This window comes from Fulvivirga sedimenti (assembly GCF_020328055.1).
Window position 1 is genome coordinate 1 of record NZ_JAIXNE010000004.1, and the last position, 57,671, is coordinate 57,671.

The following is a 57,671-nucleotide window of genomic DNA, read 5'->3' on the forward strand; positions in this document are numbered from 1 at the left end:
AAAGCCCGGATGGCTATAGGTGGCTATGTGAAATTGGATTACATCCAGGATTTTGATGGCGGATACGACCGGTTTCAATATGAAATACAAAATGCACCTGTAGCAGGAGATGGCCGCCCCGCGCAAAGCGGCTACATGAATATGCATGCCCGCGAATCGAGGTTCAATTTTGATATTCGAAGCATAAATGAGGCCGGACGTCCCTATCAGATATTTATTGAATTAGACTTTTACAACCTCGATCGCGGGGCCTTTAACCAAGCACCAAGACTCCGCCATGCATACGGTGTAATGGGCCGATTACTTGTTGGTAGAACCTGGGGTACGCAATCAGATTTGTTTGCCGTACCAGCTACTATTGATTTTGCTGCAGGTGATGCATTAACCGGAACGCGAAGAGCTCAAGTACGTTGGGAAGACAAACTTGGAAGCAAGTTTATGTATGCGCTGGCCTTAGAAATGCTTGAGTATCCGGGTATTGACGCCAGGGATACTATTGGCCAAGCTAGCCAGCAACTCCCTCTTTTGACTGGCCGAATTACAAAAAAAACAGCTGCAGGTGGACGGTTGTTTTTAGGAGCATCGGTTTTTCAACTCCGATGGGATGGTTTGGGTGCAATGCCCAATTCCAGAGCACTAGGTTGGGGCTTTAGCTTTAGCGGGCGTGAATACTTTGGTGCAAAAAAGCATTGGTTCCGTTGGATGGCTAGCTATGGACACGGATGGGGTAGCCAAATAGTGGCTACAATTGGCACACAAGCTTCTGCCATTGTAACGCCGGAAGGCACATTAGAAACGATGCCTGCATGGAATTTAGGAGGTGGATTTGCGTTTCGTTTGTCAAACACCCTTGTTACCAATATCAATTCAAACTGGTATTCTATTGATCCTTCAGAATACAAAGAAGGGTATGATATGAAAGCCGGATTATCGGGCCACGCTAATTTGATTTGGTCTCCATTAAAGAGCTTGAACACCGGAGTAGAATTCATGATGGTACAGCGCACGAATGTAAATGATACGCAAGGTACTGGCAGACGATTGCAGTTTATGGTTAAGTACTTGTTTTAAATAAACAACATGCGGTTCTTAAGGCCCTTATCATTTTCAATTTCCACCCAAGCGCCAAACATGACCTTGCCTTCCTGGTGCGGATGGTATTCCACGACCTTAAAGTCATCGATGCATTTACGCAGATACAGAATTCGCCGGTCAATTTCACGGAGGCGTTTTTTATTGTAGTGGTAATCGGCATTTTCGGAACGGTCACCCAGGCTGGCTGCCCGGGAAACCTTTTTGGTGGTTTCAACGCGCTCTACTTTCCAGAGATGGTTTAATTCATCTTTCAGCTTTTGCATCCCTTCCGGGGTGATCATGGGTGTTCTCATATCTGTTTATCCGGCTAAAAAATCTTTGTATTACTTTAGCCACTCATTTGTTTAGTCATTAATCCCATTGATGGTATATTCTTTAATCTCTTCTCTCAAATGATCATTCAATTTCTTGTACATTTCAAGATTACTAAAGATAAAATTACTCTGTTTAAGAAAGTTAGTCAGAATATCAATTGCCCATTTTGATTGAATCAATTTCGCGTACTCCGACTTATACTGATCATTAGTCAACGTCCAATTTGGGATAGAATTATCCCTCTTCAGCCTGATTAGTCCGTCATTTGAATGGTACAATTCAGTCTGGCTATAATCAATTGATTCAGAAATATTTCCATATATCTCTGTGGACCAGGTCAGGTAGGGGCTTTCATAATATTTAATTATTTCATTGATAAGATCTTTGTCTTTGATTTTGTTAATATAACCTCCGCTTATCATCGAAAGGTAAGTACTCCTTTTGCTTGAAAATTTTTTGTATTCAAGGGTTGAATTGAATAGTTCTCCTAACGCATGATTTGATAGCTGGACAGACGTGTCATTATATTCAAGTAATCGTTGAATAGCATTGGTTTTATCGGCATAGAATGCATACAAGGTATCCATACGTTCCGAGTCCTGATTCAATTCGGCATAAAGGCCATTCAAATCGTTTAATACTTCAGCATTTTCATCAGTTTCTGTCTTCCAGCTGTTCAGCTGTATTGCAATTAATATCCCGATTACCACGAGAATTATTTCTCCGGAGGCATACAGTAGGTACTTGCCAATTTTGTTTTCAGAGGACAGGTTGTGCCTTATTTTCCTGAATATATTTATCATTGATTGAGGGTAGGATAAACTGTTATTAAATGAAGCCTAGAAATTGTTAGTCTAATTTTATCTTATTTTTAATTCTATCCAATAGACTATATTTCCTTTTTGAAAAATCTTCAGCACGGTCAAGCCACTTTTCGGCTTTTGCTCTTAATTCCCAATCTTCCTTAGTTGAGACCCATATCTCCACACCATTAAATTTCTCATTAAATGGGTCAAAAACTATTATTTCATATTTGCCAGTAGACCTTGGAAGAAGTTCGTATGTCTTGATAGGGACAGTATCAAAGTTGTCTTTTCCAAGCTTAGAGTTTTTTCTGTAAACAGTTAACAGCAGATCATTTAAGGTGGAATTACTTTTGTTTATCACCTCGATAATCATTCTATTACAACGAGGAATCAAACCAAATTTCTCATCAGAATTTGGAAGAGGAACTAATTTTTTATCATAGGAGATAAGTCGAACAGATACAAGCATGAGAAAGTTTGTCAGTTCATCAATTCTATCAGATTTGATTAGTTCTAGATTCATATTCTAATTAAGCCCAGCTAGTTCTATCTACCAAAAAAAATCCAAATATCCCGAAATGTGTGTCAGTCGCGATTCAAAAGCTCAGACCACCAATTTCTTTGTCTCACATAAAATCGGTAGTCATGTTAAGTTTGAAGGACTTTCTTGTAATGCCAGGATTGATATAGCCTGAAGTTTATTAAAGTTGTCGCAGGTTACGTTCCTTTAACTCTTTCTGCAGCGCCTCGTATTGCCCGGGTTTTTTCAGAAGTCTGTAAATCACAAACAACGGGATTAGGGTCACAAGACCCCAGGTGCTCGCAGCTACGCTATAAATAATGATTCCGATTAAAAACCCAATAAAGAAGGCATCAATTATGGGTGATGGTTTGTTCTTCTTCGCTACTTCCAGCAGTTCTGTGTCGGTCAACTGAGAGAGTTCTTTTTGGTTCATGCGCGTAAATTGATTTTAAATGTAACATGAATTACCTGTTGAAGGTTTTAAAGATCCACTCCATGGAATCAACATCTCATTCTTATCATGATTTTTGGATCAGCTTCCACTTAATATCCGATTTACATTTAATTTGAAAGATTTACCGATGGGCACTTCATAATTCCTGATCATTATTCTGTTGCCCTCAATAGAATTAATCTGACTTTTTGATACAATAAAGGATTTATGAACCTGGAAAAAATTGTCGGACGGAAGTGTCTTGATGACGTTCGAGATTTTATCCCGAATTACTATTTCACTATCCAGGGTAACCACCTTGCAATAGTTGCCTGTTGATTCAACAAACAAAATAGTCTTCAAATCAACCTGGATGTAGCTTTTATTGGATCGAAGAAATATCCGGTTCTCATCTTCTCTATCATTTGACAGTACCGAACGGCTCATTGCTTTGTTCGCATCAACACTATCTATTTTGTTTATGGCTTTAATAAAGCGTTCAAAAGAAACGGGCTTGAGTAAGTAGTCAACAATATCCAGCTCATAACCCTCGACGGCAAACTCTTTATAGGCAGTTGTAACTATAACCTTTGGTGGTTTGGACAACGTCTTTAAAAAATCAAACCCGGATATTTTGGGCATATTCAAGTCGAGAAAAATCAAATCAACTTGTTCACTTTTTAAGATATTTAAAGCTTCAATGGCATCATAACAGCTTTTTACGAATTGTAAATGCTCCATTTGCTCACAATATCCTTTAATGACGTCGTGAGCGTAGTGTTCATCATCCACTATAATGTATTTCATTTAACCGATATTTCGAGTTTAGAATAGTAGATATCATCTTTAATCTCAGTATCAAATTTACTCCTTTCTGCATAGAGTAATTCAAGTCTTCGTCTCAGATTCGTCAATCCTATTCCGGTCATGTTTTCTTGATTCTTTTCAAAATTGTTCTCAACCTCAAACGTTATTTTATGAGTGTCTGATGTCAACCTTAAATGTATAAATGCATTATGGGTAATGGTTTCTATTCCATGCTTGAAAGCATTCTCAACCAAAATAATGAATAAAAGGGGAGTGACTTTCGCCTGGTCATCTTCCACTTCTACAGTGAACTGCACATCAATTTCCCTGTGATACCGCACCTTATGCAGGTTAATGTAATTATTTATAAAATCAATTTCCTCCTTCAGCGTGACCAGCTCATTTTTACCCTCATAAATACTATACCGCATGATATCCGATAGCTTTAATATTACCTCTTTAGCCAGGAGAGGGTCCTTATCCACCATTGCATAGAGATTATTCAACATGTTAAAGAAGAAATGAGGATTTACTTCAGATTGAAGCAACATTATCTCCGCCTTTTTCTTTTCATGCCGCATGGCCAGTAGATCTTTCATTTGCCCGATGAACCAATAAATAACCAGCGATATCAATGTGAAAAACAGAATGATATAATACAGAATGAGTATTGTACCCACTGACGTATCGAAGGTAAATGTCACTGAATCTTCACCAGTATAGATCAGGTAAATAATGATGATACCTCCTGGAATTATCAATGAAACAAGCACTATGGAATAAAGCGCCCTTTGCAGGATTTTTGATGGCATGCTCATGGTTCAAAGGTAACCTTCATTTTATTCCAAGTAAAGAAACTTGATAAACAGCTTTCAGTAGGTGACAAACAGTCTGATTCGTGTGAAGAACGAACTTCATAACGGTTATGATGCCCTTTTTTAGGTGCAAAGGGTCGTTCATCCCAACTTTTTTATGAACAACGGATTGCTTGATACATTCGCCTGCAAATCAGGAAGAATAAAATTATCCGGTGACATGAAAGCTAAATTATTTACCTTTTTATCCAAACCCTACTCGGTTTTAATAGTCATACTTATTGCCATTTTGCTATCGCTTTCAGATAGAAATTTTGGGTACTTTTTTGGGTTGGGAGTGGTCTTATTCATTGCCTGGCAAAAGAAGTGGGATTGGTCCTATTTCGGAATAGGGCAAAAAATAACTCTTCAGACGATTATTACCAGTGTTTGGATATCCATCGTCTATTTTTTTGTGACGGGAGTCATTGATGGTGTCCTTCAGCATCACCTGGGTGACAACGATTTAAGTTCACTGGATGACTTACGGGGAGATTTTGGCAACTACTTACTTATGATGATTATCATGTGGGTGTTCGCAGCGATGGGAGAGGAGCTTCTGTTTCACGGATATTATATGAAGCGTTTAGCCAAATTAATGGGGGGTTCAAATAAAGCATGGGGGATATCAGGTGTAATTATTGCGGTCTATTTTGGCCTGTCCCATGGTTACCAGGGGTTATCCGGCATTATTGGAATAACTATAGGATCACTGTTTTTTGCTTTTTTGTTTTATAAAAACAGAACCAACTTACTGTTGCTTGTATTCATCCATGGGATCTACGACTCAATTTGGCTCACACTAATCTATTTGAATGAAGATATGCGGGTATCCGGTTGGTTCGAAGGGTTGATATATAAATAATCAACAACCAATTTTCATAGCTTTATTTCCGAATCAGATGTGTCGTAATGAACAACCTGTACTTCACCATCATCCCGATATTTATAAACTGAATAAGCATGACCATTATCTTTACGGTTGATCAACTTATCTGACGTTGAGAGATAGCTTATTTTTGAAATTCTTCCCTGATCATCATACTCATATCGAACACCGTGATAACCTCTCGTTTCATGCAGGCAGGGGTTGCCTGCTACATCAAAATACCTCAGGCTTTTCCTTTTGTTGCCTTGCTCATCCCATGTCAGAGATAGTTTGTGATAACCTGCATTACTGTGTATATCCGGATTTCCTTCCGCGTCATAAAAAGTACGCTCCTGGATATTCCCGAACTGATCAAATTTTGTTTTGCTCTTGATTATGCCATAATGGCTGGCAATAGATTGACTTTTTTCGTCCTGATGTTCAAGAGCTACTTCGTACCCGTATTCATTAAATTCCTGTTTACCTATCGCCACATTTGGACCGTTCCCTTTTTCCAGTTCATTCCTGTTGTTGAGGACGTTCCATTCCAGAAAATTACCCTGGGAATTGGTGGTTATTCTGTCTTGTGAGGCCCCGGAGCTATTTTCCACCAGATTTCCATTCTCATCTATATTTTGCATTAATGCAATGTGCCCGGATGGGTTGAAGTATAATCTCAGGCGGTGAAATTCAAAACCCGGGCGAATCGTAACGCGATTACCTTTCTCGTCGTATCGATCTTCGATAACGCTTCCATCATCAAGGTATTCCCATTGATACTCATAGATTCCCCAGCTATTTGTTAATCGCTGATGATCTTTATTAAGAAAATAAAGTCTGTTTCTGAAACCCAAATCATTATAGGTATACATAAAAAGAGTACAGTTGCCAAGTACTTCAACTGGTTCGCCTTGTGTATTAAAGAAAGAAATAGTCTCCGATTTCTCTCCATAATCGAATTTCATAAAATGCGCAAGCGTAAACAAACTGGCCGTATGATTGGGGTTTCTGGGTGTATTCCCGTTAAAGAATGAAACAGATACCAATTGGTGCTTTTCGTTATATAAAAAGCGGTAATGGTTTCGATTCATCGCCTCTTCTTTATTCAAAGGGACACTTCCTTTTATGGGGGATAATGGTGTTTCTACAAATTCAACGGTTGAATAGTAGAAGACATGCTGGTCATTACTCTTTTCCTGAGCAATACAGCCGGTATAAACTCCAGGGAAAAAGCTCATTAAAAGGAGCCATAATACACATCCTGATTTCATCTTTGTAATATCATTGTTCGATTACAAAAATGTTGTTTTCTCTTCTTTTTAGAGTTGTTTCAGCAGATAATGAAGTTTCAATTTATCCATCAGAACTTTTTTTACTGACTTGAATAAATTGTTTTGGGGTGAGGCCTGTTTCTTTTTTGAAAGCTCTGAAAAAAGTTGATTTTGACTTAAATCCGCATAGTTCTGAAATGGCTTCAATAGTTAAGTGCTTATTTTCAGGGGATCGGAGTTGGCGCTTTGCTTCCTCAACTCTGAATTGATTGATGTAATCATTAAATCGTATACCTAAGCCATGATTAATGGTTTGCGAGATATAGCCCGGGTTGGAGTTTAGTTCATTAGAAAGGAGTTTCAAATTAAAGTCAAATTGCTTGTATAATTGCTTCTCCCGGATGACTCTGGAAATTTCTGTAATCATTTCATCATAACTGTTCTTATTTAAAGAACTGGAAGCATATTTTGCTGGAGGCAAAAACGCAACACCACTATTAACAAGAAGGGCAATTAGAGAAAGCAGAGCAATTACCACCGAAAGAAAAGAGATATCCACGGGCCACTCAATCATGGACCAACCGGATGTAATTTCGAGCTTTTTGTAAAGAAGGTTTGATGACAGATTAAATAAGAAAAAAAACGAGATCACGGTAAGCAGGATGTACAATAGTATCTTTTTAGACGTACTGTGGTTAGCTCGTGTGAAACGAAAAAACTCAAAGGAGATCAAGCTGACAAACACTAGTGGAATAATTGTTCCCTTGAATAAGGTTTGCCAATTCTTCCAATAGTTAAAAGATCCTGGTCTGGTATCCTGGTAAAATAAATCCAGATTTACGAGTTTCTGGTCAGTACTTAAGCTTAGTGAATGAAAATAATTGATAAAGATGAAAGCGATTATTGTACCTATTAATATCCAATGTTTGACTCTTAGTCGAAAGTTGGATCTGGTAATAGAAAGTACGAAGAACAAAAAGACAGGATAAACCAGAAGATTAAAGAACCTGCCACTTATGTATAAGGCAGGGAAACTGTAGATCAACTTGCTATGGATAAGTGTTTTATAAAACAACTCATAGGAAAGTAAAAACAACAAAAAATAGAGAAATAAATACCCGCCATCATTAAAACCCTTTCTCAGAATAAAGAATAATGATAAAAAGCTTCCAATACCAAAAAGGCTAAACCCCAGTACAGTAAAATAATCCAATTTTAATGGCTTTTATATTTTGGTGTCGAGATATGTACGAGTGAAATGACGGGATCAAAATCCGACGGTAAATATATCGGTGCTCAGACAAATCGTTAAAATCTAAGATAGTACAAATTTTAAATTGTGATAGTTTTGGGTTTTAAACTGTGCGCTACCATATTGATTGTCCCGATTTAAAACAATCATTGTCTTTGATTTTCATGTAAAATGTATACTGGTTTCAAACAATATCTGGTCAAACACATTATTAAGGTTGATAAACTGCATAGAACTTCGATACTAAGTATGCGATTAACACGAGTTGCCCCTAATCAAATGAGAAAAATACTGCTTGTATTAATTCCGATCTTCTTTTCCCTGGCTAATCCTGCAATTAGTCAGGCAATTGATAATAACAATGTTCGCAAAAAACTGCGGGTGTTTATCGACGGTTGTGACCGGTGGGATGGAGGTTGTGATATGGATTTTATCAGAACGGAAATTACAGCGGTTGACTTCTACCGGGATAATGAATCAGCTGATGTTTTTGTGCTGATTAACAATAACGAATCTGGTGGTGGCGGAAGACAATATCAACTTTTGTTTATAGGTCAGCAAAACATCCATGCGGGAAGAAACGATACCGTGTATGTAAATAACAAACAGACGGATACCGACTTCGAAGTGCGGGCAAAACTTACCCGGTTTATCAAATTGGGTTTAGCTCCGTACGTTGCAAAAACCACAGCAGGGGAGGACATCGATATCAATATGAAGACTGACTCTCGCTTTACGGAAGACATACGAGAGGAAACCGTTGATCCCTGGAATTATTGGGTTTTTAATGTGGGAACCGATGCGAACTTTGAATTAGAGGAATTGAGCAGGGACATTAATTTAGGTGGAGAAATCAATATTAACCGTATTACGGATGAATGGAAAGTTAACCTATCGGTGAGAGTAGATGAAAGGCTGAGAAAAACGATTCAAAGAGAGCCAAGAGTTGATGAAAATGGCGATCCGGTTCTTGATGAAAATGGAAACCAGATCATTGATGATGTTGAGAATAATTTTGATGTATCAGAATTTGGATTTGGTCACCAGCTGGTGAAGTCTATTTCACCCCAATGGTCTTACGGATATGATTTGGAAGGTCTCCAGAATACCCGTTTTAATTATAAGTTTCAGACCAGATTCAGACCCGCTGTAGAGTATAATTTTTTTCCGGAATCAGAGCAGAATTCCAGGTTTCTGAGAGTGAATTATGGGATTGAAGTAAGGAATAACAGATATGTGGAAGAAACGATTAACGGTGTCACTGAAGAAACCAGGGTTCTGCATAGTCTGAGAGCCAGTCTCGGACTAAATAAACGTTGGGGCAACCTTGAAATAGGATATCGTTTGAGAAATTATCTGGATGATTTTAGCTCCTGGACCACAGGTTTGAATGTTAGAGCAGATGTCCGTGTCACCGGGAATTTTTCTTTCTTTATGAGGGTAGAAGGTAACTACGTAAAGGACCAGATTTACCTGGCAGCAGGAGATTTCACCGAACAGGATATTCTGAGTGGCAGGGTAACCCTGCCTTCAGCATATACTATTGATTCCAGGTTTGGGTTCAATTACCGATTTGGTTCTAATCTCAATAACTTCGTGAACAGGCGATTTTTTGGAAGGGCCAATTTTGTTGGGAATGATTAGTACGGCAATTAGGGTATTATTCGGTCCATCCTGAATCACATTTCACAAAGCAGGTATCGCCATTGGTCGCGAGCGTTTTTAATCAATCGAATTTATTGAAGGGTCTTCATTAATGGGACTATTTTTCTTCAATCAATTGTTTTGTGTAAGCAATGACGTTTTCAATCTCGTTATTGGTTAGGTAAACAGATGCATGTCCGGTACCGAATGGTGATTGAATGGTATCTCCCTGAATTGTTATACCTTGTTTAAGAAGTAGCTTGTAACTACTTAAATCATAGCTAATGGCGTTTTTAATATCTCCAGAGTCTTCTCCAACGCCATCTAATGCCGCCCCATGGCAAGATGAACACATGGTCTGTGCAATCAATCTTCCTTTTAACAAATCCTGCCCAAGATCAGGCAATGTATGACTCCTGTAGTACAGTACTTCATCTTCTGAAGTATGATAATAAGGCTTTCCTTCATTATCGGTTCTCCAATAATTTGCTGGCAACCTGGCCGAAACGGAATCTTTATACCCTTCAGGTGGGATAGGTGTAGGGTTTCCTTTCTCGGGAATTGTTCTTAAATAAGCAATCAATGCATCCATGTCTTTTTCACTCAAAAATTGAGATGTTTTTGAAGGCATCAGGAATAAATCACGTGAAGGATGAGTGCCATCTCGCAATAATTCTTCGAGTTGATCATCACGCAGTTTAGGTAATGTAAGTGATATGTTGCTAGCCCATAGACCATCGAGTATTGGGATAAAGTCACCGAAATTCACGCCAGTATAATCAGACAAATGGCAATTATTGCAGGCAAACAAATTTGCCAGGCGCTTACCATGTAAAATTTTCTCTTGATTAGTTGTATACTCTGACCCGTCAAAACTTACAGGAGAAATGTATATGTCCGTGGTGTCCTCATTGTTTTTCTTCTCCTTTGTACTTTCAGCACATGAAGAAAAAATGAGGTTTGCTATTAGAAGTAATATGCAAACAGTGATTTGATTCGTGGTAGCATTCATCAAGAACAGATCAGACCTGGCTTTGCCCCAGGACCGTTTTTAGGATTGAATACTGTCAATAAACGAAAAAATACGCAATGAGAAAAATGGTGAACTTTACAAGGAAACGTTCGTGCTAAGTATATGTTTTTGCGGTGATCCAAAGATCTGCCCGGCGTTCCTCTACGCCTTTTAACAAGACACCTGCAAACATCTACTCAGACGGCACGGCCAGGTGGCGGTCAAAGTATTCGATTATCTTGCCAAACAGGTAGCGATTGTAGTTCTGCTCACCGCTCCATCCATGCGTCGCACCCGGTGCAAATGCAAAGTCGAAATCCTTTCCCTGGTTAATCAGTTCTTCAGCTAACACGGCCGTTGTCTTGAAAGGTACCACCTGGTCCTGGATGCCGTGGATGAACAGGAGTTTATCCTCCAGATTCGCTGCGTATTTGAGCGCTTTTCTTTCGAAGACCTCCGGGTGTGTCTGTGGGCGACGAACAATCGCGACGTCGTCCGTGCCAAAGAACATCGGGTCAACAGCCGCCGCTGCAGCAACACCCACCTGGAATAAGCCCGGCTTCATCAAAAGTGAATAAACAGAGAGTGTGCCGCCATAACTGCTGCCCCAGATACCGATGCGATCGGGATCTACATAATCCAGTGACTCCATGTAGGCAACGGCGCTTGCATAATCTTCAATGTCCTGGTCGGCAAAGCCCAGCAGGAACTCTTCACGGAATGCACGGCCATAACCGTTGCTGCCACGTGAATCCACCTGCACGATAATATATCCCTTCTTAGCCAACAGATGCTGTACGAGGCTGTAGTTACCGGCCCAGCGGTTCCTTGCTGTATTCGAATACACGGGTCCAAACAGCACCGGGTACTTCTTGCCGGGCTGCATGTTGGCAGGTTTCAGAATCCGGGCGTGCAGTGTGTAGTCGTCGACAAGGCTGGGGAAACTAACGTATTCCGCAGTCGCCCAGGTTCGCTCCGTGAAGGCTGGCAACGGCGAGTGGGTTACTCGTGTAGGGTCACCACCCTCGCTGCTTACCACGTAAAGTTCGGGAGGGGATGTGTCGTTGCTGTGCATGAACACCAGGTGCCGGCCATCCGGTGAGGGGTAGCCATCGTTCCGGCCCGAAAGGCGTGTCACCTGTTCGGGATCGCCACCGGACATATTCAGGCGATACACGTGTTGTTCGTACGGATTAACGCCGTTGCCTTCGTAAAACAGAGCATCACCAGCAATACTTGGGGCGGACAGTACATCGTAGGACGGATCTGTCAGGAGCTGCGGACGATCCCTGGACGGTGAGGCATCGATGGTATAAAGGCCGTAGCGATCACCCATATCACTTAAGAAAACAACATTCTTTCCATCCGGATGCCAGGCAGATCCAAATGATGTGTACATGCGGCTCTCTCGAACACCTTGCCAAATCTCGCGCGGTTGGCTTTCTCCGGGTGCAACGACGAACAGCTTACGTTCAACCGCCGTGTCGGATGCGATATCAACCAGCAGAGCACCGCCAGGTGACCAGTTGAAGTCGATGACCTGGTTGGCGTGCGGGTCTGGCAAATCGAGGTATATAATGTTACCGCTTTCTACATCGAGCAGGCCAACCCTGCGAATCTCGTTTGGATCACCCGGGTAACCCCGGCGTACCTCGTTGGGATTGGTTTCGGCACCGAGGTAATCCGGGAACGGCACCTTTCGCATCTCGCGTCGGTCAACGGCGTGAAACGCGATGGTCCTGCCATCCGGGGACCACTTGTATGTTGGCCCACTCCAGATGCCCGGACCGATTTCACGTTCCGGACGGCTGTAGCGCCCTTTCTTTACGCTTGAGAGACTGGCGATGCCGATTTCGGTGAGCTGACGATTCTGTTTGGAAGGGAAGTCAGCAAGCCACAGGTCACCGTTCCGTATATACGCTGCCTGGTTGCCGCTAGGCGATATCGTCAGGTTATGTGCACCTGCCTCTACGGGCATAAACTGGAGGTCTTCTCCCTGGCTGAGCGATGTCTGCCATAACAGGTTGTTAGCTCGCAGGCTGACAATGGTGTTCGGGTCGGTCCAGACAATTTCGCGCACCGGCGCGGCTGCCGTATTGGAAATGTGGCGCACTTGCTTCCCATCGCTTGTGGATACCCAGAGGCCGCGCCCGGGATTTCCTGGTTCACTCCAGGAAAAGGCGAAGTGCTCGCTGTCCGGTGCCCACACAGGCCGCGACGGGGTTGTTCCCGTTAGTTTAGGCGTTGCAAACAGGTCATCAAGGGTGAGCTCAGCTTCCTGTGCTGTGACTGTTGCGGGCATCGCCATCAGTAAGCCTGCCACTATCCATGTTTGCCAAAAAGGGATGTGTTGCATGTGTTTGCTTTAGTAACTGTCTTGTAAAATAATCTTATACTCCCCAAATTATATATTGCAGATAGCCAGTTGATTGAAATCCATCCACGCATAAACTAATATACAGATTTTAAATTGTGATGATTGCGGCCGCTATCTCACAATTTAAAATCATACTTGAATTCTGAATATATGAAGAAGAAGGAATGATTTAGGCAAGAATTTCCTGAATTAGATTTGGCAGGAGGGGAGTGGTAATCCCGGAGTCCGTTGCCACTTAAAGTTCAGATTCACATTAGATCAATGGGAATCCAGCTTTTTCTTAACTTCTTTTCTTAAAATTTCAGCCTTGTGTTTCAATTGTTTCCAGGAACCTATTTGGGATTGTAAGGAAGCCATACGACTAAACATGGAACCCATAAATTCCTGGTCTTTAATTAGAGTTTCCAGGTCCAATTCAGGCAATGGTAATGAGATATTATAGCGTTCAAAGCTTTCAGAGGTTGCTATCACCTTCGCATACATCTCCGGTCTTGTAATTTGATGATTATTGACGAATGCACTTTGTTCAATGATAAATTTATTGTTCTCAATTTCCTTGTAGTATTTAAAAATAAGACCGCGCAAGGTATCTGATTTTATCAATTTCATTGTACCTGTGGATAATGCCTCATTGAAGGTGCCATCATTGGCTTGAAAATGGTAGTCCTTTATAAAGGATTCCATTTCCGTGATAAATTCAATTTTATCACCACTTAAAGCGGTCATAATTTGTGTGGTAGTTTCCACTGAATCAATCAATTCATTCAGTTGTTCTATGTCACTTTTTAAATCATATTCTAATAAATTGTATAGAATCCTTTTTTCTTCCAGGTTATTTTTCCGGTGCTCAACTGTAGTATTCAATTGGAAAGCCAGAAAAATTCCTATCATAACCAATAGCACTTCACCTAATGCATAAATCAGATATTTGCTGAATTTATTTTCTGATACTAATTGCTGTCTGATTTTTTTGAAGAATTTTATCATTGTATCGATGGTTAGTAGAGATGAAGGCTATTGTATCTGAACAGGAACCAAGGTTACCTGAATTCTGTAGTTCATAGCTTTACCCAGGATGATTTGAGAGTAGCCAGTGCTCAGAGGAATCATCAAAACCTAAGATAGTACAAATTTTAATTTGTGATGATTGCGGGTTTTAAAATGCTGAGTCACGCCGGATATAAAATGCAATCACCTTAACATAAAACCGATCCGTTATCACACTGAAGTGATGATAACTGGTTTTATGTTAAATACTCACGGTGTTCGTATTGCGGTGACCACGTGGTGTTGTTATATAATTTATATTATGTTAAATAGAAATATTGAATACCTCCCTACTTATGCTCATCGCTCTTGATTACAACTTAAAAGTGAAGTTTGCTCGAAGTAGATTTTTCAAGTAAATTAAATTCTTCACCTCTGGTCAGAAAGTATCGGATATTATCAATTGATATCAGAATTCAATGATGAAAGGACACAATTCAAAATTCTTGTATTATACTGGAGTGGCATCCATTTTATTTGTTATCCTGGCTTTTGGAATCGTCGCATTGGTACAGCCTGTAAGACTGGAGCGATACTATAAGCCCTATGTAATTATACATATAATATCGACACTGGGTTGGCTAATTCTATTTACCTGGCAGTCAAGGCTAATTCTGAAGAACAAATTAAACCGGCATAAGCAAAATGTGAAGATTGCTCATGTCCTGGTCATAGTTGCCACCATTGTTGGAATTTACATAACATACCTGTGGGGAGACCCCGGGAGATTAATCGGTGAGTCCAGGGACGTTCTGGTCTTTGCCGGCTTGTATTTTGCGAGTATCGTGCTCGTAAATAAAGGAAAAACCCAGGCACATAAACGACTGATGCTGGTAGCTCTGGTAAACCTCGTCTCTCCTGCCTGGTCCAGGGTTGGATCTATTTTTGATTGGTCAACACCTGTAGTGGTTCTCGCTATGATTCTAACGTGGATTATTATTCCGCTGGCGTACGACATTTTTACAATTCGAAAGATTCATCGGGCAACTATAGCAGGTATACTAGTGACGATGATATCATTTGCCCTGATGATTGCAATTGTAATCTCACCCTGGTTTGATAAGATTGATGCTTTTCTCTATCCAAAATGACAAAACATTAGGTCTGCTCATATCCTTAACCCAATTATATTCGGAGTTTGTTGAAACTGTAATAATCAAGTAAACTTGTCACTCCATTACCTCTTCTAATCCGTTGCCAGTATTCGTATAAATGAATAGATGCAGTTTCACCTTTCTTTTATTGCTATTCCTGTTTAGCTGTAATCCTGAAAAAGGACATCACTCTATGAATCTTTTAAACCTGGAATTGCCGGGCACTGTACCTGTGGCATTTATGCCGGATTTAGTACCCGATGGTCAAATCATTCATAAAGGCATATTGAGTCCGGACATGAAGGAATACTACTACACGATTTCCGACCCAAGCTTTGAAAATTTTGACGTGTACGTAATTCGGAAAGAAAATGAACAATGGACCGAGCCAATAACCGCATTTTTCAACAGCGAATTTGATGAACATGGCATCAGCTTTTCCCCGGATGGCAACACCCTCTATTTCAGTTCAACCCGACCTGTGTATATTGTGGATGTTCAACCGACATGGCACATTTGGAAGTCAGATAAGGTGGACGGTTCATGGACTGACCCTGTTTTTGTGGATATTCCAAATATGAGGGATAAATTGGTATCCCATCCTGTAATTACGAATTCCGGAACCCTGTATTTTCATTCCAGTAATCTGGATTACAGTGATATGGACTTATATCATTCGAAACAGGTTGACGGCAAGTTCCGGAACGCCGAAAAACTGTCAATATCGCTGAATGCCGATAAATGTACCCCCTACGTATCACCCGATGAGAAATTCCTGGTTTTTGCAACCATCGGGGAACAGCTTGAATTATATGTGAGTTTCAACGACGGACAAGGGAACTGGACAAGAACGAAAAGATTAAATGATCGAATCAATGCTTCGGGCCAGGGAAATCCCTACGTCACCCCGGATAATCAGCTTCTCTTTTTTACAACGGACCAGGATGGAAAATGGCAGGTTAAATGGGTTAATATCGGGTCTGAATTGAATTCAGATTAATGCCTCCAGCAATTTATTATGGCCATTTCCTGTTAATTCTCCGGAATTACCCCAGTACGGCCAGTACCAGCAGGTAAAATACGCTCGGACAAAGCAAAACCCCCACTCCTGTATAGAATGTCGAAGTCATGGCTCCATATGGGACGAGCTTCGGATCTGTCGCAGCAAGTCCGGCTGCCACACCACTCGTGGTTCCGATCATTCCTCCGAAAATCATAGCTGTCGTGGGATTATCCAAACTCATGCGCTTGGCTACTATGGGGGTAATAATGGTCACAAAAACCGTTTTCATCACTCCTGCGGCAATGCTGATCGCGATCAGTTCTGAAGAAGCGCCAATGGCAGCCCCGGTGATCGGCCCGACAATATACGTGCATGCACCGGCGCCGATGGTTGTAAAGCTCACGGCATCGGTATAACCCATGGCATAGCCAATCGATCCGCCAATAAAAAAGGTGATGGTCACCCCTATCAACAATGATAATACACCTGCGAGACCGGTTGCACGGAGCTCTGAAAAGTGTACGCCCATGGCAGTTGAGACGATGGTAAAGTCCCTGAACATAGACCCTCCCAGTATTGCAAGGCCCGTAAATGCCGGATAGCTGGCAACCCCCTTATTCCCACCAAAATATGCCAGGACCAACGCGGCGAAAATGGCAATAGCCACCCCCGGGATTTTGTTGAATACCACTTTCTTTGAAAACCAGTTGGCTAAAAACAGGGCTACGCCCATAAATAAGAAAGCCAGGACGAGTCCATTTTTAGCAAGAAATTGTTCCAGGATCTCCATCATTGGTTGGTTTTAGCGCTGGCCATCCTGGAAATAAACGGGACAAAGAAATAGCATGCCGAGGTTGCAATAATTCCCGCAAGTACCGCGACCCACCCTCCTGACACCGCTGCCCTGACATTCAGGGTCGCTGCCATGGCAATCACCACCGGAATGTACATGGCGCTCCAAAAGTAAATTCCGTCTTTTGTGTCTTTCACTTTCGGCATGGAGTCCTTCATCCTGCCATTCATGAATATCAACAGCAACATTCCAAAACCCACACCTCCCACGTTGCCGCCGATTCCCAGCCAATAGCCTAAATATAGTCCGACAAGCTGTCCGATGAGGTAACACGCTGCTAATATGGCCACACCATAGATTCTCATTCGTTCATACGATTCGTAAATAGTTCTTTCAGTTCCTTTTTGGTCACTTTACCCATAGCATTTCTGGGGAGATCTTCCAGGAAGATGTACTTCCGGGGGATTTTATACGGAGGTAATTTGGTCCGGATCCACTGATCAATTTCATCCGCGGGAAGTTCGCTTCCCTCACCTGCCAGGACTACGGCTGCACATACCAGCTCACCCCACTCGTCATCAGCAACACCCACCACACCACAGTCCTTAATTTCCTCTCGAAGGCGTAAAATCTCTTCTATTTCCAATGCTGAAATTTTATAACCACCTGACTTAATTATATCCACGGAGCTTCGGCCAATTATTTTATAACTACCTGTATCATAGATTGCTATATCACCTGTCTTAAACCAACCATCCATAGTAAATGCATCTGCTGTTTCCTTCGGCCGCTCCCAATATTCCACAAACACATTCGCCCCTTTCACCAGGATTTCTCCGGGGTCACCCTCCGGCACTTCTTCAAAGTCGCCATCCACCAGTTTAACCGATACACCCGGCAATGGTTGACCGATATGCCCCGGTCTTCTTTCGCCATGATACGGATTACTGATGGCCATTCCAATCTCGGTCATACCGTATCGTTCCAGCAGTGTATGTCCGCTTATCTCTTTCCATTTTTCCATCACCGAAACAGGCAGCGCGGCAGAACCGGAAACCATCAGTCTCAGTTTGCTGAGATGCTGGTACAGGTCGGACCTCTCTCCGGCCGGCAATGTTTCCCAATAGGCGATGAGTTTATGATAGATGGTTGGGACGGCCATAAAAAGTGTCACATCCCCCCTGTTGAGCACGTCAAAAACGGATTTCGCATCAAATTTTGGAAGGAATTCGCAAGTGGCCCCGGCCCATAATGCACAGCTCAGCACATTGATGATACCATGAACATGATGCATGGGCAGGATATTCAGGATATGGTCTTCCCTACTCCATTCCCATGCGTCTGCAAGGCTTGTGATCTGGGCCTCGATAGTTGCATGCGTGCTTACCACTCCCTTTGGCGATCCGGTTGTGCCACTCGTATAAAGGATCATCGCCCGTCGGTTCGAATCAATTTCCGGCAGGATCCCATCGTCAGCCGGAAATTCATCATTGGCAATTAACCGGATACTGCTGGAACCGGTATACTTTTCAAATTCTGCCAGGTATTCCTTTTCTACCACGAGGTATTCAGCCTTTGTGTCCTCCAGGATATATTGTATGGCATCAGGCGGACTGCCATGATACAATGGAACGGCAATGCCACCGGCACGCCATATACCCCATTGAATCTTCACGTAATCAAAGCCTGGCTTGATCATAAAAGCCACTCTTGCCTCATGGAGATCTGTTTTTTCGTCTAACAGTTGACGGGCTGCGGCGTGGGAAGAACTCAGCAACTCCTTGTAGGTATAGGACTTCCCATTTGCAATAATTGCTGTTCTTTCCGGGGTGGAAAAAGCCCGATGAATAATGTTCATAAGTAAAACATGATAGTACGGAATTTCAAGATAAAAATTCCTGCAACAAAAGTCCGTATTATCCAGCCTGAATAAAGATCAAATTATTTCGGAGCCTTCCTGAACACTACAGACGGTCAGGCCTCCCGGGGCAATCTGCAGTTTATGTCAATTCCAGGGAAATTCTCCACACCTGCAATCATTCTTAGGTTTAGTTAGGATTGAAGAAATCAAATATTTGCTTTTAAACAATAAAGCCAATCCGACGGATTGGCTTTATTAAATGTTTAATAGGAAACTTTTCTTATGCACCAGGGTTTATTGAGAAACTCCCGTCACCGACAAAATCAGTTAATGTGATGGTTATTGTCCAGTCACCTGGTGTTCCTTCGGTTGAAACTCCATATTTTGAATCATCCCCTACACCCCTTGTAAGAGTATAGTCTGAAACCACATTCCCATCAGCATCTTCCATAACGAGTCTGAAAGAACCACCCTTTGCAGCTGTTATATCCATATTATACTCAGCACGCGCCTGTGGATTATTCCAGGAATAGCTTCTTATAATACTTCCGCCATCACCTGTTACATCACCTCCGAGATCACTTTGAACTTCATTTATTGAAACATTTGCAGTCGGTTCGTCATCGTTACAAGACGAAACAAAAGCCAAAAGTGACAAACACATAAAAATTAAACGTAATCGTTTCATAACTAAATAAATAATTGATTTTTTACAGGCATATATACCGTTGCACATTTATCAGTAACCCCTAAGCAAAGATTTTTTAGCATTAGCCGGGTATTGAGTGTGCTACAATTCATGGTTGTTTCCCAATCACTCTATAGCCACTCACACGTAATTTTATTAAATTGTCTGCATGCCAATTGCTATACATTAACGCTGTGAAGTCTCCAAATAACAGGCTGAAATTTCAGCTCCAACAGGTACTCCTGATCACCCTTTTCTGGATGATCATTTCTGCATTTGAATTCCTGATTCAGTATTCGGTTATTATTTTCCTGGATTTGAATTTCAGCAGCGAGATGGCCGTCCCCTACCTGTTGATAAATATTGTTGTCGGAATGGTTGCCGGACTTATCGGTGGAAGTATTCTCGTCTTTGTCTGGAACCGATGGCTCCGGTCTATCAGCTATGGCCGTGCACTAGTGAGTATTTTTATTACCTTTTCATTGATCTATTTATGTGTTTACCTGATCATTAATGCGATCTCCATTCAATTCAGCATCTTTCCTCCCGCCCCGGATCTGACCGTTACCCGTCATGCCTGGCCCATCCTGATCCAGTATGTGAATTGGCTTGTGATCGGTCTTGGCACATTATTTTTTCTTCAGGTCAATGACAAATACGGGCCCGGGGTACTGAGTAAATTTCTCATGGGCAAATACTTCCATCCCAGGCCGGAAGAACGGATCTTCATGTTCCTTGATCTGAAATCATCAACCACGATTGCTGAAAAACTGGGTAATGAACAGTATTTCCAGTTCCTCAAGGACGCCTTCACTGCCATAACCCCATCCATACTCAAACACAATGGAGAAATTTACCAGTATGTGGGTGACGAAATAGTGGTTAGCTGGAATATGAATCACCCTAAAAGCTTTCAGAGAGCTATACTGTGTTTTTTTGATATATCCGATTCCATATCCGGGGATGAAAATTTCAAAAAACGTTACCAGGTACAGCCGGAATTTAAAGCAGGAATTCATGGCGGGATAGTCATTGCGGGAGAAATGGGAATTATTAAGCGGGAAATTGCCTATTCAGGAGATGTGCTGAATACAACCTCGCGGATCCAGGAAAGTTGCAAGCAGTTTGATGCTCACCTGCTGATTTCCAACTATATTTATGAAAAGGTGAAACATCTGGATTCGGTGCGATTTGAGCAAATTGGAAGTATTCCTCTCCGTGGTAAGAATAAACCGCTTGAGTTATTCAAGGTTGAAGTGCCTGAATACTAAAATACCCTACGCTGAAAATCGGGGGATCGTTTAAATTATAAATTCACATATTTCTTCATTAATATAAGATTAAACTGAATGCCCAAACTATTTCGACGAGTACGACAGCAGATTTTAAATGCAGGTCTAATAAGAAAACCGACTACCCCCACCGGAAAATATATAGTATATGCTGCAGGAGAAATTTTTCTTGTGGTAGTTGGTATTTTAATTGCTCTCCAGATCAACAACTGGAATGAGAACCGCAAATTGCAGAATGAAGAGCTGAAATTATTGTTCGATATTAAATCGAACCTGGAAACCACGCTCATTAACCTCAAAACTGACACAATCAATAATGCGCGTGATGTACGGCATTATGAAAAAATTGAATACTTTGTAAAAAATGACTTGCCCTACGCTGATGAACTCGACACTGCATTTGGAAGATTTACGTTTTGGAATAGTCCGTACATTACCGCTACTGCGTATAATTCACTTCAATCCAAGGGTCTTGATATTATTAAAAATGAGACACTCAAAAACGATATAGTCAATATGTATGAGGTAAGTTCCAAAGTGCTGACCTATGACTATGATGATACGGAATGGACATTGTCACAAACTGTGGTCCTGCCGTTTTTTTCAAAACATATGAGACGCCTGCATGAGGAATCTCTGTTTCTTTCCAGGCCCAACGACTTTGAAGCACTGAAAAAAAATGATGAATTTTTGAATATATTAAGTATGCTCCTGAGACAGAGAAAACGAGGAATTCAATATTACAAGGGGGCGATAATATCCATTGAAAAACTGATTCATGATATTGAAATGGAGTTGAATAAACGTTCATGAGCATTCAAACCCGGAGACACTGTATTATAATTCTATGCGTATATTCAAAATAGTCATAATCGGTCTCCTGCTCCTGCTGGTGCCGGTTCTGTATATCTTTCTTACCACCGGATTTTTCAGAACCATCGAGAATTACTCCGATCTTGCGGTCCAGGAAACGATGTTCCTTCCGGGATCCGAGGATATGGCCATCAGCAGGTCCGACAGCTTCCTGATCATCTCCGCGACTGACCGCAAATTCTATGATCCCACCGATGGCTTTGTGAACGGGTTATACCTGGTCGACCTGAAGCAGTCTGAATGGAAGCCTGTGCTCCTCTCCTCTTCTTTTCAAGGTGAATTTAACCCGCACGGAATATCCATGATACAGACTGGCGAAACCTACCAGATCGTCGCCATTAATCATACTTCGGAATACCATTCGGTAGAAGTCTTCACCTTCGACGGATCAGTACTGTCGCATGAGGAGACCATAACAGATCCTGCCCTGGTAAGTCCGAATGATCTCGTACTCACAGCCCCCGATAAATTCTACATCACCAACGATCATGGCTATACAAAGGGCTTCATGCGGCTCCTGGAAGACTATGGCGGAATTGCCTTCTCCAATGTCCTGTATTATGATGGCGATTCCTTTACAGAAGCGGCAGAAAACATTGCCTATGCCAATGGGATCAATTATGATCAGGACAGAGCTCTCCTGTATGTCGCTTCACCCAGAAGTTTTACGATTAAGGTTTATCATGAAACGTCAGCTGGATCAATCGATTTTATGGGTAACATAAAGTGCGGTACGGGTGCAGATAATATTGAGCTGGATGAATCCGGTGTCCTTTATACGGCCGGACATCCAAACCTGCTGAAGTTTACTTCCTACGCTACAGGAAAATCGGAATATGCTCCTTCCGAAGTCTTAAAAATCACCTATTCCGATAAGGATGACTATAAGCTTGAAAGGCTTTACCTGGATTCAGGCGAGAAGCTGTCCGCGTCATCCGTTGCCTGTAAGTATGGCGAATTCATCTTCGTAGGAACGGTAATGGACGATGAAGTTCTGATTCTTCAAAGCAAAGGTAACTGATTGTATTTTAGATAATTTGATGGAAATCAATGTTGCTCCCGCCATTCATTCTCACTCTGTCATTAAGCGTTGCGGAATTTTAAAATAGAGCATCAATCTCTCTTAGCTTAATGACATTGGAAGGTGGCTAAAGGGGTGTTTCTCCTCGAGGGGAAGGAAACTGCACAGAACAGATCCCCGCCCGACTCCCACAATGTCTTAGGGACATGCGGGAGTACCGCAGGGATGACGATGGAAGTAGTTCCCGCACTCATTCTCATTCTCACTCTGTCATTAAGCGTTGCAGAATTTTAAAATAGAGCATCAACCTCTCTTAGCTTAATGACATTTAGCCCCTATAATGGGGAAAATAAAGGTGTGCACGGACAACCGCAACAACATGGTATTGGAACAGCGCCGATAACTACTGGAATACCTGCAATGTGGGATCTGCCTTCAATGCGACAGGATAAATGACAGCTATAATACTGTCCTTCTTTTTTAATTCGATCTGGCTTAATTCCGCCTGTATAGCATTTTCCGAGGCTCTTTGGGCATTTTGTTCCGCCATCACGGCATTTTGCTCCGCAAGAATTCGCTGTTCTTTTGCTTTGATTCCCTGCATTACGGCGTAAACGAACATCAGTGTATTGGAAAGCACAAGGATAATAATCAGGATATTTCGAATCTTCATATTGTATTATTTATTAGTAATACAATAATTAGAAAAAAGGTAAACTTTGACAAATAATCTATTCAGGATATCCTTCCTTTTGAGCCACAATTTTACATCAGTTTATAGGTGAGAATATGATTATCGGATCTTCAAAAAAATACAATCCACCCCAAACCCCTTATTGTGGGGAAGAACCTGATTCGGGCGGACAGCCCAAAATCTATTTTATGTTTTCTGATACCAAAAAAGAAAGGCGGCCTGAAATCAGACCGCCCCTACTAACTATTCAAAACCTGAATTGAATTATTTCAGATCGAAACGATCGAGGTTCATTACTTTCGTCCATGCTGCAACGAAATCCTTCAGGAATTTCTCCTGGGAATCTCCACAGCCATAAACCTCTGCCAGTGCACGCAGTTCAGAATTCGATCCAAAAATCAGATCCACGCGTGTTCCGGTCCATTTCACATTTCCTGTCTTGCGATCACGTCCTTCAAAAACTTCCTGTGAATCGGATGTGGCTTCCCATTTGGTGCCCATATCCAGTAAATTCACAAAGAAATCATTGGTCAGTGCTTCCGGATGATCGGTAAATACACCGTGCTTCGACTTATCATAGTTGGTGTTCAGTACTCGCATACCACCTACCAATACTGTCATTTCCGGTGGAGTCAACGTCATCAACTGCGACTTGTCGACCAACATCTCTTCTGTAGAAGCCGAGATTCTGGCGTCATTGGCTTTGTAGTTTCTGAATCCATCAGCGGTTGGTTCAAGAACTGCAAATGCTTCTGCATCTGTCTGCTCTTCCAGCGCATCCGCACGTCCCGGAGTGAACGGAACGGAAATGTTATGTCCGGCATTCTTAGCCGCTTTTTCAATTCCCGCACAACCGGCAAGAACGATCAGGTCTGCCAGGGAAACCATTTTATTTCCTGACTGCGCGTCATTGAATGCTCCCTGAATGCCTTCCAGCACATCAAGTACTTTAGACAGTTGAGCAGGATTATTCACTTCCCAGTTTTTCTGAGGTGCGAATCGGATACGTGCACCATTGGCACCGCCACGCTTATCTGATCCACGGAATGTAGATGCTGAAGCCCATGCGGTAGAAACAAGTTCTGAAACGCTTAATCCCGATGCGAGGATCTTGTCTTTCAATCCGGCAATATCCTGATCATTGATCAATTCGTGCGTTACTTCAGGAATCGGATCCTGCCAGATCAAATCCTCCGCAGGTACTTCCGGTCCGAGGTAGCGCGACTTCGGTCCCATGTCACGGTGTGTCAGCTTGAACCACGCACGTGCAAATGCATCAGCGAACTCATCAGGGTTCTCATAGAAACGACGTGAGATCTTTTCGTATTCAGGATCTACGCGAAGCGCAAGGTCTGTAGTAAGCATGAATGGCGCATGGCTCTTATTTGGATCATGCGCATCAGGCACTGTTCCTTCACCAGCACCGTCTTTTGGCTTCCACTGGAAAGCACCAGCCGGGCTTTTGGTCAGTTCCCATTCGAAACCGAACAGGTTCTCGAAATAGTTGTTGCTCCACTTGGTAGGTGTGGTAGTCCAGGCACCTTCCAATCCACTGGTGATGGTGTCACCCGCGTTTCCTGTTCCGAAGTTATTCTTCCAGCCCAGTCCCTGCATTTCAATACCTGCTCCTTCTGGCTCTGCTTCCACATACTTAGAAGGATCAGCAGCGCCGTGTGTTTTTCCAAATGTATGTCCGCCCGCGATCAACGCCACAGTCTCTTCGTCATTCATCGCCATACGGCCGAATGTTTCACGGATGTCTTTTGCAGCAGCCATCGGATCAGGCTTACCGTTAGGTCCTTCAGGGTTCACATAGATCAGACCCATCTGCACTGCTCCAAGCGGATTCTCCAGCTCACGATCTCCTGTGTAACGCTTGTCTCCAAGCCATTCACCTTCTGCTCCCCAATAGATATCCTCTTCAGGCTCCCATACATCGGCTCTTCCGCCACCGAAACCAAACGTCTCAAATCCCATTGATTCCAACGCACAGTTACCGGCGAGGATCATCAGGTCTGCCCATGATAGTTTCCTTCCATATTTTTGCTTGATTGGCCAAAGCAACAGTCGCGCCTTATCCAGGTTTGCATTGTCAGGCCAGCTGTTGAGGGGCGCAAAACGCTGTGTTCCTGCACCTCCGCCACCACGACCGTCGGCAATACGATAGGTTCCTGCACTGTGCCATGCCATCCGGATAAAGAACGGTCCGTAATGCCCGTAATCTGCAGGCCACCAATCCTGAGAATTGGTCATCACTTCGTAAAGATCTTTCTTTACGGCTGCCAGATCGAGCGTTTTAAATTCCGCTTCGTAATCAAAATCCTCTCCCATCGGGTCCGACAGGTTTGAGTGCTGACGGAGGATATGCAGATTTAACTGATTTGGCCACCAGTCACGGTTCGAAGTACCAGTCCCTGCTGTGTACTTCAGCGGTCCGCCCATGAACGGGCATTTGCTTGAATCGTTCACATTGAAGCTAGTGTCACTTGCTGATGTGTGGTTATGTTCCATTTTACTTTATTGATTTAGATTGTTTGAGTTCAAAATTGCGATAATCTTTATTTATAAATATTATCCATGTATCAGATTAACTTATAACTAAGGGTAATGTTCAGACTCATATAATTTACGGAAAATAAGCCCTAATTAAAAGCTAAATGAACATTGAGAATGGTAGCTCCTGAGAATAATTACTGTCACCGCACCGTATGGTTTCAGGAAAATGCAGGGACCCTTATTAGCCTGACAAAAATTGTAATATAGCTGCAATAAATAATGGATTGTAAAATTCCGACAAGACTCAGGCAGGCAAAATGCCTTGCTTGCTTTGCTGAAGTCTGACAAAGGCTTCAGCATATTGATAACCGCCTTCCATTCCCCGGAAGATTTCCATTTTCCCGTGATCCTGATCGTAGGTTTCCCTTATTTTCTGACTTTCATGAACAAAGCAGGCATCCCATTTCCGCTTAATGGTCCCGGAGATATCTACATAATCCGTTGGATTGAAATTCATGGTTTGTGAACCCGTCATCACCTCATAATAATAAAATGCCTGTTTCCTTCCTCCGTACAACCATGCATCATATACCATTAGCGCACAAGCCCGGTGATCCCGGTGTGTATCAACCGGCCATTGGGTAAAAATGATATCCGGTTTTTCAGATGCAATGATGCTGCCGATCTTCTTATTCCATTCATTGGTCACCATGGTATCTCCGTCAACCTGACCGGCAAACAGTGGCTTCGCACCGAGTATTTTACACGCTGCTTCTGCTTCGTGGGTCCGGATGGCAGCCGCTTCTTCATGACCGGTTCCCGGAATACCTGCCTCTCCCCTGGTGAGATATAGAACGGTCACATCATGGCCTGCCTGGGAGTACCGGGCAATGGTTCCGCCACATCCGGTCTCCGGGTCATCAGGATGAGCTCCTGTGACCAGAATTTTCATTTTCTCCGCTGATTTGCGCCATACATCAGCACCAATAGAGCTCGAGGCAATAATGCCCGCAGCGCCAGATTTTAATATTTCACGTCTTTTCATCAACCTGCATTTTAACCCATGTTAATGCTTTCCACGTGAATTCAAAAGAACTTTTTATTTCATTACGATTTGTCCGTAACAGCCCCTATTTTACCCCCATTAAGTGGGGTGGGTTCGGCATCTTTTATTGTTCAATTGGATGTGATCTTCTCCCTTTTACAGGCTTCGCTTTCGGAGGTTGAATGAACCCGTGCCAGCCGGCGGCTTTACCGGTCCGATTTCTGGCATCCCTTCTATCAGCTCACGCACGATACGCTCCGATTCGGCACGCTCACGACGGTTTAATTCAGTTTTGGCAGTAGTTTCCTCATCATAATAGACCAGGGCGATCAGGATGAAATGTGTGATGACCGGCAGAAATGTACTGATCGCAAACCAAAGCCAGAACGAACGGCCATAGGAATACGCAAAGTACCCGGCGACCAGGGGGATCATCAGGTAAAACGCGACAATGGCCAGGACAATATCTACGAGCATCCGGTAAGTTATCTGTTATAAGTGGGAACACGACCGAATCCTACTTTGTTCGCATCCTGAAAAATTTTTCTCACTTCAGACGACACGTTCCTCAATCTTCCCGGTTTCCTTATGTTTGATAATGACCTTTCGGTCTCCATAGTGAGTCTTCTCTTCCTTGATCAAATAATAGTCATCATCATAATCCGTAAGGTGACTGTCCTTGCTGAGACCTGTTAGTCCCCGCCATTCCTTCAGCTCCACCGGTTCCCATTTTTTGGATTTTACCGATTTATAGGCAGCATCCATCACGGCATTCACAATGTAGCCATCATAAAATGTTTCCCTTGGCTGATCTTCATTTTCCATCGCATCAAACATATCCTTGAACATGTGATAGTATCCAAGTTCATTCAGTTCATCCCCTACCGGGAATAACCATCCGCTGTCGCTTTCTGCTTTTTCAGCCACATAGGCACCACTCTTGCCCGATGTGAAGATCTCAAGCCCGGTGCGCATAAAGCCATTACTCCAGATAGTTCCTTCCTCACCCATCACTTCATCCCGCAGATCCAACCCGCCGCGGAAGGTCCAGCTCACCTCAAACTGTCCGATTGCCCCGTTCTCATATTTCACCAGTCCGATCGCATGATCCTCCGCATCAATCGGCTTCACCTGGGTATCAGCCCAGCACATTACCTCTACCGGCAGTATATCCTTTCCAATGAAGGTACGCGCAATTTCTATGCAATGGCATCCAAGATCAAGTATGGCGCCGCCGCCTGCCATCTCTTTGTCCCAGAACCAGTCGCTGTGCGGACCGGGATGGGTCTCCCTGGATTTTGCCCAGAGCACCCTTCCAATGGCGCCATTTCTAACCGCTTCCCAGGATTTGATAAACTTTGGGGTATAAACGAGGTCCTCCAGGTAGCCATTAAAGATTCCGGCCTTTTCTACGGCCTGCATCATGCGGTAGGCTTCTTCGGAATTCCTTCCCAGCGGCTTCGTACAGATAACAGCTTTCTTGTGCTTCACGCAAAGCATCACGGCTTCTTCATGCAGGTGATTCGGAAGCGAAATACAAACCACTTCCACATCCGCCCGGTTGACGGCTTCTTCCATACTGGTTGTATAGAAATCCACTCCATAGTCATCTGCGAATTTCTTTCCTTTTTCTGAAGTTCTTGAATAGACGCTCACCACCTTATCGCGGCTCCTGTTGCCCAGTAGTGCATCTGTGTAAAACCGACCGATGAAACCGGTCCCTAGCATAGCAATATTCATGATTTGACTCTTTTTTCTCTAAATGATACAGCAAACAATAATAAAACGGCAGCAGCGATTCCCGCCGGATACATCCAGATCTGTTGCCAGTCGTGGCCCACTTCAAGATTGAACTTCTCGGTGATCTGGCCTGCCACGATGAATCCAATATACATACCCACGCCGTATGTGGCAAGTGTAATCAGCCCCTGAGCAGAGGACTTGATGTTCTCACCCGCACGCTGCTCGGTATAGATCTGCCCGGTAACAAAAAAGAAATCGTAGCAGATCCCGTGCAGGATAATACCGAGGTAAATGAATGCCATCAGGTCTTCAGCGTTTCCATAACCGAAAAGAATATACCGCAGGGTCCAGGCGCCCATGCCGATCAGCAGCATGACCTTCACGCCGAATTTTCGGAAGAAGAACGGAATTAGCAGCATGAATACGATCTCTGAAACCTGTCCGAACGCCATTTTACCCGCAGCCTGCTCCACACCGATCTCATTCATGAATTTATTGGCTTCCTGGTAGTAGAATGCGAGTGGAATACAGATCAAAATGGAGGCGATGAAGAAAATGAGGTAATTACGGTCTTTCAGTAGTTTCAATGCATCTGTTCCTATGATATCAGCAATGCTCACATCCTTGCCCTTGCTGCCGGGGGGTGTTTCCGGAAGAAAAAAGCTGAAAATGCCGAGTATGGCCGAAGCCACCGCGGCAAGACGGAAGGTATTGACCAGCAGCCCCTGGCTTTCCCAGGTGAACCATCCGATCACAAATCCCGCCAGGATCCATCCGATCGTACCCCAAACCCTGATTCGCGCGAATTCCTTTTCTGGGTCTGCCAGCTGACGAAAGGCTACAGAATTCACCAGTGCCAGTGTTGGCATATACAGGATCATATAGATCAGGATCAGTGGATAGAAACTGCTGAAGTCTTCCTGGAAAGTAATCCAGAATAACAATGCGGCCCCCAGCAGGTGAAGCGCGCCCAGAATACGCTGTGCAGCAAAATACCGGTCCGCTATCAGGCCGATAATGAATGGAGCCAGAATGGCACCCAACGACTGCGTACCATACGCCTGTGCATTCTGTACATCCGAAGCAGCGATGGTCTGACTCAGATATGTACCCATCGTAACGAACCAGGCGCCCCAGATGAAGAATTCAAGAAACATCATGAAGGACAATCGAATCGTTAAGGAGGTTTTCATAGTTGTCATGGTTAAAGGTTACCCTTGATGTTAAGGTATGAAAAAATCTTTGCCTCCGGTGAAAATTTATATCAGCGGGTTATTGACTTCAACCATCGGCTACACCGCGATCACATCCACAGCAACTACCTTATATTCCGGACAGTTCGCAACTTCATCATACACATCCCCTGTGACAGTATTCAGCATGATCTCGGGAAAATGAAATGTTGAACTCACCACACCGGGTTTCACTTCATCTGAAATCCGAACGCGAATTTTAATGGTACCGCGGGCTGATTTAAGCTGTACCGTATCACCATCATGGATGCCCTTTCGGGTAGCATCCCCGGGATTCATCAACAAGACATCTTCAGTAACGATCTCGCGGTTCGGCGTGCGCCGTGTCATCGTGCCGCAATTGTAATGCTCCAGTTCGCGGTTCGTGGTCAGTATTAGCGGGTATGCCACACCGAATTGTTCGATTTCCGGACTTTCAGTATAATCGGTATGCACAAACAATCCCTTGCCTCTTCCAAACGTCTCTGTATGTAAAATTTCAGTATCCTCCCCATTCTCCATTACCGGCCATTGTTTGCCATTTTCTCCAAGCTCTTCCCATTTTACACCCTTGAAGAACGGTACGATCCCCGATATCTCTTTAAGGACTTCCGAAGCCCTGTATGCCGGCTGTTTATAGCCCATTTGGTTCATCATTTCGGCAACAATTTGTCCGTCAGGCTTACTATCATGCAGGGGTTCGATAACCGCATTTACCCGTTGAATCCTTCGCTCGCCGTTGGTGAATGTCCCGCTTTTTTCAAAAAAAGATGATCCCGGCAATATGACGGTTGCCAGCTTCGCAGTTTCCGACATGAATATTTCCTGCATTACCAGAAGATCCAGGTTCTGCAGCGCCTTTCGTACTTTTTCAGTATTCGGTTCGGTCTGCACCACATCTTCTCCCATGATCCAAAGGGCCTTGAGCTCGCCTTCCTGAGCCGCCTCGATCATTTCAGGAATTGTGTATCCTACTTCATGTGGCAGCGATACGCCATAGTGCTGCTCATACTTTTTGCGGTTTTCAGGCACTGTGACATCCAAATAGCCGGCACCCTGATTAGGCTGAACACCCATATCAGCGGAGCCTTGTACATTATTCTGACCGCGTAAAGGATTAACCCCTACCCCAGAACGGCCGATATTTCCGGTAATCATGGCCAGGTCCGCCACCAGTGTGACACCATATGTACCCTGGTGATGCTCTGTAACACCCAGTCCGTGGAACGACATGGCATTTTTAGCTTTTGCATATGTGATAGCTGCCAGTTTTGCCATTTCCCGGTCTACACCCGTGATCTCTTCCGCCTCGTCGATATCCAGATTCAATATTTCTTCCCTGAATTCTTCGAATCCTTCCGTCCGTGAATCAACGAAATCATGATCAATATACCCTTCCGAAATGATGTAATAGAGCATCATATTAAGCAATGCCACATTGGTTCCGGGCCTTAGCTGGAGATGAATATCGGCGTATTTTGCCAGGGTTGTTTTCCTCGGATCAATAACGATCAGCGTTTTACCCTTCATCGCTGCCTGCTTGATCCTGGCGCCGGTTACCGGGTGTGCTTCTGTTGGGTTCGCACCAATCACCAATATGCAATCTGTATCATCAAGGTCCTTAATCGAGTTTGTCGCTGCTCCCGTCCCAAAGGTGCGTTGCATACCCGCGGCTGTAGGTGCATGACAAATACGTGCACATCCATCTATATTATTAGTTCCAATAACAGCACGTATAAACTTCTGCATCAGGTAGTTCTCTTCATTTGTGCAGCGTGAGGATGAGATTCCGGCAATATGATCAGGCCCGTATTCCGACTTGATCTTTTCCAGTCGCTGCGCGATGAAATCATAGGCCTCATCCCAGCTCACCTCTTTGAATTCACCGTTTTCACGAACCATCGGGGAACGGAGACGATCCGGATGATTGTGAAATCCGAAGGCATACCGTCCTTTGAGGCACAAGTGGCCTTTGTTCACTTCTGCATCGGCAGGCGCCCGTACTTTTGTAATCTTTCCGCCCTGGGTGATCACTTCCAGGTTGCAACCTACACCACAATAGGTGCAAACTGTTCTGGTGATTTTCTCATCAGGCGTGCGAATATTGGATTGGAATATATCCGTAATGGCACCGGTCGGACACGTCTGAACACAAGCACCGCAGGACACACAATCAGAATCATTGAATGATTCGCAGGTCCCTTTGATGATATGGCTGTCATAACCCCTGCCGAACATGCTCAATACAAATTCTCCCTGGATCTCGTCGCAGGCTGCCACACACCGGTGACAATTGATACATTTATTGAGGTCGGAAACCATGTAGGGATGACTCCGGTCTGCTTTGAATGCCTCCCGGGTAGCACCTTTATAACCTGATTCACTGACATTCATTGACTTCACCAGCCTTGAAAACTCCGTTTCCTGGTCGTCAGTTACTGTATCCATCGGATAATCGCCGGCCACAAGTCCCAGGATGTTTTTTCGCATACGATGCATTCGATCGGTATGGGGATAAACATGTAATCCGTCTTGAACGGGCGTATGACAGGAGGCAACCACTTTTCTCTCCTCATCGGGTCCCCTGCTGATCTCTACAGTGCAGAGCCGGCAGGCACCAATCGGATTCAGATTTGGATCATAACACAGTGTTGGGATGGAATTTTCCCCCAGGTGTCTTTCAAGGAAAGTGATGAGCATTTCTCCATTCTCGAATGGGAACTGCTTGTCATCTATGAAGGCGATATTTTTTTCCGATTTAATCATTTTTGAAATATGCTTCAATTTCGGAATGGAAATGCCGCAGGATATTCCTGATGGGAGTGGTCAAACCGCTACCCAATCCACATAATGAGCCATACTGAAGTGCTTCCAGTAAATCGCGGAATTCAGTTGAATTGATGCGGGATCCAATGAGGGAAGCTTTAAGGAGTTCAAAACCTCGTTTTGATCCCAAACGGCAGGGAAAGCATTTTCCGCAGGATTCATGGGCAACAAACTCAAACAGATGAATCATATAGTCGATCATCGGAAAAGATTCAGGAATTGCCAGAATACTCGCGTGACCCAGTTCGAAACCCGCCTCCCGGAAAGACTCAAAATCCAGTGTAAGCGAATCAATCATGTTCACGGGCACCACTCCTCCCAACGGTCCGCCGATATGTAAGGCCTTAACAGGCGACCGAAATCCCTGTCCGAGGGTATAGACAACATGCGACAAACTTGTACCCATCAATACTTCATAGACACCGGGCCGGTTGAAGTGACTGTCCAGCGAAACCAGTTTGGTGCCTTTCGATTTAGCCGTTCCCAGCCGGCTGAAAGCCTCACCGCCATGTTCTGCAATGTAGGGCAGATTCGCGAAGGTCTCTACATTATTTACAAGTGTGGGTTTTCCAAATAGTCCTTTTTCTACCGGATATGGCGGACGTACGCGTACTTCCGGACGCTGACCCTCGATAGATGATAACAACGCTGTTTCTTCACCGACTACATAGGAGCCTGCACCTTTAACGATCTCAAATGTGAAAGTGAAGTTGGTATGGTCAGGTTTCAACTGATTCCATTGTGCTGCAGCATCCTGCATGATTCGGAGGCTTTCTGGATATTCAGCACGAACATAAATTATTCCGCTTTGTGCACCTGTAATATATCCCGTCAAGAACATACCAAAGAGCACCTGGTGCGGACGGTGTTCCATGAGATACCGGTCGGAGTAGGATCCGGGATCCCCTTCATCAGCATTGCAAACGATATACTTCACCTTGGAATCAGACTGCAACAACGCGTTAATCTTTACCGACATGGGAAATCCGCCGCCCCCTCTTCCACGTAATTCACTCAACTTTATTTCATGAAGTAAATTTTCTTCATGATCATTTAATATGCTATTTATCAATGGTTTAAAGTCTTCCATATTACTCATCCAGGGCATGAGTACGGAATCCCCGAGATCAGATTCGACATGATACGTATCATATCCGTCGGTTAACTCATCTTTTAATATTCCCCGAACATCTTCGGTGGTACAACCTGAATAGTTTATGCCGTTGTAATGCATGGCGCTGTTTTCATGGCATCTGCCCAGGCAACACATTTCACCGATCTCAGCTGCTCCGACAAGTTGTTCGATGTTCTGTCGCAGCGCTGGTTGTGTTCCGGCAAGCATACAGGCGCTTCCGCTGCATACATATACTTTTTTGCCCTTGTTCGCAGGCTTGAGGAAATCATAAAATGAAGATGAGCCAAGAACATTTGCCGGTCCGACATTGAAATCAGCGGCTATCGTTCCGGCCTGTTCCGGGCTAACTTCTCCTGAATCGGCAGATGCCCTGTGCTGCGCATTCAATAATCCATTTGACAGCGGTTTTCTTGAAAGCAGATGACTTAAGTTGCCCGACATAGGATTGGTGTTTGGATAAAAAGATAATCAGAATTCAAAGTTGGATAGCTGATGCAAGTCAAAGATGGCAGCGATTTTAGTCAGCAATAGACTATTGACTGCCAGAATATTTGGCTGATGATTGCTTCAGACTGCTTTAGGAGCTCTGAGAAATATTTACTAACTAGGGAATTCTCCGATGATATATTTCCCATGACCGAACAACCCAAAGCCCTGAAGCTTACAGTTTTACTCGTTAGCAGCCTTACCATTATGTCGATGGTTACCATTTCGCCAGCCCTTCCACAGATGTCGGAAGCCTTTAAGGATATCCCGAATGCGGAATTCCTCGTAAAGATGGTACTTACCCTTCCGGCATTGTTCATTGCTACGATTTCACCCATTGCCGGACAATTAATCGATCGGTACGGAAGGCTGAAACTTCTTTATGTTTCCATGGTATTGTATGCCGTGGCCGGGGTTTCAGGATTCTTCCTGGATGATCTGTATGTTTTACTGGCGACCCGTGCTTTGCTTGGTGTGGCTGTAGGTGTATCCATGACAGTGGTGAATACACTGGTGGCTGATTATTTCGAAGGACCTGCCCGGCAGAAATTTGTGGGTATTCAGGTAGCGTTCATGTCATTGGGAGGTATCCTTTTTATCGGTCTTGGAGGAGTTTTGGCAGATATTAACTGGCGGTATCCTTTTCTTCTCTATTTGTTCTCGCTGGTCGTTCTGCCACTGGCCCTGAAATACCTTTATGAACCTGAACGTGCTCCGAGACCTGTGCCGGGCGAAGTTCGCAAGAAATCACCGGGTATCATCTGGCTGCTGTTTGTCAATGTGATGGTAATGTGGATTCTGTTCTTCATGATACCGGTCCAGGTACCTTTTCAGATGGTTGAGATTGGCATAGATAGCAATTCAATGGTGGGTGCCGCCATTGCATTAAGTACGCTGTTTTCTGCCGTTTCCTCATTTTCGTATTCACGGATGAAAGATAAATTTAGTTTCTACTCCATATTTGCCGCAGGATACCTGCTCATGGCTGCGGCTTTTGTCATCGTCGCAATGGCCGAGTCCTATCTGATGGTCACACTGGCCATGATGCTGGCGGGTCTTGGAATGGGAATGATGATCCCCAATACAAATATCTGGGTGATGCGGATTGCACCGGTAGAAATAAGAGGGAGAGAGATCGGCAGATTAACCACGTTCTGGTTCCTTGGCCAATTTCTCTCCCCCATCCTGCTGTTACCTGTTTCCAGGAGTTATTCCATTTCAAATACCTTTTATTTTGCTGCCATCGCTCTGCTGGTCATATCTGTCTTTTTCCTTTTGATGCAGATATCATCCTCCCGAAAGCCCGCGGTACAGTGATCAGCCCTCTTTTTCCTTCTCTTCTTTCGGAGGCTTTGGCATAACAAATGTCTCCGGCTGCGGATCCAGCGGCTTGAGCTCCCTGCCTTGCAGGCCCGGATCATCGGCCGATATAAATGTCGATCTGAATGTACTGTGCGTCATCGGCATGGGGTTAACAGGGTCGCCGTTGCTCTTTGTTATTTTCCCACGATACGGGCTCAGATATTCCCACAGCAGGTCACCCTGCGCTGTGACTTCCATGAATCGGGCACGCGGACCTTCATTGATGAATGTGTTGCCATTGGGCATTCTGTGAGCTCCGGAGATAAATCCGCCGAAGAATGAAACTGTGTCCGGAGCGACATATACCCAGGAAGGCTGTGCCGGACCGAACCTTCCATTTTCTCCGAGCACATAATTACCCTGATTATCAACAGGCGGTGTGATTTCATAAATAGCCGAATAGTGAAGACTGTCTTTTCGGTTTGAAGGAATATCATTATTGTACACAGTGATGTTGCCATCACCGGGATATCCTTTTTCAACCCACCTTACATCATGCTGATGATAAAGGCGTCTGTCGGTTGAGTCACCCCGCTGATAATTCTCCGGATTACCCCAGCGATAAAGGAAATCGCCGCCTTTCCCCATTTTACCGCCCGTATGTCCTGCGGCTTCCTCAGTGGTCGTACTGTGGTCAATGATAAATACTTCCGAAAGATTTGGAGAACTGAAAATGATCTGGTCAAGTTCCGCGTTATAATTAATCGCATTGAAATGATATACGTCTGAGCCATCATTTTCAACAGTGGTATTTCTTCGCACCCTTTCCATTTTACGAAGTACTTTCAGACTATCCGCCGTAATCACATTGGGTTCTTCGCCGCTTGCATTGATGTCCAGAAGTTCCGGGTGTTCGGCAGGATTACCATAGTTTTTCTTCGAAGGATCATAATCCTGGATCATATGATCCCACACATGCCATTCCCATACAATTTCCCCGTGTGTCCGGTCGGTAGGCTTGATCTCAATGATCTTATCCGGCCATAATCCTGCTTCAGGGGTAAACTCCGGTTTCCTTCCGGCTGCTATTGCTTCTTCGGCGGTTTTGGCGGTCCATGCAATGGCTAAGACATTCCCATTGGGCATGACTGCTATATCATGATGATGAAGATATTCTTCAGTAGCATATTCAAAATCCCACAGCATTTCACCATCCCAGGAGATCTTTTGTATACGTCCCATCTCTCCGCCTCCGGCGAATACCGGGAAATCGGGATCACTGGCATTGGTCATGATGGAGCCATCTGGCAATAAATACGGACTCAATACAAAATAATTGCCCTTCCACTCGTGGACAACCTGTCCGTCCCTGTTCACCAGGTAAACGGACGGAGAATTCGCTACTGCGAACATTGCATAGCCGTCCGTGAGGTTTTCCTTTTTAGTGATCAGTCCGCGTGGAATAAAATGACCAAACATGTTTTGATCATATTTGGTCGTGTCGCTCTCTTCACCGGAACTCACCGGTTCGGTGGTGGCATTGTTACATTGCATCAGGAGAATTGCCAGGAATGCACAGGTAACACTGGTTAGAAATTTTTTCATGAAGTTGGTTGGTAGTTAGGTTAGTTCAGAGGATTAATCGGTACATGAATAATTAAAAGATATTAATTGATTAATGATTCGATATAGTCCTGGTTCAAAATAATATACTAAAAAATATAGATTTTAGAATAAAAAATATTATTATCAGGGTATATATGGCGTTTATGCCAAATATTATTATATCAACCCTAACCAACCAAACCCTAACTATGTCAATCAAAATTATTGGTGCCGGCTTTCCCCGCACCGGAACCTCTTCGCTGAAAATTGCCCTGGAAAAGCTCGGATATGAGAAGTGCTACCACATGAAAGAACTGCTGGTAGCGCCGGAAAATCTGCATTACTGGCTTGACCTTGAAAGCAAACGAACAACGGATTATGATGGATTATTTAATGGGTATGACTCAACCGTTGATTTTCCCGGTTACCCGTTTTACAAGGAATTTATGGCGAAATATCCGGATGCCAAGGTAATTCTTACCGTTCGTCCATTTGAAAAATGGTATCAGAGTGTAAATGCCACTGTTCGTAACGCCGGACCTCAAACCATTGGCGAAAAACTGGGTATGCTAAGCAAATTACCATTCAGTGCCCGTTTGAGAGGAGTGAAAAATTCTATCGGATTTTTCAAGCGCATGTTTTTTCAAAAAGAATTCAATGGTCGTTTTGATGATAAGCAGTATGCCGAAGAGGTATTTAACCGGCACATTGAAGATGTGAAAAAAAATGTTCCTGCAGATAAGTTGTTGATTTATGAAATAACCGAAGGGTATGGACCCTTATGTGAATTTCTTGACAAGCCAATGATCGATGAACCTATTCCTCACGCAAATAAAAAAGAGAACTTCAAGGAAATGGTACAGAAGCTCATGAAAGGTGAAATGGTTCATGAGGAATAAACCGTGATAACTAATTCAATAACTCGGGAAATGTAAATCCCCTTTCGGAAACCGCCTGAATTCGTTCAATGACGTTGATCACAGGAGAACAGGCAGACAACAATAAAGAAATCCGGTTACGCCTTATTTATACCATATAGGCAGCCGGATTTTTTTCAAAGGATTCTTTGCAGCCGTCACAGCAGAAATAAACCTTCTCCCCTTCATATTCGAGCACATATTTAGCCGTACTTTTCTGAACCGGAATTTTACAGACAGGATTAATGTAAAGGTCTTCGGTTAATTCCATTTCATCCAGATTGGAAGTACTTTCGCCTGCCCCGGCATACTTATGCTGAATAATTTGAGCTAAAATGGAAATCGCCACTTCCTCGGGGGTTTTGGCATTAATGTCCAGGCCTGCAGGTGTTTGAATTTTCACGAGCTGATCATGTGATATGCCGGACCGCTTCAGTCCCATAAAAATTGAATTGGCCTTTTTACGGCTTGAAACGAATGCCAGGTATTTTGGATTAGCATGGATGGCAGTTTCCAAATGCCGCGCGTCATCCTCACCCTGGGTGCAAACCACCGCATAGGCCTGGATGGCTGGCATATTCGCTGAAAGAAAATCTTCAAGCGACATAATGTTCTGTGCCATTGGAAACATTTCCTTTTCTGCCACATCAGAAACAACAGATACGCTAAATCCAGCAGCACTGCCTATCTCCGACAGCGCCTTGGCAATATGTGATCTTCCAAAAATGATGATTTCAGTTACGGTCATAATGGGTTCAATATAAACTTCAACAGCCCCGCCGCTCATGCAGGTCATTCCATAATTTTTTACACCGCTTTGTTCCGGTGTTTGCATGCCATTTTGAATTCGCACCAGTCTCGGAGTTTGTTCACGAATGGCTTCTACGGCTTCCTTGATTACAATACCTTTAGTACATCCGCCGCCAATCCAGCCATGTACCTGACCGTCTGCCGTAATGAGCGCCTTATCTCCAGGCTTTCCTGAAGTAGGTGCCTCTCTTCGCACAACCTGAGCAATGGCTGCAGCTTTCTGCTGCTTTTGGGCCAGCTCAATTTCCTTTAATAACGTTTGCTTAAACATTTGACAGTATATTTTCGAGTTCCTGTAGACTTTCCAGATTGTGGGCAGATGAAAACACATCCAGCTCCGACAGCGCGGCATTCATTCCGCCTGCCAGGGGTTCATATCCCTCGTGCCCTTTAAGGGGATTCAGCCAGACCAGTTTTGTTGTACGCATTTTAATTTTCCGTAGTTCACCTTTCAATAGTTCCGGATTCCCGTCATCCAGCCCGTCACTTAAAACAATTGTAACGCTTTTTCCATTCAATATACGCTTACTATATCGTTCGTTGAATGCTTCAAGGCACGCCCCGATTTTTGTGCCGCCAGACCAGTTATTCGCGTGCTGACTCATCTCCCACAGCGTTTCTTCCAATTCATGCTCATGCAGATAATCAGTAATCCGCACTAAGCGTGTGCTGAAAACAAATGCCTCGATATGCTTTAGCCTGGATTTTAAAGACCAGATGAAACGGAGCAGAAAAAACGAATATTTATCCATACTTCCACTTACATCCATCAAAAGGATGATGCGGAACTTTTCTTCCTTTCTGTTTCTTCTTGCAAGGCGCAATAAAACATCGCCGTTCGACATGTTTTCACGGATGGTCCGGCGCATGTCTATTTTTCCCTTTTTGCGCGCTTCCATCTTTCGTTTAAGCCGATGGTTCAGCTGGCGCATGAGCTGTGATATGATTTCGTCCAGAATGGGTGCGTCTACAGATGAAATGAGACGAAAATCAGTCTGCTTAATGGTGTCTATTTTACTGGCGCCACTAACACTTTTGGCATCTTCCTCATCCTCTTTTTTCTTATCCGAGCCATTCGGATTGAATCCTGCCATGACAAGGGAGGCGTTGGTTTTTTTTACAACATTGGACTGACTTTTATTTGTGACCTTGTGGGCGTATTCATGCTTGCCCTTTCGCCAGAAGATTTTAAAGCACCTGTCGAATATGGGGTAATCTTCCTGCTTTGAGCAAAATAATGCCTTGAGACTGTAATAAAGCGTATCAGTATCTGCGATGAACCCGTTGTGAGCAGCCTCCAATGCTTCATGACCATGGTTAAGGCCTACATGTAAACCACTTTCCCTGCAAAGCTTGCAGAAACCGACAACGGCCTGATCGATCGTGTCAAAATTAGAATAGTGATTTACAGCCATCACTCAGGTGTTTACATCTTCCAGTAAATTTTCTATTCCTCTTGATTTGAGTAATTGAATATCTGATTCAGACTTTAATACGCAACCGATAGTCTTTTCAATATATTCAGCGGTGAATGTATCTGAATGCAGCGCAATTAAGCTGTGAGCCCAGTCGAGTGTTTCTGCAATTCCGGGTGTTTTTTGCAATTTCAATTCGCGAAGTGCGTGAACGTATTTCACGAGCATTTCAGCGATATCACTGCTAATGGACGGATATTTTTTGCGCAAAATATTGATCTCCTTCTCAAACTCCGGATATTCAATCCAGTGATACAAACAACGCCTCTTCAGGGCATCGCTGAGTTCCCGCGTCCTGTTGGAGGTTAACAGGACAATGGGCTTGTGGGTTGCTTTGATGGTTCCCATTTCCGGGATAGAAATCTGAAAATCAGATAACAATTCAAGCAGGAATGCTTCGAACTCCTCATCTGCCCGGTCAATCTCATCAATCAAAAGCACGGGTGCCTTATCAGTTCGTGTTATGGCCTGCAGAAGAGGTCTTTTTAACAGGAAATCCTCGCCGAATATATGAGCTTCCTTTTCGGTAGCCGACAAAGCGGAATTTTCATTGATCTTTATGGAAAGCAACTGCTTCTGGTAGTTCCATTCGTAAATGGCAGTATTCACATCGAGTCCCTCATAACACTGTAAACGTATAAGGTCTGTTTCCAGGTATGAGGCGATGATATGGGCCGCCTCGGTCTTCCCAACTCCCGGAGGTCCTTCCAGTAATAATGGTTTCTCCAGCTTCAACATCAAAAGAAGAACCGTTGCCAGTTCTTCTTCTACAATGTATCCAAGCTGGTTAAACCGATCAATGAATGCCTGAATGTCTGCTATCATCTTGCTCAGCTATCGCCTTTCTTGAAAAACCCTTTAATTACAGATCCCATCATGGAACCTGCTTTAAGCTCGTTATTGAATTCTTCGCCTGCCAGCATATGTTTGAAGTTATCTACAAACTGGTTCATCAGCTGCGCAGAAACGTCATTGATAAGTCTGGAACCAAACTGGGCAAGCGTTCCCTGAATGTTAACAATCATTTCAAAATCCACTTCAGTACCACCTTCAACTTCCTTGGCACCTCCATTCATTGTCATATCAGCACTGCCTTTTCCTTTGGAATCCAGGCCTTTGCCTTTCAGAACCATAGTATGATTGGCGTTATCCATTTTCTCGATGGTGATTTGTCCGTCATACTTTGATTTCACCGGACCGAACTTGAGACTAACTTCTCCCTTGTAGTTGTTATCATCTATTTGTTCAGTGATTGAGGCCCCCGGAACACATCCTGAAATAGCCATTGGGTTGCTCAAACCTGCCCATACTTTTTCAATAGGTTCTTCGAGTTTGAAATTCTTTGTGATTGTAGCTTCCATAATTATTTTGTTTGAAAGGTGCCGGTTGAATACCGGCACCTCATACTTGTTTACTATTCTGAAATTTTCTTATCAAGCACTCCTTTTTCCTTCAAGGCCTTAAAGATCTTGTAAGGGGTAATCGGAATATCAAGATGAGTAATTCCATATGGCTTAAGTGCATCCACAATCGCATTTGCAATCGCCGGAGGTGCACCTACAGTTGGTGATTCACCAATACCCTTAGCTCCTATCGGATGATGAGGAGACGGAGTTACCGTATGGCCTGTTTCCCAGCTGGGAGATTCCACAGCAGTAGGAACCAGGTAATCCATGAAGGTACCATTCAGAATGTTTCCATCCTCGTCATAAATGAGCTCTTCGTACATCGCCGGAGCGAGTCCCTGGGTGAGTCCGCCATGAACCTGTCCCTGGGCTACCATCGGATTAATGATGTTTCCGGCGTCATCGATCGCCACAAAGCGTCTCACCTTGATCTCGAAGGTTTCAGGGTCAATATCCACAACGCAGATATATGCACCAGACGGGAAAGTAAGATTCGGAGGATCATAGTAGTGAGTTGCTTCAAATCCTGCTTCCATCCCCTGAGGGTGATTCGTATATGCTGCGAAAACAATCTCCTGAATGGTCTTGGATTTCTCAGGCACATCCTTCATGCCTTTCACATAGAATTTTCCGGTTTCCCATTCAAGGTCATCCTCGCTTACCTCCAACAGATATGCTGCGATCTTTCGCGCTTTGTCGCGAAGCTTTCGGGCAGCAATCGCTGCGGCAGCTCCTGCCGTTGGCGTACTGCGGCTCGCATAGGTTCCAAGTCCGTACGGTGCAGTATCTGTATCACCTTCTTCAACCTGGATATTGCTTGCAGGAATTCCCAGTTCCTCGGCAATGATCTGGGCGTAGGTGGTTTCATGACCCTGTCCCTGTGACTTTGTTCCGAAGCGTGCGATCGCTTTACCAGTTGGGTGTACCCTGATCTCTGCGCTATCGAACATCTTGATACCCAGGATATCGAAATCCTTCGATGGACCGGCACCTACAATTTCAGTAAAGGTTGACAGTCCGATTCCCATTAGCTCACCTTTCTTACGCTTCTCAGCCTGCTCTTTTCGAAGACCGTCATAGTCGACCGCTTTCATGGCTTTCTCAAGTCCCTGCACGTAATCTCCGCTATCATATTCCCAGCCGGTTGGCGAATGGTATGGGAACTGATCTTTCTGAATGAAATTCTGGAAACGTACAGCCGCGGGGTCCTTACCAATTTCAAGCGCATACCTGTCGGTAATACGTTCGATGGCGTGCACCGCTTCCGTTACACGGAATGAACAACGGTAAGCAACTCCCCCCGGGGGTTTGTTGGTGTAGACTGCATCAGCTTCCATAAATGCATGCGGATAATCATATGACCCGGTTCCGATCGAGAACATTCCGGTAGGGAATTTCGAAGGATTTGCCGAGGCATCTGTGTATCCATGATCTGCCAGTACTTTCATGCGGGTCGCGAGGATCTTACCGTCCTTGGTTCCGGCCATCTCTGCTGTAATATGGTAATCACGGGCAAATGAATCTGCCTGCAGGTTTTCACTGCGGTCTTCAATCCATTTAACCGGTTTTCCAATCAGGAATGAAGCAGCAATAGCAATCACGTAACCAGGATACACAGGAACCTTACCTCCAAATCCACCTCCGATATCAGGTGATATCACGCGGATCTTTTCCTCAGTTAAACCAACATGTCCTGCCACCAGTGCAATTACCGTACGGATTGCGTGCGGTGCCTGGGTGGTCATGTACATGGTCAGGTGATTGTTGATCTTGTCATAGTCTGCAACACATCCGCACGTCTCGATCGACGAAACATGAATTCGGGGAATGTGCATCTGCTCTTTTACTACAACCTCTGCCTCATTGAAGATCTTTTCTGTTTCTTCTTTCTGCCCTACTTCCCAATGCCAGATATGATTGTCTTTTTTTCCTTCTTTATCTGTCCGCAATACAGGGGCATCAGGCTCAAGTGCCTTATATGGATCTACAACGGCTTTCATGGGCTCATATTCCACGCGAACTGCTTCACGTCCGTCACGAGCGCCGTATTTGGTAGTAGCGATAACCGCTGCCACTTCCTGTGCCTGGTACATAACGGTATCCGTAGGAAGTACCATTTGTGTATCCGACATCAGGGTTGGCATCCAGTGCAGGTTATATTTTTCCAGGTCCCTGCCCGTAACTACGGCAAGAACGCCCGGTACCTTCATGGCCTCCGTGGTGTCGATATTTTTGATCTTTGCGTAAGCGTACGGACTGCGTACAATATCCATGTACAGTGTGCCGGGTAGTTTGACATCATCAACATAATGTCCTTTTCCGTGCACGAACCGGTCGTCTTCCTTTCGCTTCATCGAGTGGCCCATGCCACTGATTTCCTTCGATGTTTTACATTGTATCATCTATGCGTTGGTTTGAGTTCGTTAATCAATAAATTCAGGTTCTGTAGAAGGCAATTCCTCTCCTCTCATCTTGGCTCCCGCATATATAATGGCCTTCACAATATTATTATAACCGGTGCATCTGCATAGATTTCCGGAAATACCCCATCGGATTTCTTCTTCCGTCGGGTTAGGATTTTTTTCGAGCAGCTCTTTGGCGCGCAGCATCATTCCCGGCGTACAGAATCCGCAGTGCAGACCGTGATTTTCCTTGAATCCTTCCTGCAAGGGATGCGGACCGTCGGCTGTTGCCATTCCTTCAACTGTCATGATCTCCTTACCTACTGCCTGGATTGCCAGTATCGTACAGGACTTGGCGGATTTGCCGTCTATCAGGATTGTACAGGCGCCGCAGCTTGAGGTGTCACATCCGATATGCGTACCGGTAAGGCTGGCATTTTCCCGGATAAAATGAACAAGCAGTGTTCTGGGCTCAATTTCGGAGGTATATTCAGCTCCATTGATTTTTAAAGTGATTTCTTTCTTCATGGTAACTTGGTTTAGCTCTGCGCCCTTTCCAGCGCTTTGGTTATCATTCGTTTCGTTAAGACTTTGATGATCCGTCTCTTGTAATCTTCATCACCCCGAAGGTCGGTAGATGGATTACAGTCTTCAGAAGCATATTGTGCGGCTTTTTCAATGGCATCCGCATCAACGGTGGTTCCTACCAGTGCTTCTTCGGAACGCTTTGCACGCAGTGGTGTCGGGTTTACATTGGTAAGTCCGATGCCAGCACTTGTGCAAACACCATTGTCATCAAGAACGATCTGTACTGCCACACCTCCTGTCGCGTAATCACCAACCTTTCGTTCCGTCTTATGATAGGCATTTCCATATTTGCCTTCAGGCAACGGAATGCGAATCTCTGTCAAAATCTCTCCGTCCTGAACTGCTGTCGCATAGAAGCCATAGAAAAAATCATCGATCCCCACTGTTCTTTTCCCTTCTAACCCGGTGATTTCAACTTCTGCATTTAATGCGATCATAAGTGCGGGATGGTCATTTGCCGCATCACCATGGGCTAGATTACCTCCTATGGTTCCGAAGTTACGGACCTGGGGATCGGCAATCAGCTTGGTTGCGTCTTTAAAGATTTGAAAATGATCTATCACATGGTGTGACTCCTCCAATTCAACTTCACGCGTCATCGCACCAATTTTCAGATAATCATCTTCAATGCGTACATACGATAGACCTGGAATATTATTCAGGTCTACTAAATGTTCCGGTTCCGCGAACCGTAACTTCATCATGGGGATCAGGCTGTGCCCACCCGCCAGGATTTTTGCTTCATCACCTAACTCGTTGAGAAGCTTCAGTGCTTCATCCAGTGTTGAAGGCGCTGAATAATCAAAGGATGCTGGGATCATAATTTAATTGTGGTTAGAATTTTATAATGCGTTATCGTGTTCATTCTACACATTAATATAAGTTTAAACTGATAAATCCGTGTATTGTTTTGATTTTTTTAAAAATAATTCCTGTTTCTGTGGTTTATTTTCATTCTGACAGAATTTACTCATTTTATTCCAATTTTTACAGTATTTACCTTTGTAAGATTTGCCATAATCAGCTTCCATTCGGGACTTCCTGAATCGCTGAAATATAAATTGCCATTGGTTGTTCCGAAGAGCATATTCCGGCCATTTTTAGCGAAGGCATGCCGAAGTACAATATCAAATACCGGCGGTTCAGGAAGACCGTCATTCATCTCCTGCCAGCTGCTGCCATAGTCAGAAGTCTGGTACACTTTTAACTGCAATTCAGGAGCGACACGTTGCTCATCGCTTTCCACAGGAATCACCCAGGCCCGGGCCGGATCTTCATCGTCTATCGCAATGGCGAATCCGTAATAGGGCATTCCGTCTTTGCCTGAAACATCATTCCAGCTTGCACCGGAATCCCTGCTCACATAAATGCCGCAATGATTCTGTTGCCAGAGCACATTCCGGTCTACAGGATGCTGCAGCAGAAGATGCGGATCATGGCCAATCTCCACATGCGGATTTGGAAGGTATGCTGCCACCAGACCGGAATTGCGTGCTTCCCATGACTTTCCGCCATCCGTAGTTTCGAAAACACCCGCACAGCTGATGGCGATATACACATGGTCGCTGTTCAACGGGTCAACTACAATGGAATGAATAAAGGGGTGATCACTGCCGGCACCGAACCACTGCCCGGGATTATTTCGGCTGGGATGATTCCACAAGCCTGTCACAAGCTGGAAAGACTTTCCATTATCGTCGCTCTCAAATAAAGCACCGGGATCTGTTCCCACCCAGATATTTCCTGGCTTGTCGGTATTTGCATTTGCCATACACCATAACTGACGAACCCTGGCGCGGCTGCCATCGGGCATCGTGGCATCCTCAAAAACCGGTGTAGGTGTTTCATGCCACGTATTTCCAAAATCTTCAGAATAATGAAGCTTTTGCCCCCAATGTTTGTGTGAAATGCCCACCCACCATCGCTGATCACGTGAATCAATATGCAGCATGGTGATGGAAAATCCCTTGAAGTAAATTGCTTCGAGTTTCGGGCCGTCCAGATCCAGGACTACCAGGCCCTTTGCAGTTCCTATGAGCGCATAACTCATCCGCCCGACAGCGCTTGAAATATTAATACTTCATTGGCTGGTCTGACCGGATCGGAGAGCTTATTACGGTCATGAATAAGATCTTCATCAATAAAGATATTCACATGCTTGCGGAGGCTTCCGTCTTCTTCCAGCAAGTAGGCTCTGATGCCGGGATAGATCTCTTCTGCTTTGGTAATCACATCGCTTACATTGCCGGCCTCTACCTGAAGTTCCTTCAGATCGGGAAAAAAGCGATTCAATGCGGAAGTGAATTTTACTGTTGCCACGATGCAAATGTCTTTTGAAAAAATCCTTTAACCGTTGCCGTAAAAGATGAAAAGCTGCCATTTATCCAGATCGCCAGAATAAAGAGTATACTTCCGGCAGTATAATACTCTGAGGGAATAATTAACTGATGGGTAAGTGTAATCAGTACAAAACCGGTAAAGGCTACAATAAATGCAGCCCAGGTCTGCCGTCCTTTAAAGTTCATGAAAAGCATTGCCACGATGGCAATCCCGAGTACGATGGGAATGTAGGACACCCAGTTGTTCTCAGTAAAATACATATCCGAGCCGCCGCACATGGTGACCGCACTGGCATATGCCATGATGCAGATGGGACATTTAGGAATTATGATAACAAGAAGCGTACTCAAAACAGAAGAGCCTGAAAGGAAATTTGCCTTTCTGTTTGTTTTGGTTTTGCATGTTGTACACTTGCTATCCATGGAATATTTTTAAAAACGATACTATAACAAAATAAATTATAGATAGTTTTGAATTATATGAGGGAATATATTGAAAAAATTAAAGAATGGAGCGCCGCTCATAAAATTGTAGCGATGGCCCGGGTAGTTCAAACATGGGGGTCTTCACCCAGACCCGCTGGTTCACTGATGTTTATAGATCCGGAGGGTAACATCTCCGGCTCGGTGAGCGGGGGTTGTGTCGAAGGTGCCGTGGTAAAGAAAGCCCTGGAAGTGATTCCTACCAAAACCGATGTTCCGCTGAAGTATGGAGTTTCAGACGAAGATGCTTGGTCGGTAGGTTTATCCTGTGGAGGAAGTATACAGGTGTATTTGCAGACCGTTGATTTTTCTGATGGTATTTGGCCTGAGCTTATTAAAAGTGTCGAAGCCAATAAGTCGGCCATCCTGGTCACATCCCTCGACGAAGGTGAATCATCCAATACCCTGATCCTTGAAGACGGTCAGGTTCTAGGTGAATTCCTTACTGATGAAATTCTCAATGAAGCCCGTGATGCTTATTCAAAACGTATCCACAAGACCTTTACCCATGGGGATACGCACTACTTTATACAGTTGTTTCCGCGAAAGAGCCAGCTTCTTATCATTGGAGCTGCCCATATCACCGTTGATCTGATCACACTGGGCAATATGTATGATTTTGATACGGTAGTTATTGACCCGCGTGGTTTCTTTGCCGATCACACAACATTCAATGATGCACCCGGGCATCTTATCAAAGCCTATCCATCGGAAGTGCTCAAAGATTTTACCCTGGACGCATATACGTTTGCCGCAATTCTATCGCATGACCCTAAAATCGATGATGACGCATTGCAGGTTCTCCTGCCTTCCGAAACCGCCTATATTGGTGCACTCGGAAGCCGGAAAACACATGAAAAGCGTATTCGCCGCTTAAAGGATAAAGGGATGAGCGACGAATTAATAGAAAAAATACATGCGCCGATCGGATTGCCCATTCATGCAAAATCTGCACGTGAGATTGCGCTCTCGGTTATGGGGCAGATCATCTCAGAGAAAAACAAATACCTGTAATTACTCCCGGTAAAAGATCAGGGGATACACTTCACCCTGCTGGAACAGGTCTTTTCCTGAAGGCAATACGATAAATGCCTCTGCATCCACGAGGTTGGCCAGGTCTCCCGAGCCGTTACCTTTTACCGGCGTAGCCAACAGTTCGGCATTTTCTGAATAGGAAATTTTCACTTCCAGAAAATAGGTAAGATCAGGTTTGAAATGGACATCTTCAGTAAGCATCGCCCTGGGCTGCGGCGGAATCTGCTGATGCAGACACTTTTGAAGCCAGGGCTTAAAATACTGCTGCATACACATAAAAGAAGAAACCGGATTGCCGGGAAAGGCAAATACGGTGGCGCGGTCATGTACACCAAACCAGAACGGTTTTCCCGGGCGCTGTTTAATCTTATGGAAAAGTTTTTTTACACCAGCCACTTCCAGTGCTGCGGGGAGAAAATCAAATTTGCCTCTTGAGACTCCCCCACTGATCAGAATCAGGTCATATGACTTGAGATATTGATCAAGTGCTTCAGAAATTTCACTTTCATCATCTTTCAGGTGAGCGGTTTCAACGGGTACCCCGAAATAGGAAAGCACCGTTTTCAGTCGGTATACATTGCTTCTTCGAATTTGATGAGGTTCCGGCACTTCATGGATATCTACCAGTTCATCTCCCGTAGATATGATGATCGTTTTAGGAAACCGGCTCACGCGTACCGTTGACTTCCCAACTGTGGCACAGACACCAATTTCGGGAGAAGATATCTTTACTCCGGGGGTAATGATGCAGGATCCGGCTGTACGGTCCTCCCCTTTCATATGTATATTCTGATGTTTCGTAACTGCCGGCACCTCGATGGTTGCCTGACGCCCGTCGATGAATACATCTTCATAGCGAATAACTGCATCTGCATTTCTGGGCATCACCGCCCCGGTCATTACCTCCAGGCACGCGCTTGAGTCCCGCAATTCATGCTGCTTATCACCCGCTGCTGCTACTCCTTCAATCAGAAAAGTGCGCTGCCCTTTTTTAAAGGCCGCATGTGAAATGGCTATACCATCCATCGTTACGCGGTTATAAGGAGGAAAATCACGGTCAGCCACGATTTCGTCTCTGAGGATACGGCCGAGGGCATTTTCCAGTTCGACAGATTCAGTGCCAAAGTCCCTGGTATGCTGAAGTACAAGATTTAGTGCGTCTTCAACGGTTATGAGATTTTCCATATTAGCTTCAGATCAATTTTCGTGAATATACACAATGAACAATCCACAGGCTAAAAATCTGCACAACTAAAGACCCCCATGCTGTTAAAATAGTGTATCAGGCCGGCCTGTTAACTGATCTGTTGGAAAGGCCGTATATACCCACTGCAAGCAGACAGATGAGAGGCACCATGAATGAGATCTGGATAGAGGATAATTCATCGGAAAGGAAACCCTGAACCGCGGGCAATAGCGCCCCTCCGAGCATAGCCATGATCAAACCCGACCCTGCCATTTTCTGATCATTGCCAACACCAAGCAATGCCAGTCCGAATATCGTAGGAAACATGAGTGACAAACTCGCCGAAATCGCTACCAGTGCGATAACCCCCGTTAATCCGCCTCCAATAATCGATACCAACAAAAAGACAGCTCCTCCGAAAGCAGCCGTGGCCAGCAGTGATCCGGCTGAATAACGTTTCAGTAAACCTGTGAACACAAATCTGGAAACGGTGAATAACACGAGTGCAGAAAGGTAGTATGAGGATGCGTCGGACTCATCAATATTCAATTCCTGCATGGCATAGCGTATGGTAAAAGACCATATGCCGATCTGTGCACCCATGTAGAAAAACTGAGCCATTACGCCATTTCGGTAATTCCGCTTCCGGAAAAGACGTGCCAGTGTAGCGCTTACATTTACATTTCCGTCTGATTCTGACGCCTTCGGCATATTGGTAAAATAGATGAGCAACCAGAGCAGGAACAGAACCCCTGCTACGCCAACATACGGTCCCATAACCGCTCCTAATTCAGCTTGTTGAATGCTTGCGAGTTCATCTGCACTCAATGTGGAACGGGTCCCGGAATCGGCTACATTTAATTGATCGAGTATAAAAAATTTACTCAGTAATACTCCGGTGATTGAACCAATGGGGTTGAACGACTGGGCAAGATTAAGGCGCTGTATACTTGTAGCCTCATCCCCCATTGCCAGGATATAGGGATTGGCAGTGGTCTCAAGAAATGATAGTCCGCCCGCCAGCACAAACAGCGCTGCCAGAAAATGTCCGTAAACCATGGTCTGACTAGCCGGATAGAATAACAGCGAGCCCAGGATAAAAAGTCCGAGGCCTACGAGAATTCCGGTTTTGAAGCTGAAGCGCCGAATAAGAATTGCTGCCGGAAGTGCCAGGCAGAAATAGGAACCATAAAACGCCAGCTGAATCCAGGAGGTCTGAAAATCGGTCATACTCATGATCCGCTTGAAGGCAGACAACAATGTATCCGTCATGTTATTCGCCACACCCCACGCAAAAAACATGGAAGTAACAAGAATAAAGGGGAAGAGATATGCACTGGATACGGACTTCCTTGTCATAAGTTCAGAGCTTAAAGGAATCCTAAAATCGATTAATTTTTTCAGCCAAACAAATAATTTAAATAGTAATCATTAAAGGCTAATAATCAATGTTTTATGAAATTTATGGCTAATTTGAGGGATGAGAGACCCCCTCACTTCAGGTTAAGTTTTATGCGGATTATACAGACATAACCTATTCTTACCTGGAATGGGGCTATGCGGTTCTTGCAGGTTTTGAAAAATACAGATTAGCCTGGTGCCTGCACTCCGGTTTAATGGCATCAAGGAATATGGCTATGCCTGAAACTTCAGGAAGTTATTCAATAACGGAGCTATTTTAAAAAATTAAGTTGGTAAGACTTCTATAGCTTACCAACCGGAAGATCAGTCCTTATCGTCCTGATCTTCTTCCCTGAAATCTTCTTTACTCACTTCATCAGCATCTTCCGGCGGCTCTGAAGTAATATTTCCAAATTCGTCTACGTATGCGATCATATCATCGAGATCCGCCGGCGCCTGGTCCTTGCGGTCCTCCTTCTTTTGCATCTTTTCAGCTTTCTTTTTTCGCTTCTGTTCAGCTTTTTGCTTCTTAAGGAATGAATTGAAATTTTTTCTACCCAAAATAGTTTTAGTTTAAATTAAAAATTGAAGAACATCCCGTCTCTGCGGGATGTGCCCGTTAGCGTCTTCCCCGGGCTAAACGGCGGCTGCCCTTCTTTACTCTCCGGTTGCTGTTACCTTCTTTCTTGCCGCGGCTCCTACCGCCCTCAGGCTTTCGTCCACCCTGTTCATCACGGTTAACCCGTATGTTTCGGCCTTCCACTTCAATCCCTTCGAATTTTTCGCTCAAGCCCTGTGACTTTGATTCTTCAATATCAAAAAACGCGCAGTTCTTTTGCAACGATAATTCCCCAAAGTGCTTTCGGGGTATATCTGAAATATCCGAAAGAAAATGAAGAAGGTCACCCTTTGTGATGCCATCTATAGAGCCCACATTGATAAAATATCGATGGAATCCATTTGATGACCGGGTTTCCTTTTTCTCCCCGAATTGCTCGTTCAGGTCTGAAGTCTCCCCCTCCTGCGTGATCAGATGATCAAGCTGTGTGGTAATCAGTCTCTTTAATATATCCTCTTTGCTTAAATGTGCAAATTGTCCGTGTAATTTAGCCAGAATAATTTCTGCCTGGTCATCTACTTTTGTATTGATGATCAGATCAGCCCAGTGATTGATGCGGCTGATTTTCATTTCGTCCAGTGCCGGAACCTCTATCTTCTCGAAGGTTATGTTAATCGTTTTTTCAAGTTCCTTGATCTTGCGTCCTTCACGGGCATTGATGAATGCCAGTGAAATCCCTTTCTTCCCAGCACGGCCGGTACGACCGCTTCGGTGTGTGTAGCTCTCCAGCTGATCCGGCAATGTATGATGGATCACATGTGTGAGATCATTCACATCGATACCCCTCGCCGCAACGTCGGTGGCTATAAGTAATTGCATTGACCGGGTCTTAAAGCGTTTCATAACCGCATCCCGCTGGGCCTGGGAAAGGTCTCCGTGAAGTGCTTCCACCCCATATCCCATATTGCCCAGGTCATCAGCGATCTGTTGTGTTTCACGCTTGGTTCTGCAGAACATTATACCGCGCATGTCAGGCTGCATATCAAGAAAGCGGCGTAATGCCGGTATCTTGTTCGAAGTTTTTGTTACCACATATTTGTGGGCGATATCTTTGTTGCTCTTTTCCTCAGCATTAATGGAAACCTCTTTGGGGTTCACCATATATTTTTTCACAATACGACGTATTTCCCGTGGCATAGTGGCAGAGAAAAGCCATGTGACACGTTCTTCCCGCGTATGTGAAAGGATCTCGTCGATATCTTCCTTGAAACCCATATTAAGCATTTCATCGGCTTCATCGAGCACTACGTACCGAACGTGCTCGAGATTAACGGCCCGGCGCTTTATGAGGTCCAGGAGACGTCCTGGTGTGGCAACCAGAATTTGTGTGGGTTTACGCAAAGCCTTTATCTGGTTGGTGATGGCGGCGCCGCCATAAACCACTTCGATATTCAATAGTCTGTTATTGGCAGAGAAATCGGAAAGTTGTTTTGCTGTTTGCTGCCCCAGTTCCCTTGTGGGAGCCATGATCAGGGCCTGTGTTGCTTTATTTTCGTTGTCGATCAGATCTATCAGGGGCAAACCAAATGCAGCTGTTTTACCGGTACCCGTTTGTGCGAGTCCAATAAAATTCGTAGGATCATTCTGTAATAAAATTGGAATTGCTTGTTCTTGTACGGGGGTTGGGGTGTCAAACCCAAGATCTTCAAGGACGTCCAGAACGTTTTTCGAGAGTCCTAATTTTTTAAATTTATTCAATAAATAGGTGTTAAATGAGCTACAAAGGTACGGAGATGCAGCGTTATTACTATTGAAATTCAAATAATTGTAAGGGAATAAGGCTTTAAATGGAATGGAGGCTGTTTGTGGTCCCTAAAAAGAAGAATCCCGGCCTGTGCAAGCCGGGATCCGGGAAATCGATGGGTTATTCATCGAGTGCTTTTTTATCTATACCGCGTCTTTCACCCAAATGGTTGCGTCAAATTTTTTCTCATCCTTAAATTATCCGGTTATTTTCCAGCATTTTGTAATTTGGTCTTAAATCAAGCGGAATGACACTTACAAGAGTTCGTATCGGGGGTGTTCCGGAACACTTCAATTATCCATGGCATCACGCCATTAATTCGGGTAAATTCCGAAATATGGGAATTGATGTTCAATGGATCTCCTATCCGGGCGGAACCGGGCAAATGACGCAGTCACTGCGTAACGACGAATGTGATATCTGTATGGTCCTCACAGAAGGTGCGATCGCTGATATTGTAAAGGGGAATCCTTCCCGGATTATTTCGGGTTATGTTCAATCACCGCTTATCTGGGGAATACATACCGCACCCGAAAAACAAGCCATACCACGATCAGATCTCTTCGGAAAACGCTTCGCCATCAGTCGGTTTGGATCAGGGTCACACCTGATGCCGATCGTTCACGGACTGATCGAGGGTAAGAAAATCAAACAGGATCACTTTATTATAGTGAATGACATCGATGGTGCTATTTCATCCCTTCAGAATGATGAAAGTGACATTTTCTATTGGGAGAAATATACAACGAAACCCTATGTAGAGAGAAAGCAACTAAATCGGATTGATGAATTTGTCACTCCCTGGCCCTGCTTCATGATCATGGCGACCAATCGCATCATTGATTCGCATCCGGAAATCCTGGATTCCATCCTGCGCATCATTCATCAGGAATGTGATGATTTTATGTCACGCAGCGATGCGCCGGATCTGATATCCCGTGAATATGGCATACAACCCATGGATGCGCGTCATTGGTTCCATGCGACAGAATGGTACACCAATTCATGGGTAAGTAATAAAATGCTCAAAAGCGTTCTTTACACCCTTCTTCAGGCTGGCATCATTGCCGATAGTGGCGATACAGCAGACCTGGTCTGGAAGAGAAAAAATGATTGAATATCAGGCAGGTGTTCTTATGACTACCTTACCCATGGTTTTTCCGGACTGAAACAACTTCAGCGCTTCGGGAAGCTGATCGAATTCAAAAGTATGCCCCACATAGGGTGCCTCCAGTTCCATGGCATGAAGTTCAGGGATAATCTGATGCATCAGGGCTTTCTGATCATAAAGCCAGATCAGGTTGAATCCCAGAATACCCTTATTTGATTCAATCATTTTTTGCGGGTCAATTTTAGGTCTTGCCAGGTATAAACGGGCCAAACGTATCCAGTTCGGCGTATTGGATGTATCTCCGTAGCGGGCAGATCCATACACGATCATCCTGCCTTGCGGAGCCAGTGCCTCATAACCGGCCTTCAGAATATCTCCTCCTATACACTCCATGACTATATCAAGTGATCTGCCGCTTAGGGACTTCATGAGGTTTTCTCTAAAGTTTTGATCTCTGACGATCCACCCCTGATATCCTTCCTTTTTCAATAATTCGACCTTGGATGCTGAACCCACAGTGCCGATTGTATATGCCCCTGACTTCTGCGCCATTCGGTTCGCAAGTAGTCCCACACCTCCTGCGGCGCTATGAATGAGAACGGTTTTTCCGGGTTTGAGATCCCCCAGCGAGTACAGACCATAGTATGCAGTTAAGGCCTGAACCAAAAAGGCAGCACCTTCTTCATAACTCCATGAATCCGGAAGGGGAACCAGGTAATCCTGATCTATATTGATCATTGTGGCATAACCGCCGAAACGAGTAACTCCCATTACCTTATCACCGGGTTTGAACCCTGTTACACGGGCTCCTACTGTTTCAACAATTCCTGAATATTCCAGTCCAGGGATAAAGCTTTCTTTTGGGGTAGCGCTGTACAACCCAAGAATGGCAAATATATCTGCAAAGTTCAACCCGATCGATTTCACCTTTACCTGGACCTCATCAGGTTCCGGTGGGTTGATCCCTTCCTTTTTTCGAAGGAGCCTTTTCAGGTTTCCTGCTTTATCGATGCGGTAGACCTCCCGTTCGCCGGACATTACCTGGAAACCTTGAAATCGTAAATAATTTTTGAAATATCTGCCAGGGCCTCTTCTGCAGCTTCACGATCGCCATGATCACTCGAGAGTAGTATTAAAACGTATGATCCTCCATCAGGCAGAAACACAATTCCCGAATCATGCTGAACACCTGTAATGGCACCTGTCTTGTGCGCTACCTTTACATTAGCAGGAAGTTTGGCAGGAATGATATGATTGAATTGCTGGTCCATCAGAATATCAACCATCTCTGCTGATGCTCCTTCACTCACAAGGTTCCCGCGGGCAAGTTCAGAGAAGATCAGCATGAGATCATACGCGGTTGTGATATTGTTCATGCCTTCTTCGTAGGCTTTGAGATCTTCAACGCCCCGCAGCACCTGAATATCATGTGCTCCAAGTTCGCGCATCGAATTTGTTGCATTATCTGCACCCACAAGTTCGACGATCAGATTGGTTGCCAGGTTGCTGCTCTTAATTACCATATCATAGGTAAGGGATGCGATAGTTTTTTTCTTACCAACCATCTCATACAGTGATTTTTCGCTGTCGGAAGATGCAGGAAGCGTGTATTCACTGCCATCCGCCAGGCTGATAAAAGTGGTTTTGATCTCAATCGAATCTGTAAGATTAAACTTGCCTTCAGAAGCCTGCTTGTAAACCTCAATAAGCACCGGGGTTTTCATGGTACTCGCTGCATGAAATATCCTGCGTGAATTCATCAGAAGCGTGTCACCTGAATTCAAATCAAGATAGGCAACCGCAAAATTGCCAACCACTCCGTCCAGGCGCTGATCGATACTCTTTTGTAATATTTCCATTTTCGTTTCTTTCTCACACCCCGTAAGGATCGCAAATAGCGCCAACAACACGATCACATTGAATTTCATAGATTTCAAAAATAGCAATTCGTATGGTTGCATGAAATGAACGATATATTTTTATTACTTTAACCGTTGGGAATTAAAAGAAGCTATTAATGACAGCACCCGTCATCAATTGGATCGAAGAACACTGGAATATTCCAGGGAGTCTGCAGGAAAAGATTTTTTACAGCCTGTTGGCAATCTTCATACTATCTCTTTTTCGATTTCTTGCCAATAAGCTGATATACCGGACTTTCACTGATGTGAAGGTAAGGTATATGTGGAAAAGCTGGGTGAAAAATACGATCTATTTCCTCCTGCTTATCATCATTATGACGATCTGGCTGGAGGGTATTGAATCATTGGCTACATTCCTGGGTCTTGTGAGTGCCGGTCTTGCGATTGCACTCCAATCACCGATTGTAAACCTTGCCGGCTGGCTTTTCATTATCATTCGCAAACCATTTGAAGTTGGAGATCGCGTGCAGGTGGGCAATCACGCCGGAGATGTAATTGACATCCGGTTTTTTCAGTTTACAATTAATGAGATTGGTAATTGGGTTGGTGCTGATCAAAGTACCGGACGGATCATTCATATTCCCAACGGCCAGGTATTTAACATTAGCCAGGCGAATTACAACCAGGGTTTCTCACATATCTGGAATGAAATAACCGTACTGGTAACCTTTGAGAGTAATTGGAAAAAAGCCAGGAAAATACTCGAGGAGATCATTAACCGTCATGCCGACCAGCTTTCT

At 44.2% G+C, this 57,671-nt stretch carries 53 protein-coding genes (1 of these 53 running past the window's edge); 13 read left to right on the plus strand and 40 right to left on the minus strand.

The features are described from left to right. Window positions 1-1,071 (plus strand): DcaP family trimeric outer membrane transporter (locus LDX50_RS17985; RefSeq protein ID WP_225698763.1); only part of this gene is annotated, 1,071 nt, incomplete at its 5' end. On the opposite strand, the gene greB is transcribed toward LDX50_RS17985, so the two are convergent. The 6 genes from greB to LDX50_RS18015 form a co-directional block, all read right to left on the minus strand. Then, window positions 1,068-1,388, minus strand: coding sequence for a transcription elongation factor GreB (gene greB, locus LDX50_RS17990; RefSeq protein WP_225697586.1), 321 nt, complete (start codon window positions 1,386-1,388; stop codon window positions 1,068-1,070). The two genes, LDX50_RS17985 and greB, sit on opposite strands and share 4 nt — an antisense overlap. 51 nt (window positions 1,389-1,439) lie before the next feature. Then, complete coding sequence (locus LDX50_RS17995) at window positions 1,440-2,213, minus strand: DUF6090 family protein (RefSeq protein ID WP_225697587.1); 774 nt, start codon at window positions 2,211-2,213, stop codon at window positions 1,440-1,442. Window positions 2,214-2,259: 46 nt separating this feature from the next. Next, window positions 2,260-2,739, minus strand: coding sequence for a hypothetical protein (locus LDX50_RS18000; RefSeq protein ID WP_225697588.1), 480 nt, complete (start codon window positions 2,737-2,739; stop codon window positions 2,260-2,262). Window positions 2,740-2,917: 178 nt separating this feature from the next. Beyond that, window positions 2,918-3,172 carry an FUSC family protein gene (locus LDX50_RS18005; protein ID WP_225697589.1) on the minus strand — a complete coding sequence of 85 codons (255 nt, stop codon included), beginning with the start codon at window positions 3,170-3,172 and terminating at the stop codon, window positions 2,918-2,920. 99 nt (window positions 3,173-3,271) lie between these two features. Beyond that, window positions 3,272-3,979, minus strand: coding sequence for a LytR/AlgR family response regulator transcription factor (locus tag LDX50_RS18010; protein WP_225697590.1), 708 nt, complete (start codon window positions 3,977-3,979; stop codon window positions 3,272-3,274). Beyond that, the gene (locus tag LDX50_RS18015) at window positions 3,976-4,791 is read right to left on the minus strand and encodes a sensor histidine kinase (RefSeq protein ID WP_225697591.1); all 816 of its coding nucleotides are present in this window, start codon (window positions 4,789-4,791) and stop codon (window positions 3,976-3,978) included. Before LDX50_RS18015 ends, LDX50_RS18010 begins: the two co-directional genes overlap by 4 nt. 223 nt (window positions 4,792-5,014) lie before the next feature. Here LDX50_RS18015 and LDX50_RS18020 point away from each other — a divergent pair, with 223 nt between their 5' ends. Next, complete coding sequence (locus LDX50_RS18020; RefSeq protein ID WP_225697592.1) at window positions 5,015-5,698, plus strand: CPBP family intramembrane glutamic endopeptidase; 684 nt, start codon at window positions 5,015-5,017, stop codon at window positions 5,696-5,698. 14 nt (window positions 5,699-5,712) lie between these two features. Here LDX50_RS18020 and LDX50_RS18025 read toward each other — a convergent pair whose 3' ends face one another. Together LDX50_RS18025 and LDX50_RS18030 are read right to left on the minus strand one after the other, a co-directional pair. Further along, window positions 5,713-6,939 carry a hypothetical protein gene (locus tag LDX50_RS18025; protein ID WP_225697593.1) on the minus strand — a complete coding sequence of 409 codons (1,227 nt, stop codon included), beginning with the start codon at window positions 6,937-6,939 and terminating at the stop codon, window positions 5,713-5,715. A 115-nt stretch (window positions 6,940-7,054) separates the two neighbouring features. Next, window positions 7,055-7,546 (minus strand): helix-turn-helix domain-containing protein, encoded by a 492-nt coding sequence (locus LDX50_RS18030; RefSeq protein ID WP_225697594.1) that lies wholly within the window; start codon window positions 7,544-7,546, stop codon window positions 7,055-7,057. A 957-nt stretch (window positions 7,547-8,503) separates the two neighbouring features. On the opposite strand from LDX50_RS18030, the gene LDX50_RS18035 reads away from it, so the two are divergent. Next, entirely contained in the window at window positions 8,504-9,868 is a 1,365-nt protein-coding gene (locus tag LDX50_RS18035; RefSeq protein ID WP_225697595.1) for a hypothetical protein, read from the plus strand. A 118-nt stretch (window positions 9,869-9,986) separates the two neighbouring features. Here LDX50_RS18035 and LDX50_RS18040 read toward each other — a convergent pair whose 3' ends face one another. From LDX50_RS18040 to LDX50_RS18050, 3 genes are all read right to left on the minus strand, one after another. Further along, entirely contained in the window at window positions 9,987-10,880 is an 894-nt protein-coding gene (locus tag LDX50_RS18040; protein ID WP_225697596.1) for a cytochrome c4, read from the minus strand. A gap of 193 nt (window positions 10,881-11,073) precedes the next feature. Next, the gene (locus LDX50_RS18045) at window positions 11,074-13,203 is read right to left on the minus strand and encodes a prolyl oligopeptidase family serine peptidase (protein WP_225697597.1); all 2,130 of its coding nucleotides are present in this window, start codon (window positions 13,201-13,203) and stop codon (window positions 11,074-11,076) included. A 312-nt stretch (window positions 13,204-13,515) separates the two neighbouring features. Beyond that, window positions 13,516-14,244, minus strand: a complete 729-nt coding sequence (locus LDX50_RS18050; protein WP_225697598.1) for a DUF6090 family protein — start codon at window positions 14,242-14,244, stop codon at window positions 13,516-13,518. 521 nt (window positions 14,245-14,765) lie between these two features. Here LDX50_RS18050 and LDX50_RS18055 point away from each other — a divergent pair. Then, complete coding sequence (locus tag LDX50_RS18055; protein ID WP_225697599.1) at window positions 14,766-15,395, plus strand: hypothetical protein; 630 nt, start codon at window positions 14,766-14,768, stop codon at window positions 15,393-15,395. Window positions 15,396-15,591: 196 nt separating this feature from the next. Next, window positions 15,592-16,398 (plus strand): TolB family protein, encoded by an 807-nt coding sequence (locus LDX50_RS18060; protein ID WP_225697600.1) that lies wholly within the window; start codon window positions 15,592-15,594, stop codon window positions 16,396-16,398. A gap of 46 nt (window positions 16,399-16,444) precedes the next feature. Here the strand turns inward: LDX50_RS18060 and madM are convergent, their stop codons facing one another. From madM to LDX50_RS18080, 4 genes are all read right to left on the minus strand, one after another. Beyond that, window positions 16,445-17,194, minus strand: coding sequence for a malonate transporter subunit MadM (gene madM / locus LDX50_RS18065; protein WP_338029998.1), 750 nt, complete (start codon window positions 17,192-17,194; stop codon window positions 16,445-16,447). Beyond that, window positions 17,191-17,559, minus strand: a complete 369-nt coding sequence (gene madL / locus LDX50_RS18070) for a malonate transporter subunit MadL (protein ID WP_225697601.1) — start codon at window positions 17,557-17,559, stop codon at window positions 17,191-17,193. Before madL ends, madM begins: the two co-directional genes overlap by 4 nt. Beyond that, a complete protein-coding gene (locus LDX50_RS18075) occupies window positions 17,556-19,052 on the minus strand; it encodes an acyl-CoA synthetase (protein WP_225697602.1) in 1,497 nt (498 codons plus the stop codon). The genes madL and LDX50_RS18075 overlap by 4 nt, the downstream gene beginning before the upstream one ends. 283 nt (window positions 19,053-19,335) lie before the next feature. Continuing rightward, window positions 19,336-19,743 carry a hypothetical protein gene (locus LDX50_RS18080; RefSeq protein ID WP_225697603.1) on the minus strand — a complete coding sequence of 136 codons (408 nt, stop codon included), beginning with the start codon at window positions 19,741-19,743 and terminating at the stop codon, window positions 19,336-19,338. Between the two features lie 194 nt (window positions 19,744-19,937). Here LDX50_RS18080 and LDX50_RS31035 point away from each other — a divergent pair, with 194 nt between their 5' ends. The 3 genes from LDX50_RS31035 to LDX50_RS18095 all read left to right on the plus strand — a co-directional run bounded on the left by LDX50_RS31035 (window position 19,938) and on the right by LDX50_RS18095 (window position 22,929). Next, window positions 19,938-21,014, plus strand: coding sequence for an adenylate/guanylate cyclase domain-containing protein (locus tag LDX50_RS31035; protein WP_225697604.1), 1,077 nt, complete (start codon window positions 19,938-19,940; stop codon window positions 21,012-21,014). A 78-nt stretch (window positions 21,015-21,092) separates the two neighbouring features. Then, entirely contained in the window at window positions 21,093-21,848 is a 756-nt protein-coding gene (locus LDX50_RS18090; protein ID WP_225697605.1) for a DUF6090 family protein, read from the plus strand. Window positions 21,849-21,882: 34 nt separating this feature from the next. Then, the gene (locus LDX50_RS18095) at window positions 21,883-22,929 is read left to right on the plus strand and encodes a hypothetical protein (protein WP_225697606.1); all 1,047 of its coding nucleotides are present in this window, start codon (window positions 21,883-21,885) and stop codon (window positions 22,927-22,929) included. Window positions 22,930-23,332: 403 nt separating this feature from the next. Here the strand turns inward: LDX50_RS18095 and LDX50_RS18100 are convergent, their stop codons facing one another. From LDX50_RS18100 to LDX50_RS18135, 8 genes are all read right to left on the minus strand, one after another. After that, entirely contained in the window at window positions 23,333-23,602 is a 270-nt protein-coding gene (locus LDX50_RS18100) for a hypothetical protein (protein WP_225697607.1), read from the minus strand. A 285-nt stretch (window positions 23,603-23,887) separates the two neighbouring features. Beyond that, window positions 23,888-26,134, minus strand: a complete 2,247-nt coding sequence (gene katG, locus LDX50_RS18105) for a catalase/peroxidase HPI (RefSeq protein ID WP_255647346.1) — start codon at window positions 26,132-26,134, stop codon at window positions 23,888-23,890. 289 nt (window positions 26,135-26,423) lie between these two features. Beyond that, window positions 26,424-27,164, minus strand: coding sequence for a PIG-L deacetylase family protein (locus tag LDX50_RS18110; protein ID WP_225697608.1), 741 nt, complete (start codon window positions 27,162-27,164; stop codon window positions 26,424-26,426). A 156-nt stretch (window positions 27,165-27,320) separates the two neighbouring features. Further along, the gene (locus tag LDX50_RS18115; RefSeq protein ID WP_225697609.1) at window positions 27,321-27,641 is read right to left on the minus strand and encodes a hypothetical protein; all 321 of its coding nucleotides are present in this window, start codon (window positions 27,639-27,641) and stop codon (window positions 27,321-27,323) included. Between the two features lie 75 nt (window positions 27,642-27,716). Then, entirely contained in the window at window positions 27,717-28,907 is a 1,191-nt protein-coding gene (locus LDX50_RS18120; RefSeq protein ID WP_225698743.1) for a Gfo/Idh/MocA family protein, read from the minus strand. Next, window positions 28,901-30,100 (minus strand): nucleoside permease, encoded by a 1,200-nt coding sequence (locus LDX50_RS18125; RefSeq protein ID WP_225697610.1) that lies wholly within the window; start codon window positions 30,098-30,100, stop codon window positions 28,901-28,903. The genes LDX50_RS18120 and LDX50_RS18125 overlap by 7 nt, the downstream gene beginning before the upstream one ends. A 99-nt stretch (window positions 30,101-30,199) precedes the next feature. Continuing rightward, the gene (gene fdhF / locus LDX50_RS18130) at window positions 30,200-32,905 is read right to left on the minus strand and encodes a formate dehydrogenase subunit alpha (protein ID WP_225697611.1); all 2,706 of its coding nucleotides are present in this window, start codon (window positions 32,903-32,905) and stop codon (window positions 30,200-30,202) included. Further along, window positions 32,898-34,541, minus strand: a complete 1,644-nt coding sequence (locus tag LDX50_RS18135) for an NADH-ubiquinone oxidoreductase-F iron-sulfur binding region domain-containing protein (RefSeq protein WP_225697612.1) — start codon at window positions 34,539-34,541, stop codon at window positions 32,898-32,900. The genes fdhF and LDX50_RS18135 overlap by 8 nt, the downstream gene beginning before the upstream one ends. Before the next feature lie 192 nt (window positions 34,542-34,733). Here LDX50_RS18135 and LDX50_RS18140 point away from each other — a divergent pair, with 192 nt between their 5' ends. Continuing rightward, window positions 34,734-35,903, plus strand: a complete 1,170-nt coding sequence (locus LDX50_RS18140) for an MFS transporter (RefSeq protein ID WP_225697613.1) — start codon at window positions 34,734-34,736, stop codon at window positions 35,901-35,903. On the opposite strand, the gene LDX50_RS18145 is transcribed toward LDX50_RS18140, so the two are convergent. Next, window positions 35,904-37,493 carry an aryl-sulfate sulfotransferase gene (locus tag LDX50_RS18145; RefSeq protein WP_225697614.1) on the minus strand — a complete coding sequence of 530 codons (1,590 nt, stop codon included), beginning with the start codon at window positions 37,491-37,493 and terminating at the stop codon, window positions 35,904-35,906. Between the two features lie 209 nt (window positions 37,494-37,702). On the opposite strand from LDX50_RS18145, the gene LDX50_RS18150 reads away from it, so the two are divergent. Further along, entirely contained in the window at window positions 37,703-38,392 is a 690-nt protein-coding gene (locus tag LDX50_RS18150) for a sulfotransferase family protein (protein ID WP_225697615.1), read from the plus strand. A gap of 127 nt (window positions 38,393-38,519) precedes the next feature. On the opposite strand, the gene LDX50_RS18155 is transcribed toward LDX50_RS18150, so the two are convergent. From LDX50_RS18155 to LDX50_RS18200, 10 genes are all read right to left on the minus strand, one after another. Further along, on the minus strand, window positions 38,520-39,491 hold the full coding sequence (locus tag LDX50_RS18155; RefSeq protein ID WP_225697616.1) for an XdhC family protein: 972 nt from the start codon (window positions 39,489-39,491) through the stop codon (window positions 38,520-38,522). Continuing rightward, window positions 39,484-40,635, minus strand: a complete 1,152-nt coding sequence (locus LDX50_RS18160; RefSeq protein WP_225697617.1) for a vWA domain-containing protein — start codon at window positions 40,633-40,635, stop codon at window positions 39,484-39,486. Before LDX50_RS18160 ends, LDX50_RS18155 begins: the two co-directional genes overlap by 8 nt. A gap of 3 nt (window positions 40,636-40,638) precedes the next feature. Then, window positions 40,639-41,520, minus strand: a complete 882-nt coding sequence (locus tag LDX50_RS18165) for an AAA family ATPase (protein WP_225697618.1) — start codon at window positions 41,518-41,520, stop codon at window positions 40,639-40,641. A gap of 5 nt (window positions 41,521-41,525) precedes the next feature. After that, complete coding sequence (locus LDX50_RS18170; protein ID WP_225697619.1) at window positions 41,526-42,056, minus strand: SRPBCC family protein; 531 nt, start codon at window positions 42,054-42,056, stop codon at window positions 41,526-41,528. Between the two features lie 53 nt (window positions 42,057-42,109). Next, window positions 42,110-44,503: an aerobic carbon-monoxide dehydrogenase large subunit gene (locus tag LDX50_RS18175; protein WP_225697620.1), complete on the minus strand. Its 2,394-nt coding sequence runs from the start codon at window positions 44,501-44,503 to the stop codon at window positions 42,110-42,112. 21 nt (window positions 44,504-44,524) lie between these two features. Next, window positions 44,525-45,031 (minus strand): (2Fe-2S)-binding protein, encoded by a 507-nt coding sequence (locus LDX50_RS18180; RefSeq protein ID WP_225697621.1) that lies wholly within the window; start codon window positions 45,029-45,031, stop codon window positions 44,525-44,527. 11 nt (window positions 45,032-45,042) lie between these two features. Beyond that, complete coding sequence (locus LDX50_RS18185) at window positions 45,043-45,912, minus strand: FAD binding domain-containing protein (RefSeq protein WP_225697622.1); 870 nt, start codon at window positions 45,910-45,912, stop codon at window positions 45,043-45,045. Between the two features lie 149 nt (window positions 45,913-46,061). After that, entirely contained in the window at window positions 46,062-47,141 is a 1,080-nt protein-coding gene (locus LDX50_RS18190; protein WP_225697623.1) for a WD40/YVTN/BNR-like repeat-containing protein, read from the minus strand. Further along, entirely contained in the window at window positions 47,138-47,410 is a 273-nt protein-coding gene (locus tag LDX50_RS18195; protein ID WP_225697624.1) for a MoaD/ThiS family protein, read from the minus strand. The genes LDX50_RS18190 and LDX50_RS18195 overlap by 4 nt, the downstream gene beginning before the upstream one ends. After that, window positions 47,398-47,733 (minus strand): hypothetical protein, encoded by a 336-nt coding sequence (locus LDX50_RS18200; RefSeq protein WP_225697625.1) that lies wholly within the window; start codon window positions 47,731-47,733, stop codon window positions 47,398-47,400. The genes LDX50_RS18195 and LDX50_RS18200 overlap by 13 nt, the downstream gene beginning before the upstream one ends. 177 nt (window positions 47,734-47,910) lie before the next feature. Between LDX50_RS18200 and LDX50_RS18205 the strand changes: the two genes are divergently transcribed. Beyond that, a complete protein-coding gene (locus tag LDX50_RS18205; RefSeq protein ID WP_225697626.1) occupies window positions 47,911-48,927 on the plus strand; it encodes an XdhC family protein in 1,017 nt (338 codons plus the stop codon). Here the strand turns inward: LDX50_RS18205 and LDX50_RS18210 are convergent, their stop codons facing one another. The 4 genes from LDX50_RS18210 to LDX50_RS18225 all read right to left on the minus strand — a co-directional run bounded on the left by LDX50_RS18210 (window position 48,928) and on the right by LDX50_RS18225 (window position 53,852). Next, window positions 48,928-50,133, minus strand: a complete 1,206-nt coding sequence (locus LDX50_RS18210) for a molybdopterin molybdotransferase MoeA (protein ID WP_225697627.1) — start codon at window positions 50,131-50,133, stop codon at window positions 48,928-48,930. Between the two features lie 97 nt (window positions 50,134-50,230). Beyond that, entirely contained in the window at window positions 50,231-51,493 is a 1,263-nt protein-coding gene (gene fucP, locus LDX50_RS18215) for an L-fucose:H+ symporter permease (protein WP_225697628.1), read from the minus strand. 366 nt (window positions 51,494-51,859) lie between these two features. After that, entirely contained in the window at window positions 51,860-52,096 is a 237-nt protein-coding gene (locus LDX50_RS18220) for a cold-shock protein (protein ID WP_225697629.1), read from the minus strand. Between the two features lie 58 nt (window positions 52,097-52,154). Then, complete coding sequence (locus LDX50_RS18225) at window positions 52,155-53,852, minus strand: DEAD/DEAH box helicase (RefSeq protein WP_225697630.1); 1,698 nt, start codon at window positions 53,850-53,852, stop codon at window positions 52,155-52,157. Between the two features lie 293 nt (window positions 53,853-54,145). On the opposite strand from LDX50_RS18225, the gene LDX50_RS18230 reads away from it, so the two are divergent. Further along, a complete protein-coding gene (locus tag LDX50_RS18230) occupies window positions 54,146-55,015 on the plus strand; it encodes a substrate-binding domain-containing protein (protein WP_225697631.1) in 870 nt (289 codons plus the stop codon). Between the two features lie 3 nt (window positions 55,016-55,018). Here the strand turns inward: LDX50_RS18230 and LDX50_RS18235 are convergent, their stop codons facing one another. Both LDX50_RS18235 and LDX50_RS18240 read right to left on the minus strand, forming a co-directional pair. After that, window positions 55,019-56,047 carry a synaptic vesicle VAT-1 family membrane protein gene (locus LDX50_RS18235; protein WP_225697632.1) on the minus strand — a complete coding sequence of 343 codons (1,029 nt, stop codon included), beginning with the start codon at window positions 56,045-56,047 and terminating at the stop codon, window positions 55,019-55,021. Further along, window positions 56,047-56,937, minus strand: coding sequence for a serine hydrolase (locus LDX50_RS18240; protein WP_225697633.1), 891 nt, complete (start codon window positions 56,935-56,937; stop codon window positions 56,047-56,049). Before LDX50_RS18240 ends, LDX50_RS18235 begins: the two co-directional genes overlap by 1 nt. An 89-nt stretch (window positions 56,938-57,026) precedes the next feature. Between LDX50_RS18240 and LDX50_RS18245 the strand changes: the two genes are divergently transcribed. Then, window positions 57,027-57,671: the 5' portion of a mechanosensitive ion channel family protein gene (locus LDX50_RS18245; protein ID WP_225697634.1), read on the plus strand. It continues 288 nt past the right edge of the window; only the first 645 of its 933 coding nucleotides appear in the window; its start codon is at window positions 57,027-57,029; its stop codon lies off the right edge, out of view.

What these genes read in the sequence shown, in the direction of transcription:
- LDX50_RS18205 (WP_225697626.1), top strand. Translation starts at nt 47,911, where the DNA reads ATGAGGGAATATATTGAAAAAATTAAAGAATGGAGCGCCGCTCATAAA.
- LDX50_RS18090 (WP_225697605.1), top strand. Translation starts at nt 21,093, where the DNA reads ATGCCCAAACTATTTCGACGAGTACGACAGCAGATTTTAAATGCAGGT.
- madL (WP_225697601.1), bottom strand. Translation starts at nt 17,559, where the DNA reads ATGAGAATCTATGGTGTGGCCATATTAGCAGCGTGTTACCTCATCGGA.
- LDX50_RS18145 (WP_225697614.1), bottom strand. Translation starts at nt 37,493, where the DNA reads ATGAAAAAATTTCTAACCAGTGTTACCTGTGCATTCCTGGCAATTCTC.
- LDX50_RS18140 (WP_225697613.1), top strand. Translation starts at nt 34,734, where the DNA reads ATGACCGAACAACCCAAAGCCCTGAAGCTTACAGTTTTACTCGTTAGC.
- LDX50_RS18025 (WP_225697593.1), bottom strand. Translation starts at nt 6,939, where the DNA reads ATGAGCTTTTTCCCTGGAGTTTATACCGGCTGTATTGCTCAGGAAAAG.
- LDX50_RS18020 (WP_225697592.1), top strand. Translation starts at nt 5,015, where the DNA reads ATGAAAGCTAAATTATTTACCTTTTTATCCAAACCCTACTCGGTTTTA.
- madM (WP_338029998.1), bottom strand. Translation starts at nt 17,194, where the DNA reads ATGATGGAGATCCTGGAACAATTTCTTGCTAAAAATGGACTCGTCCTG.
- LDX50_RS18175 (WP_225697620.1), bottom strand. Translation starts at nt 44,503, where the DNA reads ATGATACAATGTAAAACATCGAAGGAAATCAGTGGCATGGGCCACTCG.
- LDX50_RS18015 (WP_225697591.1), bottom strand. Translation starts at nt 4,791, where the DNA reads ATGCCATCAAAAATCCTGCAAAGGGCGCTTTATTCCATAGTGCTTGTT.
- LDX50_RS18080 (WP_225697603.1), bottom strand. Translation starts at nt 19,743, where the DNA reads ATGAAACGATTACGTTTAATTTTTATGTGTTTGTCACTTTTGGCTTTT.
- LDX50_RS18050 (WP_225697598.1), bottom strand. Translation starts at nt 14,244, where the DNA reads ATGATAAAATTCTTCAAAAAAATCAGACAGCAATTAGTATCAGAAAAT.
- LDX50_RS18230 (WP_225697631.1), top strand. Translation starts at nt 54,146, where the DNA reads ATGACACTTACAAGAGTTCGTATCGGGGGTGTTCCGGAACACTTCAAT.
- LDX50_RS18035 (WP_225697595.1), top strand. Translation starts at nt 8,504, where the DNA reads ATGAGAAAAATACTGCTTGTATTAATTCCGATCTTCTTTTCCCTGGCT.
- LDX50_RS18235 (WP_225697632.1), bottom strand. Translation starts at nt 56,047, where the DNA reads ATGTCCGGCGAACGGGAGGTCTACCGCATCGATAAAGCAGGAAACCTG.
- LDX50_RS18060 (WP_225697600.1), top strand. Translation starts at nt 15,592, where the DNA reads ATGAATCTTTTAAACCTGGAATTGCCGGGCACTGTACCTGTGGCATTT.
- fdhF (WP_225697611.1), bottom strand. Translation starts at nt 32,905, where the DNA reads ATGATTAAATCGGAAAAAAATATCGCCTTCATAGATGACAAGCAGTTC.
- LDX50_RS18155 (WP_225697616.1), bottom strand. Translation starts at nt 39,491, where the DNA reads ATGTTTAAGCAAACGTTATTAAAGGAAATTGAGCTGGCCCAAAAGCAG.
- LDX50_RS18000 (WP_225697588.1), bottom strand. Translation starts at nt 2,739, where the DNA reads ATGAATCTAGAACTAATCAAATCTGATAGAATTGATGAACTGACAAAC.
- LDX50_RS17995 (WP_225697587.1), bottom strand. Translation starts at nt 2,213, where the DNA reads ATGATAAATATATTCAGGAAAATAAGGCACAACCTGTCCTCTGAAAAC.
- LDX50_RS18110 (WP_225697608.1), bottom strand. Translation starts at nt 27,164, where the DNA reads ATGAAAAGACGTGAAATATTAAAATCTGGCGCTGCGGGCATTATTGCC.
- LDX50_RS18010 (WP_225697590.1), bottom strand. Translation starts at nt 3,979, where the DNA reads ATGAAATACATTATAGTGGATGATGAACACTACGCTCACGACGTCATT.
- LDX50_RS18040 (WP_225697596.1), bottom strand. Translation starts at nt 10,880, where the DNA reads ATGAATGCTACCACGAATCAAATCACTGTTTGCATATTACTTCTAATA.
- LDX50_RS18125 (WP_225697610.1), bottom strand. Translation starts at nt 30,100, where the DNA reads ATGAAAACCTCCTTAACGATTCGATTGTCCTTCATGATGTTTCTTGAA.
- LDX50_RS18200 (WP_225697625.1), bottom strand. Translation starts at nt 47,733, where the DNA reads ATGGCATATGCCAGTGCGGTCACCATGTGCGGCGGCTCGGATATGTAT.
- LDX50_RS18115 (WP_225697609.1), bottom strand. Translation starts at nt 27,641, where the DNA reads ATGCTCGTAGATATTGTCCTGGCCATTGTCGCGTTTTACCTGATGATC.
- LDX50_RS18170 (WP_225697619.1), bottom strand. Translation starts at nt 42,056, where the DNA reads ATGGAAGCTACAATCACAAAGAATTTCAAACTCGAAGAACCTATTGAA.
- LDX50_RS18135 (WP_225697612.1), bottom strand. Translation starts at nt 34,541, where the DNA reads ATGTCGGGCAACTTAAGTCATCTGCTTTCAAGAAAACCGCTGTCAAAT.
- LDX50_RS18150 (WP_225697615.1), top strand. Translation starts at nt 37,703, where the DNA reads ATGTCAATCAAAATTATTGGTGCCGGCTTTCCCCGCACCGGAACCTCT.
- LDX50_RS18180 (WP_225697621.1), bottom strand. Translation starts at nt 45,031, where the DNA reads ATGAAGAAAGAAATCACTTTAAAAATCAATGGAGCTGAATATACCTCC.
- LDX50_RS18185 (WP_225697622.1), bottom strand. Translation starts at nt 45,912, where the DNA reads ATGATCCCAGCATCCTTTGATTATTCAGCGCCTTCAACACTGGATGAA.
- katG (WP_255647346.1), bottom strand. Translation starts at nt 26,134, where the DNA reads ATGGAACATAACCACACATCAGCAAGTGACACTAGCTTCAATGTGAAC.
- fucP (WP_225697628.1), bottom strand. Translation starts at nt 51,493, where the DNA reads ATGACAAGGAAGTCCGTATCCAGTGCATATCTCTTCCCCTTTATTCTT.
- LDX50_RS18160 (WP_225697617.1), bottom strand. Translation starts at nt 40,635, where the DNA reads ATGGCTGTAAATCACTATTCTAATTTTGACACGATCGATCAGGCCGTT.
- LDX50_RS18240 (WP_225697633.1), bottom strand. Translation starts at nt 56,937, where the DNA reads ATGAAATTCAATGTGATCGTGTTGTTGGCGCTATTTGCGATCCTTACG.
- LDX50_RS18075 (WP_225697602.1), bottom strand. Translation starts at nt 19,052, where the DNA reads ATGAACATTATTCATCGGGCTTTTTCCACCCCGGAAAGAACAGCAATT.
- LDX50_RS18165 (WP_225697618.1), bottom strand. Translation starts at nt 41,520, where the DNA reads ATGATAGCAGACATTCAGGCATTCATTGATCGGTTTAACCAGCTTGGA.
- greB (WP_225697586.1), bottom strand. Translation starts at nt 1,388, where the DNA reads ATGAGAACACCCATGATCACCCCGGAAGGGATGCAAAAGCTGAAAGAT.
- LDX50_RS18190 (WP_225697623.1), bottom strand. Translation starts at nt 47,141, where the DNA reads ATGAGTTATGCGCTCATAGGAACTGCAAAGGGCCTGGTAGTCCTGGAT.
- LDX50_RS18095 (WP_225697606.1), top strand. Translation starts at nt 21,883, where the DNA reads ATGCGTATATTCAAAATAGTCATAATCGGTCTCCTGCTCCTGCTGGTG.
- LDX50_RS18210 (WP_225697627.1), bottom strand. Translation starts at nt 50,133, where the DNA reads ATGGAAAATCTCATAACCGTTGAAGACGCACTAAATCTTGTACTTCAG.
- LDX50_RS18030 (WP_225697594.1), bottom strand. Translation starts at nt 7,546, where the DNA reads ATGATTGAGTGGCCCGTGGATATCTCTTTTCTTTCGGTGGTAATTGCT.
- LDX50_RS18100 (WP_225697607.1), bottom strand. Translation starts at nt 23,602, where the DNA reads ATGAAGATTCGAAATATCCTGATTATTATCCTTGTGCTTTCCAATACA.
- LDX50_RS18005 (WP_225697589.1), bottom strand. Translation starts at nt 3,172, where the DNA reads ATGAACCAAAAAGAACTCTCTCAGTTGACCGACACAGAACTGCTGGAA.